Annotated in this window: 43 protein-coding genes (1 of these 43 running past the window's edge); 25 read left to right on the top strand and 18 right to left on the bottom strand. The window is 67.2% G+C overall.

The window, feature by feature from the left end:
* The 6 genes from DB30_RS08860 to DB30_RS08835 all read left to right on the top strand — a co-directional run.
* On the top strand, positions 1–499 hold the 3' portion of the coding sequence (locus tag DB30_RS08860; protein ID WP_146658329.1) for a hypothetical protein. It extends 107 nt beyond the left edge of the window; 499 of the gene's 606 nt are visible here — the last part of the coding sequence; its start codon lies beyond the left edge, outside the window; it ends in the stop codon at positions 497–499.
* On the top strand, positions 496–1,758 hold the full coding sequence (locus tag DB30_RS08855) for a glycosyltransferase (protein WP_052547770.1): 1,263 nt from the start codon (positions 496–498) through the stop codon (positions 1,756–1,758). The genes DB30_RS08860 and DB30_RS08855 overlap by 4 nt, the downstream gene beginning before the upstream one ends.
* 56 nt (positions 1,759–1,814) lie before the next feature.
* Positions 1,815–2,357, top strand: a complete 543-nt coding sequence (locus tag DB30_RS08850; protein WP_052547768.1) for a hypothetical protein — start codon at positions 1,815–1,817, stop codon at positions 2,355–2,357.
* Positions 2,358–2,397: 40 nt separating this feature from the next.
* Positions 2,398–3,201: a DUF3800 domain-containing protein gene (locus DB30_RS08845; RefSeq protein ID WP_165703674.1), complete on the top strand. Its 804-nt coding sequence runs from the start codon at positions 2,398–2,400 to the stop codon at positions 3,199–3,201.
* A 248-nt stretch (positions 3,202–3,449) separates the two neighbouring features.
* Positions 3,450–3,821 (top strand): RNA-binding S4 domain-containing protein, encoded by a 372-nt coding sequence (locus DB30_RS08840; RefSeq protein ID WP_052547766.1) that lies wholly within the window; start codon positions 3,450–3,452, stop codon positions 3,819–3,821.
* 9 nt (positions 3,822–3,830) lie between these two features.
* Positions 3,831–4,502, top strand: a complete 672-nt coding sequence (locus DB30_RS08835; RefSeq protein ID WP_146658327.1) for an alpha/beta hydrolase — start codon at positions 3,831–3,833, stop codon at positions 4,500–4,502.
* A 258-nt stretch (positions 4,503–4,760) separates the two neighbouring features.
* Here DB30_RS08835 and DB30_RS08830 read toward each other — a convergent pair whose 3' ends face one another.
* Positions 4,761–5,303: a peroxiredoxin gene (locus DB30_RS08830; protein WP_052547764.1), complete on the bottom strand. Its 543-nt coding sequence runs from the start codon at positions 5,301–5,303 to the stop codon at positions 4,761–4,763.
* Between the two features lie 90 nt (positions 5,304–5,393).
* Between DB30_RS08830 and DB30_RS08825 the strand changes: the two genes are divergently transcribed.
* From DB30_RS08825 to hemL, 5 genes are all read left to right on the top strand, one after another.
* A complete protein-coding gene (locus DB30_RS08825) occupies positions 5,394–7,286 on the top strand; it encodes an FHIPEP family type III secretion protein (protein ID WP_052547762.1) in 1,893 nt (630 codons plus the stop codon).
* A gap of 180 nt (positions 7,287–7,466) precedes the next feature.
* The gene (locus DB30_RS08820; protein WP_052547760.1) at positions 7,467–9,986 is read left to right on the top strand and encodes a serine/threonine-protein kinase; all 2,520 of its coding nucleotides are present in this window, start codon (positions 7,467–7,469) and stop codon (positions 9,984–9,986) included.
* 8 nt (positions 9,987–9,994) lie between these two features.
* Entirely contained in the window at positions 9,995–12,043 is a 2,049-nt protein-coding gene (gene selB / locus DB30_RS08815; protein WP_052547759.1) for a selenocysteine-specific translation elongation factor, read from the top strand.
* A gap of 294 nt (positions 12,044–12,337) precedes the next feature.
* Complete coding sequence (gene gyrA, locus DB30_RS08810; RefSeq protein ID WP_052547756.1) at positions 12,338–15,064, top strand: DNA gyrase subunit A; 2,727 nt, start codon at positions 12,338–12,340, stop codon at positions 15,062–15,064.
* Positions 15,061–16,380 (top strand): glutamate-1-semialdehyde 2,1-aminomutase, encoded by a 1,320-nt coding sequence (hemL, locus tag DB30_RS08805; RefSeq protein ID WP_052547754.1) that lies wholly within the window; start codon positions 15,061–15,063, stop codon positions 16,378–16,380. Before gyrA ends, hemL begins: the two co-directional genes overlap by 4 nt.
* Here the strand turns inward: hemL and DB30_RS08800 are convergent.
* The 4 genes from DB30_RS08800 to DB30_RS08785 all read right to left on the bottom strand — a co-directional run bounded on the left by DB30_RS08800 (position 16,370) and on the right by DB30_RS08785 (position 21,548).
* Positions 16,370–17,815: a hypothetical protein gene (locus tag DB30_RS08800; RefSeq protein WP_146658324.1), complete on the bottom strand. Its 1,446-nt coding sequence runs from the start codon at positions 17,813–17,815 to the stop codon at positions 16,370–16,372. The two genes, hemL and DB30_RS08800, sit on opposite strands and share 11 nt — an antisense overlap.
* 180 nt (positions 17,816–17,995) lie before the next feature.
* The gene (locus tag DB30_RS08795) at positions 17,996–18,922 is read right to left on the bottom strand and encodes a bile acid:sodium symporter family protein (protein WP_052547750.1); all 927 of its coding nucleotides are present in this window, start codon (positions 18,920–18,922) and stop codon (positions 17,996–17,998) included.
* Positions 18,923–19,139: 217 nt separating this feature from the next.
* A complete protein-coding gene (gene glpK, locus DB30_RS08790; protein ID WP_052547748.1) occupies positions 19,140–20,642 on the bottom strand; it encodes a glycerol kinase GlpK in 1,503 nt (500 codons plus the stop codon).
* A 27-nt stretch (positions 20,643–20,669) separates the two neighbouring features.
* The gene (locus DB30_RS08785; protein ID WP_052547746.1) at positions 20,670–21,548 is read right to left on the bottom strand and encodes a dienelactone hydrolase family protein; all 879 of its coding nucleotides are present in this window, start codon (positions 21,546–21,548) and stop codon (positions 20,670–20,672) included.
* Between the two features lie 568 nt (positions 21,549–22,116).
* Here DB30_RS08785 and DB30_RS08780 point away from each other — a divergent pair.
* From DB30_RS08780 to DB30_RS08760, 5 genes are all read left to right on the top strand, one after another.
* Positions 22,117–23,016 (top strand): thrombospondin type 3 repeat-containing protein, encoded by a 900-nt coding sequence (locus tag DB30_RS08780; RefSeq protein WP_052547741.1) that lies wholly within the window; start codon positions 22,117–22,119, stop codon positions 23,014–23,016.
* Positions 23,017–23,109: 93 nt separating this feature from the next.
* The gene (locus DB30_RS08775; protein ID WP_052547736.1) at positions 23,110–24,036 is read left to right on the top strand and encodes a hypothetical protein; all 927 of its coding nucleotides are present in this window, start codon (positions 23,110–23,112) and stop codon (positions 24,034–24,036) included.
* 67 nt (positions 24,037–24,103) lie between these two features.
* Entirely contained in the window at positions 24,104–25,834 is a 1,731-nt protein-coding gene (locus DB30_RS08770) for a serine/threonine protein kinase (RefSeq protein WP_146658323.1), read from the top strand.
* Positions 25,835–25,842: 8 nt separating this feature from the next.
* Positions 25,843–27,474: a hypothetical protein gene (locus DB30_RS08765; RefSeq protein WP_052547732.1), complete on the top strand. Its 1,632-nt coding sequence runs from the start codon at positions 25,843–25,845 to the stop codon at positions 27,472–27,474.
* 32 nt (positions 27,475–27,506) lie between these two features.
* Entirely contained in the window at positions 27,507–29,132 is a 1,626-nt protein-coding gene (locus DB30_RS08760; protein ID WP_052547730.1) for a hypothetical protein, read from the top strand.
* An 80-nt stretch (positions 29,133–29,212) separates the two neighbouring features.
* Here the strand turns inward: DB30_RS08760 and fdhF are convergent, their stop codons facing one another.
* Both fdhF and DB30_RS08745 read right to left on the bottom strand, forming a co-directional pair.
* Complete coding sequence (fdhF, locus tag DB30_RS42185; RefSeq protein WP_338082188.1) at positions 29,213–32,014, bottom strand: formate dehydrogenase subunit alpha; 2,802 nt, start codon at positions 32,012–32,014, stop codon at positions 29,213–29,215.
* Complete coding sequence (locus tag DB30_RS08745; protein WP_052547725.1) at positions 32,011–33,525, bottom strand: NADH-ubiquinone oxidoreductase-F iron-sulfur binding region domain-containing protein; 1,515 nt, start codon at positions 33,523–33,525, stop codon at positions 32,011–32,013. The genes fdhF and DB30_RS08745 overlap by 4 nt, the downstream gene beginning before the upstream one ends.
* 169 nt (positions 33,526–33,694) lie before the next feature.
* Between DB30_RS08745 and DB30_RS08740 the strand changes: the two genes are divergently transcribed.
* Together DB30_RS08740 and DB30_RS08735 are read left to right on the top strand one after the other, a co-directional pair.
* Positions 33,695–34,171, top strand: coding sequence for a hypothetical protein (locus DB30_RS08740; RefSeq protein WP_146658317.1), 477 nt, complete (start codon positions 33,695–33,697; stop codon positions 34,169–34,171).
* Complete coding sequence (locus tag DB30_RS08735; RefSeq protein WP_052547721.1) at positions 34,168–35,895, top strand: tetratricopeptide repeat protein; 1,728 nt, start codon at positions 34,168–34,170, stop codon at positions 35,893–35,895. The genes DB30_RS08740 and DB30_RS08735 overlap by 4 nt, the downstream gene beginning before the upstream one ends.
* A gap of 328 nt (positions 35,896–36,223) precedes the next feature.
* Here DB30_RS08735 and DB30_RS08730 read toward each other — a convergent pair whose 3' ends face one another.
* On the bottom strand, positions 36,224–36,994 hold the full coding sequence (locus DB30_RS08730) for an alpha/beta fold hydrolase (RefSeq protein ID WP_052547719.1): 771 nt from the start codon (positions 36,992–36,994) through the stop codon (positions 36,224–36,226).
* Between the two features lie 482 nt (positions 36,995–37,476).
* On the opposite strand from DB30_RS08730, the gene DB30_RS08725 reads away from it, so the two are divergent.
* Entirely contained in the window at positions 37,477–38,466 is a 990-nt protein-coding gene (locus DB30_RS08725) for a sensor histidine kinase (RefSeq protein WP_052547718.1), read from the top strand.
* The gene (locus DB30_RS08720; protein ID WP_052547716.1) at positions 38,463–38,825 is read left to right on the top strand and encodes a response regulator; all 363 of its coding nucleotides are present in this window, start codon (positions 38,463–38,465) and stop codon (positions 38,823–38,825) included. Before DB30_RS08725 ends, DB30_RS08720 begins: the two co-directional genes overlap by 4 nt.
* Here the strand turns inward: DB30_RS08720 and DB30_RS08715 are convergent.
* Complete coding sequence (locus DB30_RS08715; protein ID WP_146658316.1) at positions 38,822–41,440, bottom strand: AAA family ATPase; 2,619 nt, start codon at positions 41,438–41,440, stop codon at positions 38,822–38,824. The two genes, DB30_RS08720 and DB30_RS08715, sit on opposite strands and share 4 nt — an antisense overlap.
* Positions 41,427–41,771, bottom strand: a complete 345-nt coding sequence (locus DB30_RS08710) for an ATP-dependent Clp protease adaptor ClpS (protein ID WP_052547715.1) — start codon at positions 41,769–41,771, stop codon at positions 41,427–41,429. Before DB30_RS08710 ends, DB30_RS08715 begins: the two co-directional genes overlap by 14 nt.
* A 170-nt stretch (positions 41,772–41,941) precedes the next feature.
* Here DB30_RS08710 and DB30_RS08705 point away from each other — a divergent pair, with 170 nt between their 5' ends.
* Together DB30_RS08705 and DB30_RS08700 are read left to right on the top strand one after the other, a co-directional pair.
* The gene (locus DB30_RS08705) at positions 41,942–43,159 is read left to right on the top strand and encodes a GNAT family N-acetyltransferase (protein WP_240480191.1); all 1,218 of its coding nucleotides are present in this window, start codon (positions 41,942–41,944) and stop codon (positions 43,157–43,159) included.
* A gap of 91 nt (positions 43,160–43,250) precedes the next feature.
* The gene (locus DB30_RS08700) at positions 43,251–43,913 is read left to right on the top strand and encodes a hypothetical protein (protein ID WP_146658314.1); all 663 of its coding nucleotides are present in this window, start codon (positions 43,251–43,253) and stop codon (positions 43,911–43,913) included.
* 22 nt (positions 43,914–43,935) lie between these two features.
* Here DB30_RS08700 and DB30_RS08695 read toward each other — a convergent pair whose 3' ends face one another.
* The 3 genes from DB30_RS08695 to DB30_RS08685 form a co-directional block, all read right to left on the bottom strand.
* Positions 43,936–48,588 (bottom strand): Lhr family ATP-dependent helicase, encoded by a 4,653-nt coding sequence (locus tag DB30_RS08695; protein ID WP_052547711.1) that lies wholly within the window; start codon positions 48,586–48,588, stop codon positions 43,936–43,938.
* 30 nt (positions 48,589–48,618) lie between these two features.
* A complete protein-coding gene (locus DB30_RS08690) occupies positions 48,619–49,110 on the bottom strand; it encodes a hypothetical protein (RefSeq protein ID WP_052547708.1) in 492 nt (163 codons plus the stop codon).
* Between the two features lie 144 nt (positions 49,111–49,254).
* On the bottom strand, positions 49,255–50,229 hold the full coding sequence (locus DB30_RS08685) for a DMT family transporter (RefSeq protein WP_052547706.1): 975 nt from the start codon (positions 50,227–50,229) through the stop codon (positions 49,255–49,257).
* A gap of 27 nt (positions 50,230–50,256) precedes the next feature.
* Between DB30_RS08685 and DB30_RS08680 the strand changes: the two genes are divergently transcribed.
* Both DB30_RS08680 and DB30_RS08675 read left to right on the top strand, forming a co-directional pair.
* Positions 50,257–50,661 (top strand): ribonuclease III domain-containing protein, encoded by a 405-nt coding sequence (locus tag DB30_RS08680; protein WP_052547704.1) that lies wholly within the window; start codon positions 50,257–50,259, stop codon positions 50,659–50,661.
* 65 nt (positions 50,662–50,726) lie between these two features.
* Entirely contained in the window at positions 50,727–51,689 is a 963-nt protein-coding gene (locus tag DB30_RS08675; RefSeq protein WP_052547703.1) for a zinc-binding dehydrogenase, read from the top strand.
* Positions 51,690–52,054: 365 nt separating this feature from the next.
* On the opposite strand, the gene DB30_RS08670 is transcribed toward DB30_RS08675, so the two are convergent.
* From DB30_RS08670 to DB30_RS08650, 5 genes are all read right to left on the bottom strand, one after another.
* Positions 52,055–52,477, bottom strand: coding sequence for a DUF7682 family zinc-binding protein (locus tag DB30_RS08670; RefSeq protein WP_052547701.1), 423 nt, complete (start codon positions 52,475–52,477; stop codon positions 52,055–52,057).
* 323 nt (positions 52,478–52,800) lie between these two features.
* The gene (locus DB30_RS08665) at positions 52,801–54,714 is read right to left on the bottom strand and encodes a M2 family metallopeptidase (RefSeq protein WP_052547698.1); all 1,914 of its coding nucleotides are present in this window, start codon (positions 54,712–54,714) and stop codon (positions 52,801–52,803) included.
* A gap of 168 nt (positions 54,715–54,882) precedes the next feature.
* Entirely contained in the window at positions 54,883–55,668 is a 786-nt protein-coding gene (locus DB30_RS08660) for an exodeoxyribonuclease III (RefSeq protein ID WP_052547831.1), read from the bottom strand.
* A 32-nt stretch (positions 55,669–55,700) separates the two neighbouring features.
* Positions 55,701–56,054, bottom strand: a complete 354-nt coding sequence (locus DB30_RS08655; protein WP_052547697.1) for an anti-sigma factor family protein — start codon at positions 56,052–56,054, stop codon at positions 55,701–55,703.
* On the bottom strand, positions 56,051–56,713 hold the full coding sequence (locus DB30_RS08650) for a sigma-70 family RNA polymerase sigma factor (RefSeq protein ID WP_205632942.1): 663 nt from the start codon (positions 56,711–56,713) through the stop codon (positions 56,051–56,053). The genes DB30_RS08655 and DB30_RS08650 overlap by 4 nt, the downstream gene beginning before the upstream one ends.
* A 167-nt stretch (positions 56,714–56,880) precedes the next feature.
* On the opposite strand from DB30_RS08650, the gene DB30_RS08645 reads away from it, so the two are divergent.
* On the top strand, positions 56,881–57,528 hold the full coding sequence (locus DB30_RS08645; protein ID WP_052547695.1) for an RNA polymerase sigma factor: 648 nt from the start codon (positions 56,881–56,883) through the stop codon (positions 57,526–57,528).
* Positions 57,529–57,671: the final 143 nt, after the last annotated feature.

Below are 57,671 nucleotides of genomic sequence, written 5' to 3'. Positions count from 1 at the left end.
CTTCACGCTCAATCCGCCGGTCGAGCGTATTGCCCACTGCACCCGGATCGTGGGGGTGTTCGACGCTCACGGCGAGCTCGTGGGTGGCTATGTCGTCAACGATGGACCCACGCTGGTGCTGTTGAGCGTGGTCCCCGAGCCACAGCGCGAGGCGTGGTCCCGCGACGTCGACCTGAGCGACGTGTGTGAGCTCAACCTGATCTGGCGCGACGGGATTGGCCACACTGCGTTCGCGCTGTTGGTGTGGCCACGCATCATCGCGGACTGCGTGACGCGGGGGCGCAGCGTGATCCTGGGTTCGGGCTACGAGAACAAGCTGGATCGTTGGTACCGAGCGCTCGATCCCGAGCTGGTCTACGAGGGGCCTTCGACGACGAGCGACAATGTGATCTTCGTCTATGCATTCACGCGCGCGCGCCTGGTCGGGACCTACTGCGCGAGCTTCATCGACAACTTCGTCGCCGCGCCTTGGCGCCGCCGCAAGGCTCGGCAGTCATGAAGCGCGTGACGCTGCTCGCGGTTGGCTCGCGCGGCGATGTCGAGCCATGCATCGCCCTCGCGCTGGGGCTGCGGGCGGCCGGCTGGACACCGCGAGTCGCCGCGCTCGCGCCCTTTCGTGAGGTCGTCGAGGGTCACGAGTTGGCGTTTGTCTCGCTTGGCGAGCTGCCAAGTCGGTTCCGGACGGCCTCACCGCGCACGCCCAGCCACGCGGGCGTTGGGGGTCGTGCGTTGTTTTGGGCCGTCTATCAGCGATTGCTCGCGGGCTACCTGCCCCAGTTCATCGAGGCTTGCGAGGGCGCGGAGCTGATCGTGCACACCGGTCTGGCGTTCGCGGCCTACCACGTGGCCGAGGCCATGGGTGTACCCTGTGCTGCGCTCGCGTTCGTGCCGGGTGTGGCGACCAGTGCGTTCGTCAATCCACTGTTCGTGCGGCGGCGGCTGTCGGTCCATCCAACCTGGAATCGGGCGACGTTCACGGTCGAGCAGCAGCTCATGGTCCAGACCACTGGCCACGTGATCAACTCGTGGCGAAGCTCGAGCCTTGGTCTGCGGCCGGTGCCGCGCCGGGATCTGCTCGAGCACCGCTGGGCGCATACCCACGCGATGCTGATCGGCGTGTCGCCGCACCTCGTCGCGCGCCCGGCCGACTGGGACGCGCGCGTGCACATGGTCGGCCCCTTGCTGTTGACCCAAGCGCAGAGCGACGCGCCAGAGCCCGCGCTGCAGACGTTTGTCGAGGGCGGCACGCCGCCGATCTACGTCGGGTTTGGCAGCATGACCCACGGCGACGGGGCACGGTTTACACGCGCGACCTTGACGGCGCTGCGACGGGTTGGACGGCGCGGTGTCCTTGCTACCGGTTGGGGTGGTCTCGCGCCGGGTGACGAGCTTGGGCCAGACGTGCACGTGGTCGAGTCGGTCTCGCACCGGTGGTTGTTCCCGCGCGTCGCTGCAGCTGTCCACCATGCGGGCGCCGGGACCACGACCGCTGCGCTGCTAGCTGGGTGTCCCGCCGTGCTGGTGCCGATCGACTACGACCAGCGATTCTGGGCGCGGCGGCTGGCGGATCTACGCGCCTCACCCGAGCCGATCGAGCCAGCCAAGCTGTCCGGCCGCAGCTTGGCGGCCGCGTTGCATGCAGTGCTCGAGCCCCGCTACCGAGCTCGCGTTGCGAAGCTCCGCGATGGCCTGCGCGAAGAAGACGGCGTGGCCGCGTGTGTGGAGATCCTCGAGCGCCTCTTCATCGACCACGCTTGACCGCTCAGCCACGCCCGGCATATGAGTCCGGCGTGGGCCAACACTCGATTTCGCAATTGTCGACACTCGTCATCGTCCTGGCCCTGCTTGGGTGCGCGGCGGCTCCACCGTCGGACACGCCCGACACGCCCGCGGCCAGCGCGCCATCGGTCGAAGCGTCGCTGTGCGAGCACATCTGGATTCTGAGCGACAGCGAGGAGCCGCCCGGTCGCGCGTCGTCCGTCGCCGCGTCGCCCGAAGCCGCGACCGCGTGCGTGCCCGAGCTTCAAGCCCAGCGCGCCGCCGTCGGTGAGCAGGCGTTCGAGCGCGCGGCGGAGTGCGTCCGCGCAGCGACGCTCGCCGATGAGCTGGCCAGCTGCTCGATCGGTCCGGACGCACAGGCCCGCGAGCTGTGCGAGCACGTGCTCGGCATCATCACGAACAACGCGATCGACGGCGGCTTCGAGGCGTCCAGCGAGCCCGAGTTCGCCGCGATCATGGACAAGTGCGTCGGCACGGCTGCGTTCGAGCGCCTGATCGCCGATCCCGACGCGTGGCAGGCCCAAGTCGATTGCGTCGGTGCGGCCAACAGCGTCGAGGCGCTCGATCCCTGTAGCTGAGACTTTTGCCTTGGCGTCAACGCTGGTAGGGTCCCGGACTGTGGTCGCCACCTACAACTTCTACGTCGACGACTCCGGGACCCGACACCCTGATCGCCAATTCAGGGACGGTGGAAGACCTGACTGGTTTGCCTTGGGTGGCATTCTCGTTCGTCAGCGAGACGAAGATCGCTGCCGACACATGCACAGGGAACTGTGCAGCAAGTGGGGTATTAGGGCGCCGCTGCACTCCGAGGAAATTCGGTTTCGCAAGAAGAACTTTCGTTGGCTCGAGCCGATCGAGACACGCAACCAATTCTTGTCAGATCTCCAGGAGACGCTGCTGACCATGCCCGTACTTGGGCTGGCGTGCGTGGTTGACCGACGGGGATACCACGCGCGTTATCATGAGAAATACGGCTCTCAAAAGTGGTCACTCTGCCGCACGTCTTTCATGATCGGCGTAGAGCGAGCGAGTAAGTTTGCGCGAGATCGAGGTCACAAGCTCAACGTCTTCGTCGAACGTTCTGACCCCAAGACCGACCGCCGCATGCGAGAGTACTTCGACGAGCTCAAAGCCGCGGGTCACCCCTTTGATCGCGTCAACGCTTCCAAGTATGGGCCGCTCGGGCCGAGCGAACTCGCAGACACACTCTACGACTTCAAGATGAAGACCAAGACCTCCCCAATGATGCAGATCGCGGATCTCTTTCTGTATCCAATCTGTCAAGGGGGCTACGACGTGGGCTACGCTCCGTTTGCCAGCCTGAAGGCGGCGTCACGGCTCGTCGATCAGCACGTTGAAGACAGCAACGAGACGGGGATCAAGTACTCCTGTTTCGACTCGATCATCAAAAAAGACTGAAGCCGTTGGCTCTCGCCTTCGGCCTCAGGGCAGCCTTCAAAGGAAGACCTCGTGGGTTAGACCCAAGCAGAGTCTGGCACGCCACCTCTTGCGCGGCAAGGTCGGTCTGTGCACCTGCTCTCGGCCAGATCACGAGGACCGCTCCGCGCTGTGGACCAGCCTCCGGACCGGGTTCTGGGTCGGAGTTCGGGCCGCGAACATCACGCCGTCGTTTGTGCACCGCCGCAAGTCGCGGGATACTGCTCCAGATGGCAGAGCTCACCTCCGTCCGCATCGACAAGTGGCTGTGGGCCGCGCGGATGTTCAAGACCCGCTCGGCGGCCTCGACCGCGTGCGGGGCCGGTCACGTGAAAGTTGGCGGCGAGTCGGCCAAGGCCAGCAAGACGGTCAAGCCGGGTGACCTGCTGGATGTGGTGACGCCCGGCGGCCCGCGCAAGCTCGAGGTCGTCGCGCTGGGGGATCGCCGCGGCCCGGCTTCGTTCGCGCTGACCTTGTACCTGGATCACACGCCGCCCCCGCCGCCGCCCGAAGAGCGGATCAACGACGGCGTCCGCGAGCGCGGAGCCGGGCGCCCGACCAAGAGGAACTTGCGCGACCTCCGGAAGCTGCGGGGGTGGTAGACATGCGCCGTGAGTGACCTGCTCGAGTGCATCGAAATCGGACCCAAGGGTGACGCGGCCAAGGCCTCGGTGATCTGGCTGCATGGCCTGGGCGCCGACGGCCACGACTTCGAGTCGATCCCGCCGCTGCTGGGGCTGCCGAGCGTCCGCTTCATCCTGCCCCACGCAGACCGCCGGCCCGTGACGATCAACGGCGGGTTCGTGATGCGGGCCTGGTACGACATCTTGTCGGTCGACTTCAAGGGCGTGCGCGAGTCCGAGTCCGACATCCGCAAGTCGCAGGCGCAGGTCGAGGCGCTGATCCAGCGCGAGCGAGATCGCGGGGTCCCAAGCGAGAAGATCGTGGTGGTCGGCTTCTCGCAGGGCGGCGCGATGGCGCTGCACGTGGGACTGCGCTGGCATGAGCCACTGGCGGGCGTGATCGTGCTGAGCGCGTACCTGCTCATGACGGACAAGGTCGCCGCGGAGCAGTCGGCCGTTAACGCGAATACGCCGATGTTGTTTTGTCATGGGAGCCAAGACCCAATGGTGCCAATGTGGCTTGGCAAGGCGGGGTATGATCAGGTCAAAGCGTTGAGCCCCGAGCGGCCGACGCAGTGGTTCGACTACCCCATGCAGCACGCCGTGTGCCCGGAGGAGCTGGCCGAGCTCGCGCGGTTCCTGCACGCGCGGCTGGATTGAGGCGCGTGCGCCAAGCGCGTGCGCCAAGCGCGTGCGCCAAGCGCGTGCGCCAAGTTCCGCCTCACCGATCGCTGGTTGGCCCGGCTCGATAGCGGAAGCGATGATCCGCAATAGCGGAAGCTCATCTGGTGCCCGATTGGATAAAAATCGAGTAATTTCAGCACGAGAACGCACGTGCACACCGAAATAGCGGAAGCCTCTTCCCCCGGATAGCGCCCATTTCAGGCCTGACGTTCCGAGCGGTCGGCCCGCCGCCGCTCACAGCTTGCTGGCGTCGTCGAGCACCTCGCGGGCGTGTACGCCTGGATCGACCCCCGGGTAGACCTTGACGATCTTCCCCGCGCTATCGAGCAAGAAGCTGACCCGCTCCGCGTAGCCCCCCCGCAAGCCCACGCCAAACCCGGTCGCCCACTGCTTGTCCGTGTCGGCGACCAGCGGAAACGGGAGCTCGTGCTTCTCTGCAAATTCTTGGTGCGACGCGGCGTCCTGCGTTGAGACCCCAATGATCATGACGCCCGCGGCTTGGTACTCGGTCCAGATGTCCCGGAACGCGCAGGCCTCTTTCGTACAACCCGGCGTGTCGTCTGCCGGGTAGAAGTAGACGACGGCGGGCTTTTCGAGGCTGCCCAATTTCAGCTTGGTGCCATCGTGGGCGACGGTCTCGAGCGCGGGCGCCTGCGCGCCGATCTCCAGGTGGCCCGCGCCGCCGTCGGGTCGCGTGGTCTCACCGCAGCCACCGCTGACAACAGGCACTGCGATACACGAGAGCAGGAGGGCGAGGGGCGAGGCGAGACGGCGCATCAGCTCCGCTATGGCCGATGCCCAGCCGAGCCGCAAGCGGATCCGCCAAAAACACAGAGATCCAAGCGCTGGCTGCTAGCCTCGCCTGCGGTGTCTGGGCCTCGCTCTTCGGGTTTTGTCGCGTTCGCGGCTGCGACTCGCTCGCTCGCCCGCGAGCTCCCTGGGCTGGCGCCAGCGGCGGTCGTGATCGCGCTGCTGCTGTGCTTGCTGGTCCCGCTGCCCACGGGGATCGTCGACTTGTTGCTGTCGCTGAGCCTGGCGGCGGCGGTGGTGCTGCTGGTCGCGGGCCTGCGGGTGCGTCGGGCCGCGGAGTTTCTGGCGTTCCCAAGCTTGGTGTTGCTGCTGACCTTGTATCGGCTGGCGCTCAATGTCTCGACCACGCGGTTGATCCTCTCGCAGGCCGACGCGGGCCAGGTGATCGACGCGTTCGCGGGCTTGGTCGTGCGCGGCGATCTGCTGGTCGGCGCGGTGATGTTCGCGGTGATTACGGCGATCCAGTACTTCGTGATCGCCCGCGGGGCCGAGCGCGTGGCCGAGGTCGCGGCTCGGTTCGCGCTCGACGGGATGCCGGGCCAGCAAGCGGCGATCGACGCGGATCTGCGGGCCGGGACGATCAGCCCGCGCGAGGCCCAGGTCCGTCGCGCGGCGCTGAGCGAGCGCTCGGAATTCTTCGCGCGGATGGACGGGGTGATGCGATGGGTCAAGGGCGACGCGGTCGTCGGCTTGCTGATCACGGCGATCAACCTGGTCGGCGGGATCGCGGTTGGAGGGGTGCGTGCGGGTCGGGGCGTGGGCGAGAGCCTGTCGCTCTACGGCACGCTGGCGATCGGGGACGGGCTGCTCGCGCAGCTGCCCGCGCTGTTGATCGCGCTGGCGGCCGCTCTGTTGGTCGCCCGGGTCGATCGGGTGGGCGGCCACGCGCGCGCGGCTTGGCTCGAGCCGGCGATGTTGCTGGTCCCGGCGCTGTTGCTGGGCTTGCTCGCGGCGATCCCCGGGATGCCAGCGCTCGCGTTCGTGACCACGGCTGTCGGGCTGGTCGCGGTCGCGCTGTGGATCTCGGCGCGTGGACTCGACCGCAAGCAGCCGGTTGGCGAGCCGGAGATCCGCGTACACGCCAGCTTTGACGAGGCGGCGCGGGCCTCGATCTCCCATGATCTCGCCGAGCTGCGCAGCCGCTGTGAGGCCGCGTTGGCGATCAGCGTGCCTCGCCTGGTGTTGAGCCCGGCCGGGCCCCAGTCTGCGCTCGGGCCCGAACAGCTCGAGCTGCGCCTGGGCGAGCGGGTCTTGGGTCGCGGTCGTCAAGCCGAGCTTCCGTCCGCCTCACACAGCGCGAGCGGGCGCGACGACGCCCTGGTGCTTGGCTGCTTTCAGGTGCTGATGGACAGCGCACCCCGACTCGTGACCCTGCAGGCGATCGAGGCCGAGCTCGAGGCCGCGCGGCGCCGCCACCCCGCGCTGATCCGGCAGGCCATGCGCGTGGTCGAGCCCGTCGACGTGCTGGTGATCGTGCGTGCGTTCGTGCGCGAGCGGATCCCGATGCCCAGCATCGACGCGCTGCTGCAGGCGCTCGCCGAAGAGCGCGTGTTTCATGATCCCGCCGAGCGCCGTCAGTGGCCGGAGCACGCCCGCGAAGCCCTCGCCGACCACTGGGTCCGCGACCTGTGTGACGGCGCGGCCCAGCTTGGTGAGCCGCGCTGGCTCCGGCCAACGGTCGACCTCGAGGATGCAATCTTGGCCCGCGCGCACCATGGCACGCGAGGACTCTCGCTGAGTCTCACGGACGCCGAGCGTGGGCGAGTGGTCGCTCGGATCTGCGCGGGCACGAGCGACCGGCCGGTGTTGTTGCTATGCAGCAGCCACGCGCGCCCGGCCTTCGCCTGTTTGCTAGCTGGCGCGCGACCCCACGTGCCGGTGCTGTCGATTGGCGAGCTCGCGCTCGCCGGCCTCGCCACACCCGCCAGTGCCCGCGTGGACGTGGACTGACCGAACCGCGTTAGGCGAGTCACGGGCTGCTCGCTCGGCGCAGCTCCACTCGCGGGGCGGGGCTGAACTGGCTACGGTCGCAGGGCGGCCGAAAACGTGTAAGAATCGGGGCACACTCGCTTGAACTCGACCGCTCTCGAGGGCGCCTTGTCGATGCAAAAACCCCCGACTATCCCCGCCATGCCCGAGCGTGCGCCGTTGCCCCCCAAGGCCCCCAAGCCCCCCAACCGAACCATTGTCGGCGTGGGCACCGTCCCTCCGCCGGCGCGCGCGCCCGCTCCCGCTCAGCTGCAAAAATCTCGGGATGACCTCCGCGCCGAGCAGGCCGCCGCCGCCGCCACGATCCCAAACGTTCCACCATCGCCCCCGTCCGCGGCCGGCTATGGGCCCACCGATCCAGGCGTTCAGAGCCCGCGCCCAGCCGCCGAGGCCCGCGCCACCGCAGAAGACTTCCAAGAGTCCCGCTACAAGCACACCCATATGGCGGGCACAGAGGGCCTGGCCGAGCCCGGCGCCGATCAGCCTCGCATTCGCCTGATCCCAGGCAAGGTCGTGCCCGGGACCCGCTACCGGATCATCCGTTGGCTCGGCGAAGGCGGCATGGGGGTCGTCTACGAGGCCGAGCACATCGACATCGATCGCAAGGTCGCGCTCAAGATCCTCCGCTTCGACCTCTCGCAAGAGCCCAACATGGCCCAGGTGTTCCGCGACGAAGCGCGGGCAGCCAGCCGGATCGGCTCAAAGAACATCGTAGATATCTACGACTTTGGTGAGCTCTCGGACGGCCGCCTGTTCTTCTGCATGGAGCTGATCCCCGGCGGGGATCTGGTCCCGCCAACAGAAGAAGACTGGATCGAGCCGCCCCGCTTGATCGGCCTGATGCGGCAGATCTGCAAGGGCCTGTCGGTCGCGCACAAGGCCGGCATCGTTCACCGCGACATCAAGCCAGAGAACATCATCCTCGTTCAGGACGAGACCCGCGAGGTCGTCAAGATCGTCGACTTCGGGATCTCGGCGATGCTCGCCGCCAACAAAGACGAGGGCAACACGATCGCCGGAACGCCGCACTACATGGCGCCCGAGCAGATCACCGGGGTCAAGTTCGACGGCCGGCTGGATATTTACGCGGCCGGTTGCATGGCCTACGAGCTGCTCGTTGGCTATCCGCCCTTCCTCGCAGAGAACATCCAAGAGCTGCTCCACCAGCAGCTCTACGAGGAGCCCAAGCCGCTGGTGGAGTGCCGGCCCGACCGCGAGATCCCCACGCAGCTCGCCGACGTCATCATGCGCTGCCTGGCCAAGGATCCCGAGCAGCGCTGGGCAACCATGGACGACCTCGAGGCCGCGCTGTGCGAGGCCCAGATCGCGGCCGGCCTGACCACCCCGTGGGACGACCTTCCGCTCCCCGATGTCGAGCCCGAGCGCCGCGAGCGGCTGCTCGCCGGCATGCCCAACCCCAACGCGATCATCATCCAGCAAGGCAACCGTTGGCTGTGGCCGCTGGTCGCTGGGGTCTCGGCCTTGCTGATCGGCGTGGGCGTGACGTGGGCGCTCGTGGGCGGCAAGCCCACGGACGAAGAGGTCAGCCAGATCGAAGCGATCACCAACGAGGCGCGCGACGCCGCGTCCAAGACCCAGTGGCTGCACCCGCCCGCGGACGAGCCCACCGCCCCCACGGCGTACACCAAGATCCAGGAGCTCGAGGGGCTCGAGGGCACCGCCGACGCCGCCGGTGACGAGCGCGCCGAGGAGCTGCGCACGGAGTTTGGGGCCACGCTCAACAAGCTGGGCGATCGCTACTGGGACAGCCCCGGCGGTCAGGGCTTCGCGCGCGAGTACTACACGATGGCGCTGCTGTTCGATCCCGAGGACAAAGAGGCGTTCGAGCGCTCGGGCCTCACGCCCGCGCTGCTGGCCGACTTCCAGGATCGCGCAGCCCGAGGCGAGTTCACCGAGGCCGAGCTCGCGGCCGCGCGCTGGCTGGACGTGTTCGCCGAAGATGACAAAGAGCTCGCTGGAAAGAAGGCCGAGGAGCTCCTCGCCATGGAGCTCGAAGCCAGCAAAAAAGACGATCGCGGGCCGGGTTCACTGCTGATCCAGAGCCGCGCGCTCGAGGCCGCCCGCGGCGCCGGGATCGCGGTCACCAACGTACCCGCGCCGCCTACCCTGCCGCAGCCGCAGCCGCAGACCGATGGTCCCGATGAAGACACGGGCGAGCTCGAAGCGGGCGACACCGACGGCGAGCTCGACACGGGCGAACAGGACAAGTCCGACAAGCGGTCCAACGGACGCCGGCCCAAGAGTGGCAACAACGAGAAGCTGGGCAACAACACGCGTGATCCCGCAAAGGCCGACGCCCTCGCGCAGCAGGGCATGGCCGCACTGCGAGCCGGCAAGCGCGAGCAGGCCAAGGACCTGTTCAACCAGGCGATCTCCTACGACCAGCGCAACGGGACGGCGCTGATGGGGCTGTCCGACGTCTACTTTGACACGGGCTCGAGCCAAAAGGCCGTGCTCTACGCAGAGAAGGCCGTCAAGGCCGCACCCAAGAACAGCGACTATCGCATCAGCCTGGGCGACGCGTACTACTCGGTGCTGCGCTATCGGGACGCGCTCGACGAGTACAAAAAAGCGAAGGACTACGGGTCCTCGAAGGCCGACGCGCGCATCGCCAAGGCCCAAGCCAAGATCGGCGGCTAGACTCCGGCATGGCCCCGCGCCAGTTCATCCTTGGCACCGCCGGGCACATCGATCACGGCAAGACCTCGCTGGTCCGCGCGCTGACGGGTGTCGACACCGATCGTCTACCCGAAGAAAAGCGCCGCGGGATCACGATCGAGCTGGGCTTCGCCCGCTGGCAGCCAAGCGAGGAGCTCAACGTTGGGATCGTCGATGTCCCCGGGCACGAGGCGCTGGTTCGCACGATGGTCGCCGGCGCCGGGGGCATCGACGCGGTGTTGGTCGTGATCGCGGCCGAGGACGGCGTGATGCCGCAGACCCGCGAGCACCTGCACGTGTGTGAGCTGCTTGGCCTGCGCCACGCTGTGGTCGCGCTGACCAAGATCGATCGGCTGCGCAGCGACGGCGGCGGTGAAGACGACGAGCTCGAGGAGCTGCTCGAGCTCGCAATCGACGACGTGCGGGCGGTGTTGGCCGAGGGCCCGTTCGCCGAGGCACCGATCTTGCCGGTCAGCGCCCACACGGGTGAGGGCATGCCGGAGCTGACCGCGGCGCTGCTCGAGCTCGCCAAGCAGCTGCCCAGCCGCGGGCGCAAGGGCGCGCCAGTGTTGCCGATCGATCGCGTGTTCACCATGCGCGGGCACGGCACGGTGATCACTGGCACCTTGCTCGCGGGCGAGATCGACCTGGACAAGCAGGCGGAGCTCGAGCTGGTCCCGTGCGGGCTCGCGCGCCAGCGCAGCCCGCTGCGGATCCGCGGCATGCAGGTCCACAGCGGTGATGCCCGTCGCGCGCGCGCGGGCACCCGGACCGCGCTCAACCTCGGCAACGTCAGCGTCGAAGATCTCGCGCGCGGCGATGTGATCAGCGCTGGCCACAAGGTCGTGACAAGCGACCGGGTGCTCGCGCTGGTCAACCAGCTCGGGTTTGGCCAGCGCGCGTGGGCCCGCGACACGGCGCTGCAGCTGTGCGCGGGCACGGCCAGCACGGCCGCGCACCTGGTCCCGCTCGCGCTGGTCGATCCCGATCAGGGCCACACGCACTTGATCGAGCCGAGCCCGGGCGCGCCCAAGCCCAAGATCGCGCCAGGTCAGCGCGGGCTCGTGCGGCTCTACCTCGACGCGCCGCTGGCGATCTGGGCGGGCCAGCGCGTGATCCTGCGCGCGTACTCGGCCGGCCACGCCAACGTCGAGGGCCTGACCGTGGGCGGCGGCGTGATCGTGGATCCGCTGCCCGAGCGCCGGCACCCGTCGCGTCGGGTCGCGCTCGCTCGCGCGCTGCTGTCAGAAGATCCAAGCGCGCGGGTCCAGGCGCTCGTCGAAGACGCTGGCATGCCGGGGATCGACGCGCAGGCGATCGCGCTGCGAACGGGCGTCGAAGAACCAGGCAAGATCCTCAGCCGACTCTCGCGCCCCGAGGGCCCCCTGCTCGCGCTGGCCGGCGGCCGCTGGGTCAATCGCAAGCTGCTCGATGAGCTGGTCCGCGCGGCCTTGCAGGCTGCAGAGCGCTATCACCAAGCCCAGCCGCTGCACCCCGGGATCGGCCGCGCCACGCTCGAGGGCTCGCTGCCTGGCCACCCCGCGCCCGAGCTGGCCCGCGCCGCCGTCGAGCTCGCGCTCGAGCGTGGCTCGCTGCGTGTGGCCGACCGCGCTGGCAGCCTCGCGCGGCCCGGCAAGGGCAGCTTGGATCCCGACGCCCTGCCCGAGGACATGGCCGCGATGGTCGGGCTCTACACGACCGGCGGGGCCGCGCCGCCAACCCTCAAGCAGGTCGCCGAGCGCCTGGGCCTCGAGGCCAAGCAAGTGCTCGAGTACGCGGGCCTGCTGCAGCGCAACGGCTTGCTGGTCCGGGTCAGCGATGACCTCTCCTACGCGCCCGCGACCCACGTGGAATTGCTGCGACGGATCCGCGAGCACCTCGCAGCTCACGGCGAGATCGACGTGCAGGCGCTCAAGGACATCAGCGGGCTGTCGCGCAAGTTCGTGGTCCCGTTCTTGGAGCACCTCGACCACCTCGCGATCACCCGCCGCGAGGGGGATCGCCGGCTGCCGGGCCCGCGCGCCAAGGCCGATTCCTAGCCCGCGCCACCGCAGCTTCACAACCTGTTGATTTTACTCGGTAATTTTGTGCCGAGCCTCGTTCCCGGGCCGCCGCCAGGGTCGCCGCTCTTGCCGCTCCTGCATTCCTCGAATTTCCTGCGAATTCAGGCGATTTTTCCAGGGTTCGGACCCGTGCAAGGGGTCGCGTCGAGAGCTATCATCCCCGCGGTTCGAAGCGCCTGCGCGCGCGCGTGATCCCGGGCGAATCCCCGCGGTCACGCGGTCGCGCCACCAGCCCGGACCACCTCCCCCGATCCCACATCAGCGACCTGCATGGCCGAGACGAAGTCGACCCTCAATATCGAAGACGAGATGCGTAGCTCCTTTTTGGACTACGCCATGTCCGTCATCATCTCTCGTGCGCTGCCCGACGTTCGCGACGGGCTCAAGCCGGTTCATCGCCGAATCTTCTACGCGATGCATCAGCTCAAGAACTCGCACACGCAGCCCTACAAAAAGTCGGCGCGCGTGGTCGGTGATGTGATCGGCAAGTACCACCCGCACGGCGACTCTGCGGTCTACTTCGCGCTGGTCCGGCTGGCCCAGGACTTTGCGATGGGCTACCCGCTCGTCGACGGCCAGGGCAACTTCGGCTCGATCGACGGCGACTCGCCGGCCGCCATGCGCTACACGGAAGTGCGCATGCAAAAGCTCGCGAGCGAGCTGCTCGCGGACCTCGACAAAGAGACCGTCGACTGGGTCCCCAACTACGACGAAAAAGAGCTCGAGCCGGCGGTCCTGCCGACCAAGATCCCCAACCTGCTGCTCAACGGCGCGGTCGGGATCGCGGTTGGCATGGCAACCAACATCCCGCCGCACAACCTCACGGAGCTGATCGACGCGACCTTGGCGTTGATCGACAACCCGCACTACCGGGTCCCCGAGCTGCTCGAGTACGTCAAGGGCCCCGACTTCCCGACCGGCGGGATCATCCTGGGCAGCGGCGGGATCAAGCAGGCCTACCTCGAGGGCCGCGGCTCCGTGACCGTGCGTGCCAGGTGTGAGATCGAAGAAGACGCCAAGGGCCGCGAGTCGATCGTCGTCACCGAGATCCCCTACCAGGTCAACAAGACCCGGCTGATCGAGCGCATCGCCCAGCTGGTCCGCGAGAAGAAGATCGAGGGCATCTCCGACATCCAGGACTACTCGGATCGCACGGGGATGCGGATCTGGATCTCGGTCAAGAAGGACAGCGCCGCGCAGATCGTCCTGAACAAGCTCTACAAGATGAGCGATCTGCAGACCACGTTCGGGGTCAACATGATCGCGATCGTGAACGGCCGCCCAGAGGTCCTGAACCTGCACCGCTGCCTGAGCGAGTTCGTTGATCACCGGCGCACGATCGTCACCCGCCGCTGCCGGTTCGAGCTGGCCAAGGCCATGGCCCGGCGCGAGATCGTCGAGGGTCTTGGCGTCGCCGTTGACGCGATCGATCGGATCATCGCGCTGATCCGCGGCAGCCGCGATCCCGACGAGGCCAAGGCAAAATTGCTGGCCGAGCCACTCGACGGCTTCGCCGGCTTCTTGCAGCGCTGCGGTCGCCCAGCAGAAGAGATCGAGGCCGCCAGCAAGGGCCCCTACCGCCTCAACGAGCGCCAAGCCAAGGCCATCTTGGACATGCGCCTGCAGCGGTTGACCGGGCTCGAGCGCGAGAAGGTCGAGGCCGAGTACATCGAGCTGTCGCTCACGATCACCGAGCTCGAGTCGATCCTCACCGACCCGGCCAAGTTGATGTCTGTGATCCGCGAGGAGCTCGTGCAGATCCGCAGCGAGTACGGCGACCGCGACGGGGCCGACAGCGGCGACGGCTCGGTTGGCAGCAAGGGCTCGCGGCGCACGGAGATCGTGCCCAACGAGCTCGAGATCATGCCAATTGACTTGGTCGCCGACGAGTCAATGGTCCTGATGATCACCCGCCAGGGCTACGTCAAGCGGATCCCCACGGGTGAGTATCGCGTGCAAAATCGCGGCGGGGTCGGGCTCAACTCGGGCTCGCAGCGCGACGAAGACGACCAGGTCATCGAGCTGTTCGAGGCCTCGGCCCACGCGGTGATCTTGCTGTTCACCAACATTGGTCGGGTGTTCCGCAAGCGCGTGTTCGAGTTCCCGCTTGGCACCCGCGGGCAGCGTCCCAAGGCGCTTGTCAACTTCTTGGATCTGCGCGAGGACGAGAAGATCCTCGAGATGGTCGCGTACCGCGAAGAAGAGGTCGACGACGATCACTTCGTCGTGCTGGCCTCGAAGCAGGGCTACATCAAGCGCAGCTCGCTGGCGGACTTCGCCAACATTCGCAGCTCGGGCCTGATCGCCGCGACCGTCGCCGAGGGTGACACGCTGATCGACGCCAAGCTCACCAACGGCCGCTGTGACATCCTGATGGCCAGCCGCAACGGCCAGGCGATCCGCTTTGACGAGGCCGACGTCCGGGTCATGGGTCGCAACGCCCGGGGCGTGCGGGGCATGGGTCTGCGCAAGGGCGACGAGGTCGTCAACATCCTCGTGTTCGAGCGCGACGCCGAAGAGGACATCCAATTCCTGACGGTGTGCGAGAAGGGCTACGGCAAGCGCACGCCCTCGTCCGAGTATCGGTCCCAGAGTCGCGCGGGCCTGGGCCTCAAGACCATCAAGGTCAGCGAGCGCAACGGCAAGGTCGTCAGCATCGTCAAGGTCCGCGAGAGCGACCAGCTGATGGTGGTGACCTCGCAGGGCAAGATCATTCGCACGCCGGTGTCCGGCATCAGCGAGCTCGGCCGCGCGACCCAGGGTGTCCGGCTGATCAGGCTTGGCGAAGACGAGGTCGTGGTCGGGACCGCCCGGATCGACGATCCCGATGACGCCGAGTCTGCGGGCGTCGAGGTCCAAGGGCCGCTCGACCCCGAAGAGCAGGACATCCCCGACGACGACGACGACGACGCAGACGACGAGCTCGACGACGGCGAGGGCACGGACGACGACGACGCGGACGCGGACGCGGACGCGGACGAGGGAGACAGCGAATGAGCACACGAGAAGACGGCCGCGCAGGCCCCCGGAGCAAAGAACTATTCGCCGCCGCCCAAAAGGTGATCCCCGGCGGCGTGAACAGCCCCGTCCGGGCGTTTGCTTCGGTCGGCGGGGAGCCGCCCTTCATTCGCAAGGCGACCGGCTGCCACCTCGTGACCGAGGACGGGGCCGCCGTGATCGACTACGTTGGCAGCTGGGGCCCGGCGCTGCTCGGCCACGCCCACCCAACCGTGGTCGAGGCGGTGATCAAGGCCGCCCGCGACGGCCTGAGCTTTGGCGCAGCCACGGCCGCCGAGGTCGAGTTCGCCGAGCGGATCTGCGAGTTCGTGCCCAGCATGCGCGAGGGCATGGTTCGGCTGGTGTCGTCGGGCACCGAGGCGACCATGAGCGCGCTGCGGCTGGCGCGGGGCTTCACGGGCCGCGACAAGATCATCAAGTGCGAGGGCGGCTACCACGGCCACGCCGACATGCTGTTGGTCGCCGCTGGCTCGGGCGCCGCAACCCTCAACATCCCCGGCAGCGCAGGCGTCCCGGTCCAGGCCGTGCGCGACACCTTGCTCGTGCCCTACAACGACGCCGAGGCCGTCTCTCAGCTATTTGGCGCGCACCCAGGCCAGATCGCCGCGATCATCGTGGAGCCGGTGGCTGGCAACATGGGCTGCATTCCGCCGCGGCCCGGCTACCTCGAGGCCCTGCGCGAGATCACGACCCGCGAGGGCGCCGTGCTGATCTTCGACGAGGTCATGACCGGCTTTCGCGTGGCCCCCGGCGGCGCGCAAGAGCGGTTTGGCGTGACGCCGGATCTGACCTGCCTCGGCAAGATCGTTGGCGGCGGCATGCCGGTTGGCGCGTACGGGGGTCGGCGCGAGATCATGTCCAAGATCGCTCCGCTCGGCCCCGTGTACCAGGGCGGCACGCTCAGCGGGAACCCGCTGTCGGTCGCGGCCGGGCTCGCAACGCTCGACTTGATCAAGCGCGACAAGCCCCACGACGCGCTCGAGGCCACGACCAAGCTGCTGTGTGAGGGGTTGGCGACCCGGGCCAAGGCCCACGGGGTCGACTTCACCCACGTCGCCGTTGGCCCCATGTTCGGGTTCTTCTTCCAGGCCGAGCCGGTCTGGAACTACGAGCAGGCCAAGCGCAGCGACCTCGACCGGTTCGCGCGCTTCCACAGCGAGATGCTCGCGCGTGGGGTCTACTTCGCGCCCTCGCAATTCGAGGCCGCGTTCCTCTCGACCGCCCACGACGACGCCGCGATCGAGCACACGCTCGCCGCAGCCGACGCTGTGTTCGCAGCGCTGCCTAAAACCTGAAGCCCAGGTTGCCCGAGTAGATCCGCGCGCCGGGGTCGTCCCGGCGTGCGTCGTAGTCCGTGAAGGTGAAGGCGAGGTCGATCGTCGCCTGTTCGAGCTGCAGCAAGAACCCACCGCGCACGCGGGTCTCGTTGCGCATCCGCGGATCGTCGCGGTTGAGCCGGACCGCGCGTCCGTACATGCCAAAGTTGTCGGAAAAGCGAACCCCAAGCGTGCCGCCGAAGTGATAGTAGGCCGCGGGCGCGACGTGGTAGGCCTCCGCGATCGACAGCTTGGTGCCGGCGATCTGATCGTAGCCGCCGCCAAACTCGGGGGTCAGGTAGACCTTGTCAAAGTCGAAGTCCAAGCGCAGCTCGCCGTGGGCGTTGGCGAGCCAGCGCTTGTCCCGGTTGCGGCCAAAGTTCCCGCCGCCGCCAAGCTGCATCGAGAAGAATTTGGCGCTGAACAAGGTCCAGTGCAGCTCGAGGCCAGCGTTCCAGATCAGGCCCTTGCGGCCGTACTCGGGCTGGAAGGTGCCAATGCCCAGATCGATGAGCACGCTGGGGACCACGCTCCCAGACTGAACGACCTTGGACTTGCTGTCGTCGTTGTCATTGCCGCTGTCAGGCTCGGGCTCCGTGATGCCTTGGCTGGTAGAGGTGTCGCTCGCGCTCGGCGACGACGAGCTGGTGTCCTTGATGCTCGAACCCGAGAGCCCGCCGGTCCCCAGCACCGAGTCGGCCGAGCCCGCGGCTTCGATCACGCGCAGCCAGGTCGCGGCGTAGACCTCACGGTCCTCCGCGGTCGCCTCGTTCACGCTGCCGCGCTGGCGCAGGGCGTTCGCCTCGTCCTGAAACCCACCGGTCTCGAGCAGACCGACCAAGAAGCTGCGCACTTCTTTGGTGTCACCCGCCTCCAAGCCCAGCTCCCGCTCGAGGATCTCGTTGGCGAGCAGCAACAAGCCCAGCCCGTCGATGTTGCCGGCCTGCAGCAGATCCAAGCCCTGCTTGACGGCCTGCTCTGCGTCCTGGATGCCCATCTGGTCCGTGCTCCCGCTCGCGCTCGCGGGGAACCAAGTCGAGGGCATGACCGAGAGCGGATGCTCGACGTAGCTGCCGCGCGCGCGCAGGGTGTTTGCTTCGTCTTGAAGGCCGACGGCTTCGAGCGCCTTGACCAACCAACTGCGCAGCTCCTTGACGCCCCTGGCCTCGGCTCCGTCGCTGAGCTCGAGCGCCACATAGGCCTCGAGCATCTTGGCGAGACCCTCGGCGATGAGCTCGGTCTCCAGCAGCTTCTCGCCCTCGACGAGCACGCGGAGCGCTTCGTCGTGGCTGAGGTTGGACTCGGTCGGGACCGGGCCGATGCGTTCTTTGCTGATCGACGGAGCGGCTTGGGCGAGTGAGGGAAACGCGAGCAGGCAGGCCGCGAGGGTCAGGGGACGTACGCATCCACGCACGCGCGGAGCATAGCGGAGATCCACGAAACGCTGGCCTGCCCGAATCGCTCAATAACGCGCATCGTCAGGTTGACGACACGGTCACGGGTGACGCCTCGCAGATGCAACCAGCTCAGCCAACAGCCCGCTGAGTATGGCCTTGCGCTCCCGCGACTTGCGGCCATATGCGCGACGCACGTGTCACGTCCCCGCGCGGGCTCGGTCGCGCCGCGTCCACCAAAACGCGAGCGTCAACCCGGCGATGATGTGCCAGATCCCCCACCACGCGGCGATCATCGCCATGCCCCCGAGCCCCGCGAAGAACGCGAAGATCAGTATCAAGCCAAGCCCCGAATTTTGGATGCCGACTTCGATCGACACGGCGCGCTGATCGGACTCGTCGAGCCCGCCGAGCTTGGCCAGCCAAAACCCCAGCGCCAGCGCCAGCGCGTTCATGATGAACACCGGTAAGAACACCTTGGGGAGGTAGGGCACGAACACGTGGCTGTTGGCTTTGACCGCCAGCACGATGAAGGTCACGAAGAAGATCACCGACAGCCACTTGAAGGGCGGGTGCACGCGCTTGGCGAAGGTCGGGAAGCGCGTGGCCAAGAACACCCCGACCACGATCGGGATGCCGAGCATCATCATCACCGCGCGCAACATGTCGACCGGATCGAGCGCGACCTCGGTCAGGATCGCCGAGGTCTCGGGGCTGATCGAGCCCCACAGGCCGATGTTGAGCGGGGTCATCAGCACCGAGGCGGTGGTCGAGACCGCGGTCATGCCGATCGATGTGGTGGTTCGGCCGCCAGCCAAGTGCGTGATGAAATTCGACACGTTGCCGCCGGGGCAGGCTGCGATCAGGATCATGCCCAGCGCCATGCTTGGGGTGATCATGCCGATCGCCAGCAATGCGCGGCTGAGCAACCACGTCAGGGCGGGCAGCAACAAGAACTGCGCGAGCAGGCCGATGCCCGGCGCCTTGGGTTGCTTCACGAGCTGCTTGAAGTCGTCGAGCTTGAGATCCAGCGCGACGCCGAACATCACGAAGCCCAGGACGATCTCGAGCACGAACAGGTTGTCCTGATCGAACGCGAGCTTGACCCCATCAAGCTGGGGGGTCATAGCCAAATCCTACTGTTCATACCCCAATCCCCCCGGACTCGCACCGTGCTCGGCTTCGCCTCCGCGCGCTACGACACCCTCGCTTCGCTCGCGCCCAAGGTCCGGGCCGATTGGGGAACGCTTCGCTTTTTTGTTCATACCCCAATCCTCCCGGACTCGCACCGTCGCGCCCAAGGTCCGGGCCGATTGGGGAACGCTTCGCTCCTTTTTTTCGGGGTCACGCACAGTCGACCGCGACCTTCCAGGCGGCGCGTAGCTGCGCGAGGGTGGCTGGGTCGGCCTTGGGGACGAACTGGCGATCTTGCTTCCAGGTGGCAGCGACGGCCTCTTTGTTGGGCCACAGGCCGACGCCGAGTCCGGCCAGGAACGTGGCCCCGAGCGCGGTCGACTCGAGGATGGTGGGGCGCGCGAGGGTGACCCCGAGCAGGTCACTCTGGATCTGCATGAGCAAGTCGTTGGCCGCGGCGCCGCCGTCGACCCGCAGGCCCTGGAGCGGCGCGCCTAGATCTTCGGCCATGGCCTCGAGCAGATCCGTGACCTCGAGCGCGATGCCCTCGAGCGCCGCGCGGGCGAGGTGGGCCCGGTTGGTCCCGCGACTCAGGCCGCGGATCAGGCCCCGCGCTTCGGGGCGCCAGTGCGGCGCGCCGAGCCCTGCGTGGGCCGGAACCATGATCACGCCGCCGGCATCGTTGACGCTGCGGGCCAGCTCTTCGACCTCGCTGGAGCTCTTGAAGAAGCCAAGTCCATCGCGCAGCCACTGGACCACGGCGCCCGCCATGAACGCGCTGCCCTCTAGGCAATAGGTGGTGTCGTCGCCGATCTGCCAGCCAACGGTGGTGAGCAAGCCGTGGTCCGAGCCGACGATCTCGGACCCGGTGTTGAGCATCACGAACGCGCCGGTGCCGTAGGTGCACTTGGCCTGGCCGCGGGTGAAGCATGCCTGACCGAACAGCGCGGCCTGCTGATCACCCGCGATCCCGTGGATCGGGATCCCGTCGGGCAACCCCGGCACCGACTTGGTCGAGCCGAACGCCGCCGTGCACGGGCGGACCTCGGGGAGCACCGCCGGCGGCACCCGCAGCAGCTCGCACAGCTGCAGGTCCCAGTCGCTGCGGCCCTCGCCAGCCTTGCCCTTCAGCGGCCACAACAAGGTCCGCGAGGCGTTGCTGGGCTCGGTCGCGTGCACGGCCCCGCCGGTCATGCGCCAGACCAGGTAGGTGTCGATCGTGCCGGCCGCGAGCTTGCCTGCCTCTGCGTCCGCGCGCGCGCCCTCGACATGGTCGAGCGCCCACGCGAGCTTGGTCGCCGAGAAGTAGGGATCCAGCACCAAGCCGGTTCGCTGCTTGATCAGCGCCTCGTGGCCGGCCTCGCGCAGGGCCTTGCAGGTGTCGGCCGTGCGTCGATCTTGCCAGACCAGCGCGCGGTGGATCGGCTTGCCGTCGCGGCGCCGCCACAGCAGGCTGGTCTCGCGTTGGTTGGTGATCCCGACCGCGGCGATGCGCGTCGCCTCCACGTTGGCGCGGCCGAGCGCCTCGATGATCGCGTCACCGACCGACTTCCAGATGTCCTCGGGATCGTGCTCGACCCAGCCGGGCTGCGGAAAGTGCTGGGCGAATTCCCGGTTGGCCCGCGCGAGCACGACCAACTCGCGGTCGAGGATCAGCGCGGTGCTGCCGGTTGTGCCTTGGTCGATCGCGAGGATCAGATCTGGATCTGACATCCGCCAGACTATACCGCTCGCGCTGCCCTACTGCGGCCGTAGATGCTTGGCCAAGAACCGCCGGGTGTGGGCCCACGCGTCGGCGGCCTCCGCCTGTTGATACCGGGCGTTCGAGGGGTTGGCGAACGCATGCTGGGCGTCGTAGCGGTGCAGCTCGATCGACTTGCCTGCGCCCTCGAGCGCGGTCGCTAGCTCGTCCACGACCGCGGGTGGGATCGCCTGATCATCGTTGGCGAACACCCCGAGCAGCGGCGCCTCGATCTTGGCCAGCTCTGCGGGATCAGTGACGGGGTTGCCGTAGTAGATCACCGCCGCGTCGAGGCCCGGAGTTGCGATCGCGTCGCGCAGGGACCAGCCGCCGCCGAAGCACCAACCGATCACGGCTTGGTGGGGGGCCTGGATCCGGGGATCGGTCGCCAGGAATTCGTGGGCGGCGCTGAGCATCGCCTGGGCCTGGGCTGGGTCAACGGTCTTCATCAAGCTCATCGCGCCTTGGGGATCGGTCGCGACCCCGCCAGCGTAGAGATCCACGGCCAGCGCGGCGTAGCCGTCTTCCGCCAGGCGGTCGGCCCAGTGGCGGATGTGATCGTTGAGGCCCCACCACTCGTGGATCACGACGACCGCCGGAACCGGGCCGGTCGCGCCCTCGGGGAGCGCGAGATAGGCATGGCCGCCGCCAAGCTCGATCGTCTGGCCGTGCAGCGGAGGCGCTTCGGCCTCCGTCAATTGGTGGAGGGCCGCGAACGCGTCCTCGCTCAGGATCCCAGTTGGGCTTGGGTCGGTGGCTGGCTTGTCGGTGAGCTCGCCGGGTGTCGCGGTTGGGGTTGGCTCGCTTGGGTCCTTGGCGCAGCCAAGCACGGTGAACATCCCGAGCAGGCCGAGGGTCGCGATGATCTGGGGGCGCATCGGCGAGCACACTACCAAACCGGTCGCGGCCAACCCATGCAGGATCCGCGACGCTCGGACGCAGTACTTCGTGCGCAACGGGTTTGGCGACGACGGCGGGTACGCGGCCAAGTGGGTGAAGGTAGAGGTTGCAGGGATCCCTCAGCTGTCCAAGGCGGGCGCGAGCGGCGTTCATTCGGGGGTGTCACACGCGGAACTCGTATGACCGCGACTTTGATGACGCACTGCTCAACCGACACGTTGCTGCGCGCCGAACTGGGGCTGGAGCGCGATGGCCTCGAGCGACCGGCGGCGGCGACGATCCGGGATCGCTTGGTGTTTGTGGGGGCGGCGGTGATCAGCCTTGGGGCTGCTGGGGGTGGTTTTCGGGGTGTTGGCGGTGGTTGGGTGGTGTTCGGGATCCTGAGCGCACGCTGCGGCAGGTCGAAACGACGCGCTGTGGGCGGGAGGAGCTTGGTGGCCTGACGCGCACGGGTGCCAGGTTGCTGCTTGAAATTTCTGGGTTTCGAAACGAGTTGGTTCGAATCCGTGTTGTTTGTGCCTACGTCGCGGTGGTATTTGTCGGGACATGACGCGCACATTCGTTGGTCTGGCCCCCCTGACTCTTGCAGTCGCTTCGCTCGCCTTTGCCTGTGGCGGTGACGATGCTCCTACCACCGACGGTACGGACACCACGGCCGGGGACGGCGATGGGGACTCGACCGGGGACGGCGATGGCGACCCGACCGGGGATGGGGATGGGGATCCCGGGGACGGGGACGCGGACACCGACGAGCCGGACTCGGACATGGATGGGGTTGGGGACTCGGTCGACAACTGCCCGGATGTTGCGAACCCTAACCAGCTGGACTTTGATGGGAACGGGATGGGGAACTCGTGCGATGTGATGGTGTTCAACGCGACGGGGATGCTGAACACGACTGCGAATGCGGACGCGGGGTTCGCTGGAAGCTGCAGCATTCCATTGATGATCGAGGTCACCGACGGCCAGGTCATGGTTCAGCTCGATGACAACGCGGAAGTGGCGGGCTTCGAGATCGCCAACCTCAACGTCGCAGACATCCTGGACAAGGAGTGCGACCTATTCATCCAGGCGACAGTCTCAATGCGCGACTTCGTCATCAGTAACAGCGGCGGCCCATTCCCGGTCACGATGCCACACACCTCGGCGATGCATGACGCTGGCCAGGTCGCTGGCGATGCCGATATTCCTCCCCCAGTGCTGTCAACGGCTACGCTGTCTGCCCAGGTCGGTAATGACGAGCCCATGGACTCCGAGCTCATGCTCGATGGTGCGTTGCCACTGTTTACGGCGAACATCACTGGCGGCGGCGCCATGGGCACACTGTCCTGGGCTGACGGGCAGTTCGTGCTCGCTACCGACCAGTTCATGATCGAGGGTCCGCCTGCGGTCACCATTGACTTCGAGCTCAAGGGTCTCGTCGGCACCTTGACCCTCGCGCCCTAACCACCAAGGTCAGCAACCAACCCGTCATGCCAAGGCATGACGGGTTTTGTTTTGGAGCAGAAGGATCCTATCATCCGCTCCAACTTCCCCGCCATGCACTCGCTCCTCCCTCTCGTCCTCCTCTTCGCTCCCCCCGAGGGCGACCACGAGCAAGCGACCGCAGAGCTTCAGACGGCGGTCGAGCACTCCACCGACGAAGACCGGCAGGCGGCGATCGCCGCGCTGGCCAGCGCGATCGAACGACAGAGCCAGCACCCCGACGCAGCCTCGTCGGAGCTGCCCACGCTCGTGCTCGAAGCGCGCGTGATCCTGATCCGGCTGTACCTCGCAGAGCACAACAACAAGGCCGCAGAGCAGGCCATGGACGACCTGCTCCGCACCGCGCGAGATCAGACCCCACCCGTGCGGTCCTACGGGCAAGAGGTCACGGATCTCTACGAGGCCCGCAAGGCCGCCCTCCAAGCCGCGGGCACGGCAACGCTCGAGTTCAACTGCAAGGTCGCGTGCACCCGCGTCATCAACGAGCGCCTGTCGACCGCCACCAGCGAGCAGCTGCCCGTGGGCCCCTACAGAATCTGGATCAAGGCTGCCGACCAGGACGCAGAGTGGGTCTACTTCGAGGTCGACCTCGCGGCTGCAGACACGGTCAAGACCATCACCTACGCGGATCCAACCCCCGTCGACATCGCGCTGCCGCCACCGCCTCCGCCCGCTCGCAAGCGCATGCTCCCGCGCGCGGCCGAGATCTCGGGCCTGGTCGCGGGCGTCGGTCTCGTCGTCGCCGGCGCGGTGCTGCTGAGCCTCGATGGCAAGTGCAGCAAGACCAACCAGGTCCCGGGCATGGACACCTCGATGGAAGACTGCGGCACGATCTACAACACCACGGTCGGCGGCGCCTCGCTGCTTGGGGTCGGCGGCGGTCTGCTGGTGGTCTCGGGCGTGCTCTTGAGCATCGACGAAGTGCGCGTCGGTCGGGCAAAAGGTCAGCAGGTCATGGTTGGCGCGACGCTGCGGTTCTGAGCCAGCCCGCTCGGCCGGTCCGCGCGAACCCGCGCGGATCCACGGTTGACAGCGATCCAGTCTCGTCGTGATCTGGTGGTCAGTGCGCGAGCTCGGAGGATATACGCTGACCCACCGCCTGGGCGTTGGCGGCATGGGCGAGGTGTGGAAGGGCAGCCGCGAGGCGCTCGGCGGCACCGCCGTCGACGTGGCGATCAAGGTGTTGACCCCCGGCAGGGTCGACGATCCCGAGGCCCGGCAGATGTTCTTGGACGAGGCGCGGCTGACCATGCTGCTGACCAACTCGAACATCGTCAAGGTGTTCGACGCCGCCGAGGCCGGCGACGGCACCTGCTACATGGTCATGGAGTGGGTCGACGGGCTCAACCTGGCGGAGCTCAACGCGAAGCTGAGCGACGCGGGCGAGACCCTGCCTGACGAGATCATCGCGTACATCATTGGCGAGGTGCTCAAGGGCCTCGCCCACGCCCATGATCTGCGCCACGGCGGCGAGCGCTACACGATCGTCCACCGCGACATATCACCGCACAACGTGATGATCTCGGTCTCGGGCGAGGTCAAGGTCATGGACTTCGGCATCGCCCGAATGGCCTCCGAGGACACCAGCGGCTCGCACGTCAAGGGCAAGCTGCGCTACATGCCACCCGAGCAGCTGCGCGGGATGTCGCGCGAGCCCACGCTGGATCTGTTCGCGGTGGGGGCCGTGCTCCACGAGCTGCTCGATCAGGTCAAGTTTCGCGGCGGCGTCGACGAGGGGCGGCTGTACGGGATGATCCTCGACGGCGAGATCCCGCACCTGATGCGGTCCGCCAATTCGGTGCCCAAAGAGCTCGACGAGATTCGCAAGCAGCTGCTCGCGGCCAACCCCGCGGACCGGATTCAGACCGCCCGCGAGGCGTTTGTTCGGTTGTCGCGCTGGTCGGGGTACCGCGACGCTCGGTTCGAGCTCGACGAGATCGTGCGGCGCGTCGTTGGTGAGAGCGAGCCCAAGACCGCGGTGCTGCCAGTCGTGTCGGCACCCGTGGCCGCGCCCGGTGTGCCGATCGTGCTCCCACCCGCGGCGCAGGTTGGCTCGTTCACGGGCCACGCAGTAGACGACGTTCCGGCCGGCATCCAGACGCCAGCGACCCTGGCCGTCGCGCCCGCTGTTCCCAAACAGCCTGAAGCGCAGCCCGACCGCAACCGCAATCTGTACCGAATCGTGCTGGCCTTTTGTGGGATTGGGCTGGCCGGGCTCATCGCGTTGTTCGTCGTGGCGCTGTCGGTCTCGTTCTCGAACAAGCCCAAGCCAGAGCTAAAGACAGACCCGCGCGCCGGAGACCCCGCTGTGGTCGCCAACGTCGAACCTGAGCCAACGAGCGGCGATCCGGCCCCCGAAGCAGAGGACGATGACCTCGCCGGCCCGCGACTGGACTTTGGCTCCGCGAGGCAACCACCGACCACCGTCGAGGATCCGCCCGAGCCCGGCACGAGCGACACCGGCGCGGAGCAGGACGAGGTTGAAGTCCCCGTGGTGGAGCCCGCGACCAAGCCGGCGCCTGCCAAGACCAAGACGACCAAGGTCACGCTCACGCTCGGCGGCGGCGTGCCGTGGGCCGAGGTCAAGGCCGGCAGCCGCAGCTTCGTGCTCGACGCCTTTGGCAGCAAGAGCGCGTCAACTCGGCTGCCGACGGGCACCCACACCCTCACGTTTCGAACGAAGGTCGACGGCGCGTGGCAGAGCGCTGGGCGGGTGGATATCCCGGCAGGCAGGGCCACGCTGACGTTGCAAAAGAGCGGCGAGATCGTTGTCAAATAGGATCCGAGATGCAACACGCGAAAACGACGATGGCGCTGGCGGGGATCCTTGCCGTGACGGCGGGCTGTAGTGTTCCGTTTTGCGAGGTGTATCCCGAGAACGAAGGCTGCCCGGGGTTTGCGGGAGAGTCGGGTGAGAGCGAGACCGCGAACCCCAGCGAGACAGGCGACGGGGACGGAGACGGGGATTCAGGCGATGGCGACGGCGACCCGGGCGATGGCGACGGCGACCCGGGTGACGGCGATGGCGATCCGGGCTGCACCGAGCTCGGCTGCATGTGCGACGGCACAGCCGAGAGCTGCGACCCCGGGCTGATCTGCGAAGGGGCTGAGTGCGTCCCGCAGACCTGCGGCAACGGTACGCCTGACGACGGCGAGGCGTGCGACGACGGCAACGAGATCGACGGCGACGGATGCGACACCGACTGCACCTGGACAACCGTGGAAGTGGTCGCAGGGGCCGTGCACAACTGCGCGCTCATCGAGGGTGGTCGTCTGCGCTGCTGGGGCGGCGCGTACTTTGGAGGGCTCGGCTATGGAAACCTGGAGAACATCGGAGACGATGAGACGCCTGCAAGTGCCGGCGATGTCACCTTACCCGGAGATGTAGTGGTCGTTGACCCCGGCTGGGTCTTCACGTGCGCGCTGTTCGAAGACGAGCTCACGCGTTGTTGGGGAGTAGGCTACACTGGACAGCTCGGCAACGGCACGACCATCGATATCGGCGACGACGAAATGCTTGGCGGTCTGCCAGGGCTCATGCTTGGGGGCACCGCCACGCATATCACCAGCGGAGGCGGACACAGCTGCGCACGCTTCGGCAGCGGAGATGTGCGTTGCTGGGGTTACAACGGCTACGGCCAGCTCGGGACCGGAAACACTACGAACATCGGCGACGACGAACCCGCCATCGCCGCCGGATTGGTCGATCTCGGACCAAACGACATCGCGCTGGTCGCCGCTGGTAATAATCACAGCTGCGCTGTCACAAATGCCGATGATCTCTACTGCTGGGGCTTGAACACCTATGGACAGCTTGGCTACGGCAACGTTGAAAGGCTTGGTGACGACGAGCCCCCCAGCAGCAATGGACCTGTCGACGTGTATCCGGCGGGGCTTCCTGGCAACACTTCGATTGTCCAGCTCGCGTTGGGAGGGGGCCACACTTGTGCGCTGTTCTCGACAGGTGACGTGCTGTGTTGGGGCAGCGGCAGCCGCGGGCAGCTGGGGCAGGCCAACATTCAAAATTGGGGTGATGAGGTCAATGAAGCACCAGGCGACCTGACACCAATCGAACTTGGGGGTACCGCGACGGCGATCAGCGCTGGAGAGTCATTCAGCTGCGCACTGCTAGACAACGGCGACGTACGGTGCTGGGGTAGGAACGCAGACGGCCAGCTCGGACTTGGGCTTGCTGGTGACCTCGGTGACGACGAGTTCCCGATCGTTGCGGAACCAATCGTCCTCGGCGGCGCTGCGATCTCCATCTCATCAGGCGACCGCCACAGCTGCGCCGTGCGGGAGGACTACTCCGTCGTGTGCTGGGGCTTCGGTGAAGACGGGCGGCTTGGCTACGGCAACACCAATACCATTGGCGACGACGAGACCCCCGCCAGCGCTGGTTCGATCGATCTGCTCTAGTCTCGAGATCTCACGAGGAAACAGGATCAAAGATGCAGCACGCGAAATGGGCAGTGGCGGTGGCGGGGAGCCTGGTCTTGACGAGCGGGTGTAGCGTCCCGTTTTGCGATCTCTACCCCGAGAACGAGGGCTGCCCAGGGTTTGTCGCTGACTCCACCGAGAGTGAGACCGCGGACCCAGACGACACGGGCGACGGGGATTTAGGCGACGGCGACGGCGACCCGGGCGACGGCGACGGTGATGGAGAGACGGGTGACGGCGATGGCGATCCCACCTGCACCGAGCTCGGCTGCATGTGCGACGGCACGCCCGAGAGCTGCGACCCTGGGCTGATCTGCGAAGGGGGTCAGTGCGTCCCGCAGACCTGCGGCGACGGGATTCCTGACGACGGCGAAGCGTGCGACGACGGCAACGAGATCGACGGCGACGGATGCGACACCGACTGTACCCGCACCACCGTGGAAGTCGTCGTCGGAGACGCGCATACGTGCGCCCTCATCGAGGGTGGTCGTCTGCGCTGCTGGGGCCCGACGTGGTTCGGCGGACTCGGCTACGGAAACTTGGAGGACATCGGAGACGATGAAACCCCGGCCAGTGCGGGGGATGTGACGCTACCTGGGCCCGTGCGATCTGTTGACCCCGGCTACCTCCACACTTGCGCGCTGTTCGAAGACGAGCTCGTGCGCTGTTGGGGGCTAGGTTCCGCCGGTCAGCTCGGCAACGGCTCGACCAGCAATATCGGCGACGACGAAACGCTTGGTGCGCTTCCAGGGATCATGCTCGGGGGCACGGCCACGCAGATCTCTAGCGGAGCTGGACACAACTGCGCGCGCCTCGACAGCGGAGACGTCCGGTGTTGGGGATACAACCCCAACGGCCAACTCGGGATCGGAACCACCACGAATATTGGCGACGACGAGCCCGCCAGCGTCGCCGGGCTGGTCTACCTCGGACCCAACGACATCGCGCTCGTCGCCGCTGGCGCCCAGCACACGTGCGCAGTCACGATCGCCGATGATCTGTTTTGCTGGGGCCAGAACAACTCCGGGCAGCTTGGCTACGGCAGCGTCACCAAACTCGGTGATGATGAGCCGGCCAACAGCAATGGATCTGTCGACGTGTATCCGGCGTCGCTTCCAGGCAATACCTCGATTGTCCAGCTCGCGCTGGGAGGGGGCCACACTTGCGCGCTGTTCTCGACCGGTGACGTGCTGTGTTGGGGCAACGGCAGCCGCGGGCAGCTGGGGCAGGGCAACATTCAAAATTGGGGTGACGAACTCAACGAGGTACCAGCTGACCTGACACCAATCGACCTTGGGGGTGCTGCGACGGCGATCAGCGCTGGAGACTCATTCAGCTGCGCACTGCTAGACAACGGCGACGTCAGGTGTTGGGGTAGGAACGCTGACGGCCAGCTCGGACTCGGGGTCGCAGGTGACATCGGTGACAACGAACTCCCGACCGCCGTCGACCCAATTGATCTCGGGGGGCCTGCGATCTCCATCTCCTCAGGCAACCTCCATAGCTGCGCGGTCCTCGAGGATTACTCCGTTGTGTGTTGGGGGTATGGCAGCACCGGATCGCTCGGCTACGGCAACACCAACAACATCGGCGACAACGAGACCCCCGCCAGCGCCGGCGCGATCGATCTGCTCTAACCCCAACCCCACCTCACAACACAACAAAGCCCGTCATGCGATTCGCACGACGGGCCCCATCCCCAACCAATCCCCCCCCCCTACTCCGCCGCCGAGGCCTCCTCGAGCGCCTCCACGCGGACCGCACACACCTTGTACTCCGCCGTCCCCGTAATCGGGTCCCCGGCATCATTCGTCAAATAGTTAATATTCGACTCCCCAAAGTGCAGCGGCATCCAAACGCACCCCAACCGCATCCGCGGGCTGACATTGACCCGCGCCAGAATCGCCCCCCGCCGCGAGCTGACCCGCACCATCTGCCCATCGGCAAATCCGCGCTTCTTCGCGTCCTTGCGATGCATCTCGATGAAGTTCTCCGGCTGCCGCGCCAGCGCGCCCGAGCTGCGCCGGGTCTGGGTCGCGGCGTTGTAGTGATAGAGCGTCCGCCCCGTGCTCAGCAAGAACGGATACTCGTTGTCCGGTAGCTCCTCGCTTGGCCGATAGAAGGTCGCCTGAAACGGCGCCTTGCCCTTGATCGGCCCGTCTGCGTGCAGGGTCACCGTTCCGGGGTGCTCGGGGTCCGGGCACGGCCACTGCAAGCCGCCGTCCCGGTCGATCCGCTCGTGGCTGATCCCGCCAAACTGATCCACCAGCCCCGCCATCTCGGCGTAGACCTCACCCGCGTTGGCGTAGTGCGGCATTGGATACCCGCTCGCCCGCGCCACATCACACAGGATCTCCCAGTCCGCCCGCGCCTGCCCCGGCGCGTCCACGGCCTTGCGAACCCGCTGCACGCGGCGGTCCGAGTTGGTGAACACCCCGTCCTTCTCGGCGAAGCACGCAGCCGGCAGCACGACATCCGCGAACCGGCTGGTCTCGTTCAAGAAGATGTCCTGCACGACCAGGAACTCGATGTTGTTGAGCCCCTGCTCGATGTTGCTGGCGTTGGGCTCGGACAACAAGATGTCCTCGCCCATCACGTACATGCCCTTGACCATGCCCTTGGCCATGGCCTTCATCATGACGTTCAGGTTCATGCCGTCCTCGGGCGACAGCTCAACCCCCCACGCCTGCTCGAACTTGGCCTGCGACTTCGGGTCGTCGACGCGCTGGTAGCCCGGGTAGAAGATCGGGCTGGCGCCGGCGTCATTGGCCCCCTGCACGTTGTTCTGCCCGCGCAGCGGGTTCATGCCCGCCGACCGGATCCCAAGGTGCCCGGTCATGAGCACCAAGTTGGCCAGGCAATACACGTTGTCGGTGCCGTGGGTGTGCTCGGTGATCCCCAGCGTGTAGTAGATGCCGGCCTTGCGCGTGGTCGCGTAGGCCCGCGCGGTCTCGCGGATCATGTCCGCGGGCACGTTGGTGATCTGCTCGGCCCACTCGGGCGTGGTCGTGAGCGTCGCTTCGCGGACCGTGTCGAAGTCTTCCGTGTGCTTGGCGATGAACTCTGCGTCGTACAGGTTCTCGCTGATGATCACGTGGATCATCGCGTTGAGCAGCGCGACGTCGGTGCCGGGCTGCAGCTGCATGTGGTAGTCGGCGATCTCCGACAGCCAGATCTTGCGCGGGTCCGCCACGATCAGCTTGGCCCCACGCCCAACCGCGCGCTTCATCTCCATCGCAATGATGGGGTGCGCCTCCGTCGTGTTGGACCCAATGACGAACAACAGGTCCGCTTCACGAATCTCGGGGATCGAGTTGGTCATCGCCCCCGCGCCGAACATTGTCACCAGACCGGCGACAGTTGGAGCGTGTCATGTCGCGGCGCACTGATGGCAGTTGTTTGTCCCGAACGCAGCCCGGGATAATTTCTGCATCAGGTAGTTCTCTTCGCCAGTGCAGCGGCTGGAGGAGACAAAGCCCAGCGCGTCGGCGCCGTGGCGCTGCTTGACGCCGTGCAGGCCCTCGGCGACCCGCGTGATCGCCTGCTCCCAGCTCGCCGGGTGCAGCTGGCCGTCTGCGCCGCGGATCAGCGGCTCTTTCAGGCGCTCGTCGTGGTGGATGAACTCGTAGCTGAACCGGCCCTTGATGCACAGGTTGCCGTCGTTGACCGTGGTGCCCGGCTCGGGCGAGGTCACACGCGTGATTTTTTTCTTCGTGCCCACGGGCAGGTTGGCGCCCGTGGACGAGCCACCCCCCGTGGCGCCGATCGTGACCGGCACCTCCGCGACGTGCAGATCCAGCTGGCAGCCAACCCCACAGAAGTTGCAGGTCGAGCGAATGATCTGCTCGGTCGGCTGCTCGAGCGAGGGCTTCTCCGTCATCGCCCCCGTCGGACACACGGCGATACACCCACCGCACAGCTCGCAGCTGGTGTCGAGCAGGTTGCGCTGATCCGCGGTGCCGATCGTGGTCGAAGCCCCGCGCCCCAGCAGCGTGATCGCGCTGACGGCCTCGACCTCGTCGCAGTAGCGCACGCACAGCCCACACACCACGCAGGCGTCGGGGTCGAATTGGATGTACGGGTTGGTGTCGTGCTCGCGGCTGACCCGTGGGGCGTTGACGGGCTCGAGCTCGGGCCCAGTCCCGTAGGTCGCAATGTGGTCGGCGAGCATGTCGTGCACGCCCCGCGAGACCGGCGTGCCCGACTCGTCGAGCCGGTGGTCGGCCTTGTACAGCGACAATAACCCGCGGCGGTGGCGGGCGACCCGCTCGGTGTCCGTTCGCACCTTCATGCCCGCGCTGGCCTTGAAGGTGCACGCTGGCTGCAGCCGGCGCTGGCCCTCGATCTCGACCAGGCACATGCGGCAGCAGCCCGCCGGCTCGACCCGATCGTCGTGGCACAGCACCGGGATCTCGATGTCGAGCGCGCGCGCGGCCTTCAAAACGGTCTCGCCCTGCGGGACCTCGACCTGTTCGCCGTCGATCTCGAGCAAGAGTGTGGTCTCGATCAGCTGGTTCATTGGAAATCCTCCGAGAAATATTTCATCGCGCTCTGCAGGGGCAAGCTGGCGACCATGCCCAGGCCGCAGATCGAACCTTCGTTCATCTCCCACGCGACCTCTTCGACCTGCGCGAGGCCGGTTCGGTTCTTGCCGTCGATCCAGCGGTCCACCGCTTGGCGCTGGACCCGGGCGCCAATGCGGCACGGCGCACACTGACCGCAGCTCTCGTCTTCAAAGAAGATCTGCTGCCAGCGCGCAGCTTGGGCCATGTCAATGGTGTCGTTGAGCACGACCACGCCGGCGCTGCCCATCATGCTGCCGAGCTTCGCCAGCGCGCCAAAGTCCAAGGCCACGCCGCGCTCGCTCATGGGCAAGAAGCCCGACGACGCACCGCCCGGCGAGAACGCCCGGGGCGTGCCCACGTAGCCGCCGGCTTCCTGCACCAGCTCGTCCAGCGTGATCCCAAGCGGCAGCTCGTACACGCCCGGCCGCGCGATGTGGCCGGAGATGCAATAGAGCTTCGAGCCGGGCTCGGTCCGACCCAGCGCGTGAAACCATGGCCCACCGCGGCCCACGATCGACGGCACGCACGCCAGGGTCTCGACGTTGTTCATGAGCGTGGGCTTGCCCCACAGCCCCGACTCTGTTGGGTACGGCGGCTTGAGCCGCGGCATGCCCCGACGGCCTTCAATGGCCTCGAGCAGCGCGGTCTCTTCGCCGCAGATGTACGCGCCGTGACCCTCCACGACGCGGATCTCCAGCCCGCCGATGAGCCGATCGAGATGCGGCGTGGCCTGCTCGATCGCCCGGTCGAGCGCGCGCCGACAGTCCTTGAACTCGCCGCGCACATAGATGAACGCGGTCTTGGCCCCAGCCACGTACGCCGCGATCGCCATGCCCTCGAGCATCAGGTGCGGGCGGCGAAGCATGACCTCGCGATCTTTGAACGTGGCTGGCTCGGCCTCGTCGGCGTTCACGACCACGTAGCGGACCGGCTCGCGCTGGCCCCGGACCGCGCTCCACTTGAAGTGAGCCGGGAACCCGGCGCCGCCGCGACCTTGCAGGCCCGCGACCTTCAGCTCGTTTATGACCCACTCCGGCCCGGCTTCGACCGCGCGGGCCAGCGCGGCGTAGCTGGCGTCATCTTCGGCCCCGAGCTGCATCGCCTGATCCTCGCGGACGGGGCTAATCGCGCCGCGCGGCCCCGCCACTAGCTCGAGCTTGTCATCGAGCGCCGCGGGAGCGCGGTCGCACTGTCCCAGGCAGCTGACAGGCTCGACCTCCACGCCGCTGTCACGCAGCTCCTGCATGCGCCGATCCGCGCCAGCCATCATGCAGGTCAGGCCCTGACAGACCCGTGTTCGAGACCCGGGTCGCGCGAGCAAAGTGTAGAAACTGGCGACGCCAAAAATGTCGGCCTCGGGGACCCCCGTCTCGCGTGACACCTCCCGCGCGACGCCCGGACGCATGCCGCCGTGCTCCTCGAGTAGCTCGATGATCCGGCTCCGCTGGGCTCCCTTCTTCTCCATAGGACTGCCAAAAAGCATACCATTTTAGCCCCCACACAGGCCGGCGCACTTCGTGGTCACTCGCTTCGCTCGCTCCTAGGGGGGTCTCAACTCCAGTTTCCGGGCGCGCGCGGGTGGGGTTGTCGCCGCCGCGAGGATTGCCGACCATTTGGCGGTGCATCCGCGCAACATGAGGCCCCTCATCGGCTGCGCGCTTGCCTTGCTGATCCCGACGCAAGCCGGCTGCGCGGGCGCGCATCGAGCCGACTCGAGCCAGGCCGACCCCTGCGCCGACTTCCAGGTCCAGGTCGAAAAATATTGGTCGGCGTCGATCAAGGCCAACGCGCTGCAGCACAGCGGCGAGATCGAGCTCGAGAAGCGCAGCGGGGTGGTCAACAAGATGGACCGCATCTCCGAAGACTGGGTGATGATGCGGACGTCGGTGTGCAAAGACCACTTCGTCCGCGCGCTGATCAGCAAGGACGACTACGCCGCGCGGGTGCGTTGCTTCGACGATCGCCTCGAGCGCCAGCGGACCCTGGCGGCGGCGATCGCCGACGAGGGCGAGCTCGCCGCGGTGGAAGGCGCCCTCGATCAACTGCTGGCGGCGCCGCCCAGCTGCCAGACCGATTCCGATCCCACGCCCGCCCCCGGAGACCAACCGTGACCCAGCCAAGCACCGCTCCCCTTCGCTTCTTGCCGCGGATCCTGGGTGTCAGCCTGCTCGCGGGTGTCGCCCTCGGCTTCGCGCCGGGCTGCGCGACCCCTGGCCCGGCCCAAGCTCGCGGCGCCTGCGACGACTTCGATCTCGACGTTGAAAAGATCTGGGGCAACGCCAAGCGACGCGAGGTCCGTGACGGGCTGCGCAGCTTCGCGGGCGAGAGCCAGGTGGTCAACGTGGATCGCATCGTCACCAAGATGGACGCGATCACCACCGACTGGGTGATGATGAATCGCCGGGCCTGCAAGGACACGCTCGAGCGCCAGACCATGCCCAACGAGATCTACGTGCGGGTCTCGCTGTGCCTCAACACCGCGCTGGTCCAGCAACGCACGCTGATCACCCAGCTTGGCGAGGTCGATCGCACCAGCTACGAGCACATCGATCGCGCGATGCTCGACATCTCCGAGAACATCGCATCCTGCCAGAACCAGGCGGTGTTGGCCTACTACAAGTCCCCCGAAGAGACCGCCGACTCCGAGGCCGCGCAGACCGCCGACAGCAAGACCGCCGAAGCCAAGACCCTGCTCGCGCTCGGCAAGAGCGAGGCCGCGAGCGGGCTGCTCAACGACGCAGCGATCGCCGCCAAGCGGTCCGGTGACGAACGCCGCAGCCTCGACGCCACGATCGCCGCCTGCAACCACGCCGTGCTGCAGGGCGAGTACGACAAGGCAATTGTCTATGGCGCGCCCGCGCTGACCCAGGCCCAAAAATTGGGCTACGCGATCGGCGAGGCCGACGCCCTGACTTGCCTTGGCACCGCCGAGCTGCGCCGCGGCAACCATGCAGAGGCCCGGGCTCACCTCGAGTCGGCGCTGCGTCAGCGCGAGGCCTTCTTTGGCAAGGAGCACCCGCGGGTCGCCGACGCCGCCAACCGGCTTGGCAACCTCGAGGCCGCCGTCGCCAGCTACAAGACCGCGCACGAGCTCTACATGCGCGCGCTCGACATCTGGACCAAGACCTTTGGCGCCGATGATCCCATCACCTCTCGGGCCTATCACAACCTCGGCTTTGTCCACATTGGTCTCGACGACGTCGAGGGCGCCGTCGCCTGGTATCAAAAAGCGATCGAGGCCGAGACCCGCTCGCTTGGCAAAGATCACCCGGCCACCGCCCTGTCCGAAGCCAACTACGCCAGCGTGCTGTTGCTGCAAACCAAGATTGACGACGCCTACGCGCTGCTCAACCACGCGTTTGAAGTGCAAGAGCGGATCTTGGGCCCGGGTCACCCCGAGGTCGCCGTCAGCCTCCACGGCATCGGCGAGGTCTGGGCCGCGCGCAAGGGCTACGCGAGCGCGCTCGAGTGGTACGGCAAGGCATTGACCCTGCGAAAGCTCGCGTTCGGCGACCACCACCTCGAGACCGCCAAGACCCTCGACGCCATGGCGATCGCCCACTACAAGCTCAAGCAATACGACGAGGCCACCAAGTTCGCCGAGCAAGCGGCCAAAGTGCGCGAAGACCTGCTGGGTCCCGACAACATCGTGACCGCGACCAGCTACTTCAACCTCGGGCTGATCTACGAGAAGCGCAAGAAGTACAAGGACGCGCTGGGCTACTACGAAAAGTCGCTACTCGTCGAAGACAGGGTCCGCGGCCCAGGCCACGTGCTCACCAAGCAGACCCGCGCCGCCGTCAACCGGCTGGGCGACCTCGTGAATGGCCGATAGCCCGATAGCCCGGTAGCGAAAGCGCGACCCCTTGGAGAGGCACCCACCAGCTGCAGGTGCCCACACAAGAGTTCGCTGCCCACGGTGAACCAGTCTACGAAAGCGTCCGCAAGCGGCGAGAAGCCCTCGCCCGAGCTGAAAACACTTCGCTGCCCACGGTGAACCAGTCCACGAAGGCGTCCGCAAGCGGGCGAGAAGCCTTCGCCCGAGCTGAAAAAAGCCCCCTTCGAGGGGGCCACACATGCCCCTGCGAACAAACGGCCCCTTGGGAGCGAGCGAAGCGAGTGACCCGCGAAGTGCGAAGGTGGCTGTGGGGGTCTAAGGGGGTCTAAGAAAGCAACTCGACCAGCTTGGCCGCGGTCGTGTCCGTGGCTTCGATCTGCGGGTAGTGGCCCGGTCCAGGGATGTACACGAACTCCGCATTCGCGATCGGCTGGACCACCATCGGCTCGAGCACCTCGCGCGGCAAGAAGGGATCATCCGTCCCGATCACGTAGGTCTTCTCGCAGGTGATCTCGCTGAGTCGCTTCTCGAACCCGCCGCCGGTCCACGCGTCAAAGCTCTCGGCGATGCAATTGGGAAACACCGTCGCGGCCGTTGCGAGGATGGTTGCGAGCCCCGCGTCGTCGAGCTGCTTGCACGCGATGTTCAAGATCTCAGTTTGGGCCTCCACGTTGCCGGCCGAGCTGCGAAACATCTGGCGCAGCTCATCGGGCAGTGGCACCCCCGCCGCGGGGACGGAACACAGCAGCACCATGGTCTGCACTCGATCCCCGAGCGAAGCCGCGACGAGCTGTGCGATCTGGCCACCCATCGAGTGACCGACGAGCTTGAAGCGCTTGAGCCCAGCGGCGTTGACGAGCTCGATCAGATCGCGGGCGTACAGCTCGAGCGTGTAGCCCGTTGGTGGCTGAGCCGAGTCTCCGACGCCGCGCTGATCTGGAATGATCAGCTGCTTGCCAGCGCGCAGCAACGCGGCGGAGACCGAGTCGAAGATTGCTCCGCCGACCATCCACCCGTGCACCAACACGACGGGCTCGCCCTCACCAAGAATGCGATAGGAGATATTGAGGCCGTCAGGAGTGGTGTAGCTCGGCATCGTTGGGAGTGATGCTACGCGTGCGCGCTCGCACCGGTCAACGTCGATAAAATCGCGCGCTTGCCCACTGCCCCTCGCCCACTGCCCCCTCACCCACTGTCCAAAGGACAGACTGACCACCCACCCGTACCGACATCGCGTGCCGCGTCACGCAAGGCAGGTTCTGCGAGCTCTATCTTACAGAATATTCCCCGCGTATAGGCTAGACTGTTCTCGTTACGCTAGCGGATCGAGATGGAGGCCTGGTTAAATCTTGGCTGCTGCCCAACGCGGGGGTCCTTTGGTGTGCCCACGCGGGGGCAAAAGGCCTCCTTCGTGCTGAAGGTGTCCGCATTCGGGCCACAAGCCCTCGCCCGAGCTGGAAACACCCCGCTGTTCTCGGTGATCCAGTCCACAAAGGTGTCCGCAAGCCGGCGAAAATATTTCGCCCAAGATGAAGCCTTCCCGTGGGTCCGAACAAGCGTTCGAAAAGGCGCGCACGGATGAGCAATCTGCTCATCCAGCGGCGGACCGGCGAAATATTAGCGGTCATGTGTGATCTCGCCCGGGGTGAACTGGACGCCCGCGTCGACACGAAGCTCTTGAGCGAGGGAGGCGACGACACCGACCTCTACGAGGATCTGGACGGAATCTGTGTCGCGTTGAACATGCTCGGCGAAGAGTTGCAAGCAACGGTCGTCAGTCGCGACCAATACGAACTCGCCCTTCGAGATCTGGCCCACGCACAAGCACAGGTCGTTCACTCGGCAAAGCTCGCGGCGCTCGGTCAGCTCGCCACTGGGGTGGCCCACGAGCTCAATCAACCGCTGCAGATCATTGGCCTCTCGGTCGAGGAGGCGCGCGACGCGATCGCCTCGGGGGACTCGGCCACTGCGCTCGAGCTGCTCGACGCGATCGAGGAGCAGGTCACCCGAGGCAGCATCGTGGCTGGGCACCTGCTCACCTTCAGTCGCCGCGACGGTCACAGCGACAGCGATGCCACGCTGGCCAGCGTCAACGACGTGCTCACCCAGGCGATGAGCGCGCTGGGCAACCAGGTCCGGTCGGAGGGGATCCAATTCGAGCTCGACCTGGCACCCGATATCGAACCGATCCCCTGCCGGGTCGGCGAGCTACTGCAGGTTGTCGCCAACTTGGTGATCAACGCGCGCGACGCTCTGCGCGGCCGAAGCGACGCACGTATTGTCGCCCGCAGCTTCGTCGAGCATGATGTCGTGGGTTTTGAAGTCGCAGACAATGGCCCAGGGATACCTGCCGCTGACTTGGATCGAATCTTCGATCCCTTCTTCACGACCAAGGCGGTCGGGCGGGGCACCGGGCTTGGCTTGTCCATCGTTCACGGGATTATCGATCGCCATGGAGGCACCGTCGAAGCGCTAACCAACTCCGGGGGCCGTCCCGGTGACGCACACGACTCCAGCGGGCATGGGACCCGCATGCGGGTCAAGCTGCCCAGGTCGGTGACCCGATGAAGGTCCTCGTCGTCGACGACGAGCCGCGCATCGCCAAGTCGCTCGCGCGACTGCTGCAGGTGCACGGCCACGAGACCACGATCGCCCACGACGGCCTTGAGGCGTGGGAGCTGTTCGAGAAGGAACCTCAGGGGTGGGGCGTGCTCATCACCGACATCCGCATGCCGCGGCTCGACGGCGTCAACCTGACCCGCCGGATCCGCGCGCACGGGTCAACGGTCCACGTGGTGCTGATCAGCGGCCACGGCGAGTCGCCCGACATCGAGGCGCTGTCGCCGGCCGTGTTCCTGGCCAAGCCCTTCAAGCGCGCAGACCTGCTCGCCGCGATGGAGGGGGGCGGCACGCCCCAGACCGTTTAGGCTTCCACGAGCTCGTGGATGTCGACGCCTCCGCCGAGCGGGGCTTCCTCTTCGTCGTCTTCGGCGGTGAACACGAAGCGCAGCTCGTTCTTCGCTAGGTCGCAGTCGACGCGGACCTCGCCGCCGCTCTCGAGCCGGCCAAACAACAGCTCGTCGACCAGCGCACCCTTGATGTTGTCGTCGATCACCCGGCCCATTGGACGCGCGCCGAACTTCTTGTCGTAGCCCTTGCGCGCGATCCAGTCGCGCGCGGCGGGTGTCCAGGTCAGGCGGACGCCACGGTCCGCGAGCTGGATCTCGAGCTCGCGCAGCATCTTGTCCGCGACCTTGTCGACGACCGGCTGCGGCAGCTGGCCAAAGGTCACTATCTTGTCGAGGCGGTTGCGAAACTCTGGGCTGAAGGTGCGCTCGAGCGCCTTGTTGGAGGCCGAGTCCACGATCCCGTCGTCACCGCCAAAGCCCATCTTGCGCTGGGTCATCTCGAACGCGCCAGCGTTGCTGGTCATGATCAAGATGACGTTGCGAAAGTCGGTCTTCTTGCCGGTGGTGTCGGTGAGGTTGGCGCTGTCCATCACCTGCAGCAGGACCGAGAAGATGTCCGGGTGGGCCTTCTCGATCTCGTCGAGCAGCACGACCGAGTGCGGGTTCTTGCTGACCGTGTCGGTGAGCTGTCCGCCCTGATCAAAGCCCACGTAGCCAGGCGGGGCGCCGATCAGCCGGCTGACGCTGTGCTTTTCCATGTACTCGGACATGTCAAAGCGCAAGAAGGGCATGCCCAGCAAGCGCGCGAGCTGGCGCGCGAGCTCGGTCTTGCCCACCCCGGTCGGACCCGCGAACAAGAAGCAGCCGATCGGCTTGTCGGGCCGCGCGAGCCCGGCCCGGGCCCGCTTGATCGCCTTGGTCGCGGCGCTCACGGCCTCGTCCTGGCCAAAGATGACCTGCGAGAGGCCCTCGCCGAGGTTCTTGAGCACCTCGCGGTCGTCGGTCGAGACCGACTTGGGCGGGATCCTGGCCATGCGGGCGATCACGGCCTCGACCTGGGGCACGTCGACGATGATCGGCGCGCCGGGATCGCGGGGGGTGTCGGACTCGGAGCTTCGCTCGATCCGCGGCCCGGTCTGGATGACTGGACCCGGGTCGCGCCGCTCGAGCGCCGTGGTCTCACCGACCGCGAGGCGCAGATCGTCGTGTTCCTTCTCGGTCGCGGGCAGCGGGATCGCGCCCGGCTCGAGCGCTCGCTCCTTGGCCGTCGCGGCGGTCTCGTCGTCGTCCTCGTCGTCTTCTGCTTCGAGGTCGACGTCGAGCTCTTCCCCGTCGCCGTCGGTCTTCGCCTTGCTCGCGGGGCGCTCCGAGTGGTCGATCTCGCCGAGCCGCGCGGCCGCGCCGGTCTCGTCCATCACGTCGATCGCCGAGTCGGGCAACCGGCGGTCACGCAAGTGCTTGTGCGCGAGCCGGACCGACTGCTCGATCGCGTCGGGCGTGTACTCCACGTGGTGATGCGACTCGTAGGCCGACTTCAGGCCCTGCAGGATCAGGATCGTCTCGTCCTGGGTTGGCTCGACGATCTCGATCTTCTGGAAGCGCCGGGCCAGCGCCGGGTCGCGGTCGAAGTTCTTGAACTCCTTGTAGGTCGTCGCGCCAATGCAGCGCACGCGCCCAGCGTTGAGCGCGGGCTTGAGCATGTTGCTCGCGTCCATTGAGCCGCCCGAGGTCGCGCCCGCGCCGATCACCGTGTGGATCTCGTCGATGAACAAGATCGCGCCGGGCTCGGCCTCGATCGCCGAGATCACCGCCTTGAGCCGCTCTTCGAACTGCCCGCGGAACTTGGTGCCAGCGAGCAGCGCCCCCATGTCGAGGGCGTAGACGCGGATCTCCGCGATCGCGTCTGGCACCCGCTGTTCGTGAACGCGCAGGGCCAGGCCCTCGACCACGGCGGTCTTGCCAACGCCCGGCTCGCCCACCAACACCGGGTTGTTCTTGCGACGCCGACACAGCACTTGGATCAAGCGCGTCAGCTCTTGGTCGCGGCCAACGAGCGGGTCGATGTCGCCCCGCTCGGCTCGGGCCGCGAGATCGATCGCGTAGGCCTCGAGCGGATCGTCGGCGACCGCGTCCTCGTCGTCCTCGCCGCGAGGCAGCCCGGTCGGGCGCGCGCGCGGTGCTTGGCGCTGGCTGTTCTTGCCGATCCCATGCGCGATGTAGAGGGTGACGTCGCGGCGGCGCACCGACTGCTGCTCGAGCAGGTACACGGCCATGGACTCGGGCTCGGCGAACAACGCCACGAGCAGGTTGGCCCCGGTGACCTCGGCCTTGCCCGCGCCCTGCACGTGGAGCACGGCCCGCTGCAGCACCCGGCCCACGCCAACGGTCTGCTGGACCTGCCCCTCGTCTTCTTCGCCGTCGGGCGACAGCTTGGGCACGTGGGCCTCGAGGAATGACTCGAGCTCCGCACGCAGCTGCTCGATCTCGGCGTTGCAGCCGGTCAGCACGTCGCGCGCGCTGGGATCATCGAGCAACGCGAGCAGCAGGTGCTCGAGGGTGATGTACTCGTGGCGCCGCCTCCGGGTGTCTTGGATGGCGGAATCAAGGGTGTCGCGCAGCTCAGGACTCAGCATCGGGATCGTCCTCTGGTTCCATCGAGGCCATCAGCGGGCTCTCGTTTTGTCGGGCGAGCATGTGGGTCTGTGCGACCTTGGTCTCGGCGATCTCGTGGGTGAAGACACCGGCCACGCCGACGCCGGAGTTGTGCACGTGGAGCATGATCTGTTGGGCCATCGACTCACCGTGATGGAACACGGTCTGCAGCAGTCGGACGACGAACTCCATCGGCGTGTAGTCGTCGTTGTGGAGTAGCACGCGGTACATGCGCGGCCGCTTGGATTTTTGTTTGTCGCGAGTCTTGAGCGCGACACCACGTTGAGGTTCGTCTTTACGCTGGTCGGACATGGCGCAGCGGCGGGGGTACGGCTGGCGAGAAGTTGCCGGGCGTGGGAGCAGGCAGTTCGGGTTTGGAGTGGCCCGGGTCTGGGACACACGAGGTGGCCCGGAACCCGGCCGCCGCATTGTAGCGGAGTTCGGAGTTTGCGCCGGGCCCCGCAAGGGTAATGCTCGGCCTCGTGGATCTGACTCTCACAGAGCGCAGGAGCATCGAAAGCGTCGAACGCGCGAGCTGGAACGCCCTGGATCACGCGCCATCGCCGTTTTTGGAGTGGGGTTTTCTTCGTGCCCTCGAGGTGTCGGAGTCGGTGGGCGCGGATGCCGGGTGGGATCCGCACTACCTGTTGGTCCAGGGGGAGCTGCCTGCGGCCGGGGGCGCGCTGGAGGCTGCGCAGGAAAACTCCCCTGATCGGGTGGGGGGTCGACAGCCGCAGCTGCTCGGCGCCGTCGCAGCCTACGTCAAAGATCACAGCTACGGCGAGTACATCTTCGATTTTCATTGGGCCCGGGCTTCGACCAACGCCCGGATCCCCTACTACCCCAAGCTGGTGATCGCCGCCCCAGCGACGCCCGCGACCGGTCGGCGGATCCTGCTGCATCCGGCGCTCGACGAGGCCGGTCGACGCGCCGTGACCCAGCGCCTGATCGAAGGCGTCCGGGCGCTCGCCGATGACCGCGAGTGCGCCTCGATCCACTGGTTGTTCATGACCCAAGCCGAGCGCGAGCAGCTGGTCGAGGCCGGCTTCGCCGCCCGCTCGAGCTACCAATTTCACTGGCACAACCGCGGATACGCGGACTTCGACGAGTTTCTTGGCCAGCTGACCTCGCGCAAGCGCAAGCAGATCCGCAAGGAGCGACGGCGGGCGCAGGCGCCGATCGACGCGACCCGCTTCGTCCCCGGCGCCGAGCTCACCGCGTCGCAGCTCGCCGCGCTGGACCGCTTCTACCGACGGACAACCAACCTCTATGGCGGTCGCCAGTACCTGCGTCCCAATTTTTTCCATGCGCTGCTCGAGCTCGCGCCCGAGCGCGTCCAGTTCCTCGAGGCCACCTGCGAGCGCGAGCCGATCGCTGGCGCGCTGTTCTTCGAGACCGAGCAAGGGCTGTACGGGCGCTATTGGGGCTGCGATCGCGAGCTCGAGTTCCTCCACTTCGAGGCGGCCTACTACGCCGGGATCGAGCGCTGCATCGCGCGTGGCACCCCGCTGTTCGAGGCCGGCGCCCAGGGTGAGCACAAGTTGCTGCGAGGATTCCTGCCTGTGATCTGCCATTCGGCTCACTGGCTGCGGCACCCCGGCCTCGACCACGGCGTGCGGGAATTCTTGCGGGAAGAGACCCAGGCGATCACCCACCACGTGCGGGAGCTCCAGAGCTACGGCCCCTACCGCGAACCGTAGGTGGCTTCGCACCGCGCGGTCACTCGCGCATGTGGGGCCTCTGGCGGGGTCCGTCTGGCCGCCGCCGTGGACTCGTGGCATGTTCCCGCCGATGGAACCGGCCACCGCCGCGCTAGACCAACACCTGGCCCGTGGGCTACTTCGCAGCGCGGTCACTTGGCTCGAGCTCGAGTCCGAGGACGGCCGCCGTCACGGCTGGCGAGCCCGGGAGATCGGGGCCATCGCGATCTTGGGCGGCTTCGGTGGTCTGGCAGCGCGTGCCGAGCGGCTGCTCTCGGAGGTCGGTCACGTGCACGCGGGCGACGACGAGCACTCCGCGCTCGATCCCAGCTTGCCCCACGGCGACGAGCTCGCCGAGATGTTCCCGCCCTACTCGTCGGTCTCGGTGCTCAGCCACGCGCGCAAGGCCGCGCCGCCGCACCTCTCGCTCGCGCTGGATCGCCACTTCGACGAGGCCTGGGTCCGCTGCGAAGACGACTCGCAGCGCGAGGAGGTCGTCGCGATCCGGGCGTTGCTCGGCGACTTCGAAGGCGCGCTGACCATGCTCGGGCGCAAGGACTTTCCCCGTGATCGCCAGCTTGGGCCGATGATGGTGATCGCGATCGAGGCGCTGCGCTTGGGCAACCCCTCGCTCACCCGCACGCTGGTGCTCGAAGAGCTCGGCGGCCACGATGGCCTCGCGTGGTGGGTGCCCGTCGCCGCCGGTCTGCTCGGGCGGTTGCCGTGGGACTCGTACCCGCTCCCCGAGAGCTGAGCGCCCGCTTTCGGGCAGCGAACTACGAGTCGTCGTCGGTGGCTCGCCGCTCGACGGCCCCGACGATCGCCCGCGAACCTTTCTTGCCTGAGGTGTCCCGCTCCCAGCTGCGATCGCGCTGGCGCAGCAGCCCGTCGTGGGTCTTGCGAAATCCAACCTCGCACAGCGGGCCCGCGAGCCAGTGGTCGTTGCCAAACTCGTCGTCGATCTTCTCGAGCAACATCGCTTTGCGGCGGCCCTGCTCTTGATGCAGCAGCTCGAGCAGCCCCTCGGCGAGGCCGGTCGCGCAGCGCTCTCGCTCGGCAGCGTCGGGGATCTGCGCGGGGTCGATGAAGCACAGCAAGTGCTTCTCGGTGCGTGACAACCACGCCAGCAGGTGACCATCGAACATGAACACGTGGGCGCCAGCGACCCGCTGGGGCTTGGCTCCGCCCTCGCGCCGGGGCCACGGCAACCCGCCGCCGTACGCGTTCGCGGGGTCGCACGCGCTCGAGATCACGATCGGCGCGGCGTCGACCTGCTCGCGCAGTCGGTCCTCCGCGCCCGGCAACCCAAACTGGGCGCCACCCATGCCCGCGATGAAGTAGCCCCTGCGGATCTTTCCGGCCTGCTCCATGGCCTTGAAGATCGGGTAGTGAGCCGTGAACCCGCCAGCCACACCTGCGCTGCGCACCGCCTCGCGGGTCACAACCCCAAACCGCTCGAGCAGCTGCACGCTCAACGCCGCCGCGCGCTCGGTCTCGCTTGGGCGCGCGACCTCCAGCAATGACCAGCGCCCCTCACTGCCAGCTGGCCCGGCGCGACGGTGCTGCAGCTGCCCATGCAGCGAGGGCCGGCGCCGCGCGAAGCTGCGGCCCTTGGCGCTGGGGCCGGCTCCACGCGCGCGCGAACGCAGCGGCGCGAAGGTGTCGTTGCTCAGCTCGCCGGCCCAGACCATGTCCCACAAGGTGGCCAGCAGCTCGTTGCGAAACCCACCAAGGCCGCGCTCGAGATCCGCGAAGAACATGGCCCCGCGGCGCTCGAGCAGCTCGCGGAGCTTGGCCGCGAGCTCGCCCTCGAGCGGCGCGGTGACCGGCGCGAGCGCGGCGAAGTGTCCGCTCAGGTACAGCGCGACGCGGCCGTCGTCGTTGCCCAGCGCCTCGAAGCCGCGCCATGTCAGCTCCCCGCTCGCGCACAGCTGATCCAACATGCCGGGGTGGAAGCCGCGGATCCTTGCCGGCAGCACCGCGCGCTCGAGATCACCAAATGGGATCGGGACGCCCTGGATCTGCTCGATCGCGGCGACGAGATCGTCGAGCCCCGAGCCCGGGCTGTCGATCCGGTGCCAGTGCGGCAAGAAGCGCGCGTACAGGCGCGGCTCGACGGCCTCGACCGCGGCGCTGAGCTTGGCCAGCGAAGCCCGCTTGAGCCGACGCAGGACCTCGACGTCGCACCACTCGCGCTCGCGCCCGCCGGGCAGGAACTCGCCCTCGAGCAGGCGATCTTGGCGGCGCAAGGACTCGAGCACCGCGACGATCGGGCCAAGCCCAAGACCCAGACGACGCGCGACCTCGCCAGCGATGAACGGGACGTGGGTCCGCGCGTAGCGAGCGACGAGGTCTTCGAGCGGCGCCTCGACCAGCTCGAGGTAGGCCTGCGGCAGACCGATCGGCGGCACCACGCCCAGCGCGTCGCGGTAGCGGCCGGCGTCCTCCGCCGCGATCGCCCGTCGCTCGCCGCCGATCGTCACCTCGACGACGCGCCGCTCTTGGATCAAGCGGTCGACCCAGGCGTCGAGCTCCGCGCGACGCTCGACCTGACAGCGCTCGCGCAGCTCGTCACGCGAGAGCTCGCCGAGCTCGCGCAGGGCGTCGTGAACATGGTCGAGCTCGCGGATCGCTCGCCGCGGATCCAGCCGCTGCAGCAGCAGCTCGACCTCGTCGACCGCGTGACGATCGAGCAGCTCACGCAGCTGCGCGTCACCAAGCAGCTCGCGCAGCTGGGCATAGTCCAGCGCCAGCGCCTGGGCCCGACGCTCGGCCCGGGGCTGATCGTCGTCGTATAAAAAATTCCCGATCCAGGTGAACACCAGCGCGGCCGCGTAGGGCGAGGCGCTGGTGCTCTGGACCTCGCGGACCCGAACCCGGCGATCCGCGACTTGCTGCAACAGCTCGATCAGCGCCGGCAGATCAAACACGTCGCGCAGGCACTCGCGGTAGGTCTCCAAGATGATCGGAAAGCTGCGATAGCGGCTCGCGACCTGCAGAAGATCAGCCGAGCGCTTGCGCTGCATCCACAGCGGCGTGCGCTTGCCGGGCTGCTTGCGCGGCAGCAACAGCGCCCGCGCGGCGTTCTCACGAAACGCCCCAGCGTACAGCGCCGAGCCCGACAGGTTGTCGATCACCAGGCGCTCGACCTCGTCGGGCTCGGGGAAGAACATCGCGGCGGGCGGCGGCTCTTCGACCTCGGGCAAGCGAAACGCCAGCCCGTCATCGGTCCACAGCATGTCGACCTGCACGCCGCTGTGCTCGCGCAGCCGCCCCGCAACCGCCGTCGCCCACGGCGCGTGCACGCGGGCGCCAAACGGCGAGAGCACGGCCACGCGCCAGTCACCGATCTCGTCCATCCAGCGCTCGACCACGATCGTCTTGTCGCTTGGCAGCACGCCGGTGGCCTCGCGCTGATCGTGCAGGTAGTCGACCAAGTTGCGGGCCGCGAGCGGATCGAGGGCGTGCTCGGACTGCAGCACCGCCTCGGCTCGCTCGCGCGGGAGCTTGTCGAGCTTGCGACCCAAGGCCCCGATCGCGCGGCCAAATTCCATCGGCCGACCCGGCCCATCGCCGTGCCAAAACGGCATGCGGCCGGGCTCGCCAGGGGCCGGGACCACGACCACGCGATCCCGGGTGATCTCGACGATCTTCCACGAGCTGGCCCCAAGCACGAACACGTCGCCGGCGCGGGACTCGAACACCATCTCTTCGTCGAGCTCGCCAACCCGGGTGCCCGGGGCCCCGCCTTCGCCAAGCATGAACACGCCGTACAGCCCGCGATCGGGGATCGTGCCCGCGTTCTGTACAGCCAGCCGCTGGGCGCCCTTGCGGGCCGTCACCCGGCCCTCGACGCGATCCCAGATCACCCGCGGGCGCAGCTCCGCGAACTCGCTCGAGGGGTAGCGGCCGGCCAGCATGTCGAGGGTGCTCTCGAACGATCGGCGGCTGAGCTCCGAGAACGGTGCGGCGCCACGAATCAGCTCGAACAGCGCGGTCACGTCCCACTGCTCCGCGACGCCAACCATGGCGACGATGTGCTGCGCGAGCACGTCGAGCGGGTTGCGCGGGTAGAAGGTTGGCTCGACGTGGCCGGCGCGCATGTGCTGGATCACCGCCGCGCAGGCCAGCAGATCGTGGCGGTACTTGGGAATGATCACCCCGCGGGCGACCCCACCCACTTGGTGGCCGGCCCGACCGATCCGCTGCAGACCCGAGGCCACCGAAGGCGGCGCTTCGATCTGGATGACGAGGTCGACGGCGCCCATGTCGATCCCGAGCTCGAGCGAGCTGGTCGCGACGATCGCCGGCAGCTCGCCGCGCTTGAGCCGATCTTCAACGACCGCGCGGGTCTCTTTCGAGAGCGAGCCGTGGTGGGCCAGCGACAATTCCTCGCCCGCCAGCGCGTTGATCGCCTGACTCAGCCGCTCGGCCAGCGAGCGGTTGTTGACGAAGATCATCGTCGAGCGATGCGCACGGATCAGCTCGACCAAGCGCGGGTGGATCGACGGCCAGATCGAGCGCTTCTCCCCGGCGAAGGTCGCCGTCACCGTGCTCGGCTTGGGCCCCGCTGCGACGATCGCTTCGACCTCGGGGACATCGAGCTCGCCGATCCGCGCCATGTCTTCCACGGGGACCTGGACCTCGAGCTCGAGCGCGCGCTTGCGACCGGCGTCGACGATCGTGACCGGGCGCGGGAGCATCGACTCCGGGTCCGCGGGGTTCGGCGTGCAACCGCCGAGCAGCCGGGCGACCTCGTCCAGCGGTCGCTGCGTGGCCGACAAACCAATCCGCTGCAGGGCCGGCGCGGCGGGACCCCGCTCGTGCTCCAAGCGCTCGAGCGACACGAACAGGTGGGCCCCACGCTTGCTCGCTACCATCGAGTGGATCTCGTCGACGATCACCGTGGATACTCCGCGCAAGGTCTCGCGGGCGCGCGAGCTCAGCAGCAGATACAGCGACTCGGGCGTGGTGATCAGGATGTCCGGCGGGTTCCGCAGCATCCGCGCCCGCTCGCCCTGCGGCGTGTCACCGGAGCGAATCCCGACCGAGGGCATGTAGTGCGCTGCGCCCTCGCGCTGCGCGACCGCCCGAATCCCCGCCAGCGGCGCTCGCAGGTTCCGCTCGACGTCGACGCCGAGCGCCTTGAGCGGGGAGATGTACAGGATGTCGACCGACTTGGACTTGGGCTCGCGCTTGGACTTGGGCTCGCGCTTGAACATCAAGCGATCGAGCGCGACCAAGAACGCCGCGAGCGTCTTGCCCGAGCCAGTCGGCGCCAGCAACAGCATCGAGTCGCCGTCGAAGATCGCCGGCCATCCCTTGCGCTGCGCGAGCGTCGGTCGCTCGAACGCAGCCTCGAACCACCCGCGCACCGCCGGGTGGAATTCTCGAAGTGGATCGCGGCCGCTGGACTTCGCGTCTGGCAACCTGCTCAGCTTGCCAGGTCCCGGCCGCGCTCACATCCCGCCAAGGGGATCGTCTTCGTCGTTCTTCGGGCCGTCGAGCTGGTCGTCGTCACCCCGCGACGTGTCCTCTTGGCCGTGCGGATCAACGTTGATCGTCAGGGTGCTCTTGCCCTTGACGAGCTTGGCGTCGTCGCCGGCTTTGACGTCGATCTCTTCGGCCCACTGGACCCGACCGTTGACGCCGTACTCGACGAGCACGGCCGCGCGTGACTCGCCAAGCTCGCGAAAGCTGAGCGTGATCTCGTGGTCCTTGCCCTCGCACTGGATCACGAACACGCCCTGTTCGTCGCTGGCCATCAAGAAGCCCGGGTGCGCGAAGGTGTTGCCGTCACGCGTCAGCGCAACTTTGACGTACGCCGCATGGATCTCGCCCTTGGCGGCTGGGTGCGGCGCGGAGGTGGTCTTGGCCGCCGATGTCGTCGCGGGCAGCAGGATCGCGGGAGCGAGCAGGCACAGACCAATGACAAACCCAAGGCGTCGCACGCCAAGACCCTATGACGACCGTCGTAGACCCGCAACTCAATGATTTAACTGAATAATCTAGCGAGCCACGCGACCGAAGCCCACGCAATTCGGCTTACGTTGATCGAGCCCAGAGTAATGCCTGTCGCCCCGCTGACGCCCGGCTCAGCCGCTCCCGGACCAGGCGGAGATCCACACGATGCCGGCCAATACGGCCGCGATCCCAAGCCATTGCCACCAGTCCAGGCGCTCGCGGAGGTGCACGCGAGCCAGCGCGACCGTCACCAGCGGGAAGCTCGAAGTGAGCACCGCCACGATCGCGAGTTCAGCCGCCGCGATCCCACGACTGGTGCCGAACGCGAAGCCGAGCATGCCGCCAGCGTCGAGCATTGCGACCACGAGCAGCCGGGCGCCGGACCGCGATCGCAGGTCGCTGGCGCCCTCGATCACCCGGCCGCGGGCGAACAGCAAGCTCGGGATCCCGAGCATGACGATCGCAACGACGCGCAGCCCAAACACCGCCCACGCGGGACCGATCGCCTCGCTCGTTGGCCCAAGCACGAAGAACACCCAGCCAAACCCGACCGCCGACAGCAGCGCCCAGCCAACCCCGAGCGCGCGGCCAAGCCGGCGCTGACCGGCTCGTCGTTGGTGCCAACGGGCGCGCCAGGTCTGCCCCGGCGCTGGGTCTTGCTGCTGGGTCGGCGTGGGTGCCTCGATGATCACGCTGCCGCCCACGATCCCCACCACCACCGCGATCGCTCCGGGCACCACGCCCAGCGGCGGCGGCGTCCCGACCAACCACGCGAACCCAAGCGAGAACGCCCCCATCGAGCCCGCGATCGGCGAGACCAACGACAACTTCCCGCGCTCGAAGGCCCGGTACAGACCCACGACCCCGAGCGTGTTGACCACCCCGACGCCGACGACACCGACGAGGCTCCCCGTGCTGACGCCGGTCGGGATTCCGTGCCACGCGAACGCGACGAAGCCCAAGACCAGCGCGGCCGCGACCTGCACGCCAAACATCGCCGCGAACCAACCGTGCTGGTGCGTCAGGCGCTGTGCGAGGTAGTCGCCGGTCCCAAAGCACAGCGCAGCGCCAAGACCACAGGCGATCGCAACGGCGCTCGCGCTCATGCTTGGGCTACATGTTAGCTTCCGCCGATGCCGGCATCCAACCTGCGCGGTCGATCGATCCGCACGCTGGCGTGGCTCGGAGACGCCGAGTTCGAGCGTGAGGTCCGGCTGCGGCTGAGCCAGCGCGGGGACTACCCGACCGACCGCCTCGACAAGCTGCGCGCGCGCATCGTCAACGCCGAGGCCCAGGCCGAGCTGCTCGCCGGGTTGCTCGAGGCCGGAGCGCTGCGCGAGGATGAGCTCAACGTCGTCGGCCGCGCCCGCAACACCAGCGTCCGCGGCAGCGGTCGGGGCGGCCGCAACGTCCGGGCGTATCGAGCCGCGACCGCGCTCGAGGCCTTGATCGCGTGGTGGCTGACCGGCGGCGAGGCCGAGCGCTTCACCCAGCTGATCGCGCCCGCGATCGAAGCGCGGATCGAAGCCATGCTCTGAGGGCCGCCTCTCTGACAGCGGCCGACCTAGCTGCCTCGACCGAGCCGAAACAGTAGACTGCCGGCTTGCGAGCGCTCCGCTGCAATCCTCCCGGCGGGTCCGGGCCGCTGCTCGAGCTCGTCGAGTTGCCCGAGCCGCAGCCGCGCGAAGGCGAGGTGCTGATCGAGGTGCTGGCCGCCCCGATCTCACCGATCGATCGACTGAGCTTGCGCGGTCTGTACCCGCTGCGTCCCGCGAGTGGGATCCCCGGCGCGCAGGGTGTCGGGCTGGTCGTCGAACATGGACAGGGGGTGCGCGAGCCCGAGGTTGGCAGCGTCGTGCTGCTGCCTGTGCGAGTTGGCGCGTGGTGTGAGCGACTGGTGACCCCGGCCGAGACGCTGGTGCCACTCTCGGCGCATCGCGATCCCGTGCGGGCGTGCACCCTGCGGATCGAAGCGCTGACCGCTGCGGTGTTGCTTGCGGATCTCGAGCCCGGCGAGTGCTTCTTGCACTCCCCCGGGGCCGGCTCGGTCGGCCGCTACTTGACCGTGCTCGCGCGAGATCGCGGGCTTCGAAGCGTCGCCCTGGTCGGCACGCGCGAGCCGATCGCCGAGCTATGGGGGCTTGGGGCCGACAACGTGCTGGTCCGTGAACCCGGCGTACAAGCGCGGCTGAGTGCGCTGGGGCTCGGGCTCCCACGCGTTGCTTTTGATGGCAGCGGCGGCGAGACCTCCGGGTTGTTGGGCTCGTGCTTGCGCCTTGGTGGCGAGCTGATCGTCTACGGCGCCGCGAGCCGCAAGCCCGTCCAGTTGCCAGTCGACCAGCTCGTGTTCAAGGACATCCGCGTGCGCGGGTTCTGGCTGCACCGCTGGGCCGAGACCGCCGGCTACGCCCGGATGCGATCCGAACTCGAGGCGCTGGCGGCCATGGATCTGCACGAGCAAGTCGCCGCTCGGTTCAGCTTGGATCAGTGGCCCGCCGCGTTGGCGATGGCCGAGCAACCCGGCCTGCGCGGCCGCGTCGTGTTCACGCCCGCCAAGACTTCCTAGAGCGCCAATCAGTTTGAATTCACGACGCCAGGCACATCTGGGACCGCCCCTGCCGTTGTCGGTCGGCGCTCGCAGTATGCCGGATACAGCTTCGGCCTCCCTCCTAGTCAGGAACGGCCCCAGACGCACCTGACGACGCGACTCCAAACTGATCGGCGCTCTAGCCCAGTGTCTCGAGCGCCCCCGCGAGCGAGCGAAGCGAGTCACCCGCGAAGTGCCAAACCGGCCGCGGGGTCTAAAACGAAGCCCCCTTGTAGGGGGCCACACATGCGGATGCGAACAGCCAGCCCCGAGGAGCGGAGCGACCAGACGCGAAGCGGCTGCAGTCGGCGAAGGGCCAAGGTCTCTGTGGGGGTCAAGAATGGCTAGCGGCGGCCGGGCTTGGTCCCGTTATAGGACTCGTGTGACATCACCTCGACTGGCTGAGGCGCGCCGTCGTCCGTCCGAAACAGGATCCGATAGCGGCGCCCTAACGGAACGCTGACCACGTTTCGATCGTGCTGCAGCCGCTTACCGTTGAACTGATGCCACGGGGCGCCCTTACCGATCTCCTCCAAGATCACCCTGGCCTTGCGTACAAGCCCTTTGTTGGGCAGATGCGCCAGGGGGATCGGGTCTTGCTCGAACGCCTCGCGCCACGCCTCTTTGTCTTCGGCGGGATCGAGCTCGTCTTTAGAGGATGAGCTACTGCCGTTTGAGGCGCCCTCGTTGGCCTTGAGCGCCGCGCAGTGGTGACAAAAACGTCCCTTTCCGTTGTGTCCGCACGGAAAGGTCTTCTTTCTAGACATTAGCGGGACCTCTTGACTGGTTGGTGCCGGTTTTGAGCATGCACAGCATCATTACGCGCAGATTGTCACCTGGCAAACATGCGCCTGTTTCGCGGAGTTGGGGTCGTATGGCGGCAATTATAGCGTGGTCTGAACTACGTTTACAATAACGGCCAAAGAGCCCGATGTGCGCAGCAACTTATGATTCAAGCTCATTTGAGGCCCGCGCTTGGCGCCAACCGCCAAAAGGCGCGTGCGTGAGGTAGTTTTGTGGTTTCCTGATTTGCCGCCAAAATTGGCTGGCTCCTGGGGGTGTCACACGCCGCGCGGCGTACGCATCTGCGTTACCAGCCGCAGGTGCGGCCCTGGTTTTCCTGGCTCAGGTACTCCTGAAGCGGCTCGAAGTACTCGAGCATCGGCCCAGCGTCCATCTTGCGCGTGCCAGCGATCGCCTCGAGCGCGGCGGGCCAGGGCTGGCTGGCACCCATGGCGAGCATGGCCTTGAGCTTCTTCCCGGCCTCCTTGCTGCCGTAGATCGAGCAGGTGTGGAGCGGACCTTCGTGGCCGGCGGCGTCGCACAGCGCCTTGTGAAATTGGAACTGCAAGATCCTCGCGAGGAAGTAGCGAGCGTAGGGCGTGTTGGCGGGGATGTGATACTTCGCGCCGGGGTCGAAGTCGGCCTCGCTGCGTTCGACCGGCGCCGCCACACCCTGGTACTCGTTGCGAAGCTTCCACCACGCGGCGTTGTACTCCTCGGGCTTGATCTCGCCCGAGAACACGCCCCAGCGCCAGCGATCGATCAGCAGACCAAAGGGCAAGAACGCGATCTTCTCGAGCCCGTCCGCGAGCTGCTTGTTGATCACCGCCTTGGGATCTTCGCTGATCTCGGACAGCAGCCCCATGCTCTGCAGGTACGCGGGCGTGACCGAGAGCGCGAGCGTGTCGCCGATGCCTTCGTGGAAGCCGTCGTTGGCCCCGGCCTGAAACAGCATCGGCTTGGTGTAGTAGTTCTGATAGTAGTAGTTGTGCCCGAGCTCATGGTGGATCGTGACGAAGTCCTCCATGTCGATCTTGATGCACATCTTGATGCGCAGATCGTTGTTGTAGTCAACGTCCCACGCGCTCGCGTGACACTGGACGTCGCGGCCCTCGGGCTGGACGAACAACGAGCGCTCCCAGAAGCTGTCCGGCAGCGGGTCCATGCCTAGCGACACGAAGAAGCCCTCGGCGGTCTTGACCATCTTGTGCTCGTCGAACTTGGCCTTCTTCAAGCCCTCGGTCACGTCGATGCTTGGCTGATCCTTGTACGGGATCATGTCGTCATAGATGTTGGGCCACTCTTGCGCCCACAGGTTGCCGACCAGGTGCGCGGGGATCATGCCGTCGGCGGGGACCTTGTCGACGCCGTACTTCTCACCGAGCTTGGCGCGCGCGTGGCAATGCAGCTGGGTGTAGAGCGGCTTGACCTGCTGCCACAGCCGCTCCATCTCGGCCTCGAACTCGGCCGGGGTCATGTCGTAGCCCGAGCGCCACAGCTCGCCGACGTCCTTGTAGCCGATGTCGCGCGCGCCCTCGTTGCCGAGCTCGGCGAAGCGCTGATACAGCGGCCGCATCGGCGGTGCCACCGTCCGCCAGCCCTCCCACGCAGCGAGCAGCTCGTCGTAGTCGTCGCTGCTCGAGATGATCTCCATTGCCTGCCCCATGTCCTTGCAGGCCGGGCCCCTGGGATCGCTGCAGTCACCCCACTTGGCCGAGCCGTACATGCTGTCGAGCTTGGTCGCGGTCTCGGCCAGCTCTTTGCGCTTGGCCGGGTCGTTGGGCGCGGGCAACGTGGTCGCGACCTTGAGCAAGTGGAGTTGGCGGAGCGTGTCCGGGTCGGCCTCGACGCCATCGAACTCGCGCGCGTCCTTGATCGCTTGGCCGATGTAGGCCATCGACTGCTCGCTGGCCGCGGCCACGGCCGCCGCGTGCTCGTCGGTGATGTCGGTCGCGTTGGTCCACGCGGCCTTGGACTCGGCCGTCCACAGCTCGCGCAGCTTGGCGTCGACCTCGGTCACGAACGCCTTGGCCTGCTCGGGGGTGGGCTTGTCGGCGCCCGCGTCGACCGCAGCGGTCTCACCAGACTTGGCGTCGGTCTTGGCCTGGGGGTCGGCCTTGCCGTCGGCCTTGGCGCCAGCCGGTTTCTGGGAGCAGCCGAGCAAGACCAGCGACGAGGCGAGAGCAGCGAGCACGAGCGGGGGGGACGAGGGCTTGCGCATGCGGGGACGCTAACCCACCGATGTGGTGGTTGTCATTGGGTCGAACGCACATCGCGCTGGTGAAACAATGATCCCGTCCGCTGAACCGTCGGCAGACCGCGGTGGAGCTGGAGCACCCTTCGGATGCTGAGGGCAAGCAGTGCGTCCAGCCATGAGTGGCCAGCGCGTTCAATCAAACACTGCGGGATCCAGCTCGACACCGATCGGCGCGTGGTCAGACCCAAGCACGTCCGGCCGAATGAAGGCACCGCGCAAGTACGGCCGCAAGTTCGGCGACGTGAGCACGTAGTCGATGCGCCAGCCGATGTTGCGAGCCCGCGCCGTGCCTCGCTGTGACCACCACGAGTAGTGTCCGGCGCCCGGCTCGAACTCTCGAAAGCTGTCGACCCAGCCCGCCGCCAACCACCGCTCGAGCTCGTCGCGCTCCTCGATCAAGAACCCCGAGGTCTTCTTGTTCTGCTTGGGACGGGCGAGGTCGATCTCGCGGACGGCGGTGTTGAAGTCGCCCATCACCAGCACGCGCTGCCCAGCCTTGCGCCGACGCTGGACCAGATCGAACACCGCCCGATAGAAGTCGAGCTTGTAGGGCACGCGGCTGTTGTCGCGCTCGCGCCCGTTGCCGTTGGGGAAGTAGGCGTTGACGATCGTGAGCCGGCCAAACCGGGCGATCTGTACCCGCCCCTCCGTGTCAAAGCGTGGGATCCCCAGCGCGGGCTCGTGCCGGTCGGGCGCGCGGGCGCAGTACATTCCAACGCCGGCGTAGCCCGGCCGCTCGCCCGCGACCACGTGGGTGTGCCAGTTGTCGGGCTCGCGCAGGTCGTCCGGCAGCTGCTCGTGGCGGGCGCGAACCTCTTGCAGAGCAACGATCTCGGCGCCGCTGCCGTCGAGCCAGCTGCGAAAGCCTTTCTTTGCCACGGCGCGCAGCCCGTTGACGTTCCACGACAAGATCGTGATGGGCTTGGCCGCGCCCAGCGAGCGACGACTGCTCACTCGCTGGATTTCCCGGCGGCCGCGCGACACTTCGCGGACAAGATCGCTTGGATCAGCCCCTCGGGTGGCGCTTTCTTGGGGCGCTGGTTGGGCTGCCCCTCACAGGACTTTGCGGCGGCCCCCTCGGCGTCGTCGCGGGTGCAGGCCCGCACCAGCGCGATCGTGTCGCGGTAGCCTTCGAGGTAGTTGACGCATGGCGGACACAGCTTCAGGTGCAGCTCGAACTCGGCGCGGGAGGGCTCGTCGAGCTCGCGGTCGAGATACGCGAGCAGGAATTCACTGACTTCACGGCAGCTGATGTCGGGCCGATGTCCGTGCACTCCGGCGCGGCAGTGTTCTTCTTCGCTCATGCGTTGGCGGTGAGTTCGAGTTCACGCTCGAGAAGGTTTCGCAGCGCTTGCCGGGCTCGATGCAGGCGGACCTTGACGGTGCCTGGGGTGAGCTCGAGCAGCTCGGCGGTCTCGCTGGTGTCGAGCTCCTCGATGTCGCGCAGGATCAGCACCGTACGATAGTTGTCCGGCAGCTTGTCAATCATCTGCCGGACCTGCTCGCGGGTCTCTGCGCGAGTGGCGAGTTCTTCTATGGTTTGAACCCACGGCTGAGAAAAGTGCTCTGGGTGGCCGTTGGCCGCGAAGCGCGGCAGCAGCTCGCTCACGTCGACGAGCTCGCCATCGCCCTGCTGACCGGCGCGGTGCTTGGCCCGGCGCAAGCGCTGCAGCGCGCCGTTGACCACGATGCGGTGCAGCCACGTCTGAAGCCGGGAGTCAGCCCGAAAGCTGTCGAAATTGCGAAACGCGCTGAGGAACGCTTCTTGGACGATGTCGTCGGCGTCCGCGTCGTTCTTGAGCAAGCGCAGCGCGACCGCGCGAAGCGGACCCACGTGGGCCCGGACCAAGCGCTCGAACGCGCGGTCGTCACCCGCGCGCATGCCCTCGATGATCTCGCGCTCCTCGCTGTCGAGCGAGGGCCCGTTAGCGCCACTTGCGCTCGATGCCGCCTCCGTGCTCACCAAAGCCCAGATACCACGGAAACAAGGCCCGCCTGACTGTTTGGGCGGGCGACGGTGAACCGCCCGCGCACCGCGTCCGCAAACTTTCTTGGGTGGCGCTGTAACTCCACGGCCGCTCGTGCATCCAAGCACCAACGCTACGGGTTCGAGCGAACCCAGGAGTCACCATGAGCCGCACCGACCAAGATGAACGCTACGCAGGACTGGCCACTTTGATGGACAGCTACCTCGACGGAGACCAACAGGCCTTCACCGAGCTCTATCATCGGTTGAGCCCGGCCGTGCGTGCCCAGATCCGCGCCAAGATCAGCAACCCCGCGACCGCCGAAGACCTGCTGCAGACCGCGTTCATGAAGGCCCACGGCGCCCGCGAGCGGTTCGCCGCGCCGGCCGGTGCCAATCCAGATCGCGCCGTCGCCGTCTGGTACTCGACGATCGCTCGCAACGCCACCATCGACCACTTGCGCAAGATCTACCGCGAGCGCGCGGTCAAGCTCGACACCGCCGGGGACGACACTTCCGAGCTGCTCGACTCGATGCGCGACCCCACCCTCGACATCGAGGCGATCGCGGTCGAGCAAGAGCGGCAGATCGGCCTCGCTGGCCGCATTCGCCAGGCGCTCGCGGGGCTGCCTCCGTCGCAGCGCGAGGTCGTCACCCTGCACAAGATCGAGGGCAAGAGCATGGCCCAGATCAGCACCGAGCTTGGCGTCCGCGAGGGCACGCTGCGCGTCCGCGCACACCGCGGATACAAGGCCCTCACCGAGTTGCTCGAGGGCTACCGCAGCCAGGCCGCCGCGCCTGCCCAAGTGTGATCCCAGTATTCATGAAACCCAGCTTGTCCCAAGATGCCCCATGAGCCCCGCTCGGGGCTGCTCGAGCCGGGTCGCGTTCGGCTGGTCCTCCCTGGGCAGCGAACTGTTTTCAGCTCGGGCGAGGGCTTCTCGCCCGCTTGCGG

The organism is Enhygromyxa salina, assembly GCF_000737335.2.
Classification (GTDB): domain Bacteria; phylum Myxococcota_A; class Polyangia; order Nannocystales; family Nannocystaceae; genus Plesiocystis; species Plesiocystis salina_C.
The sequence above is the reverse complement of the archived record's forward strand: the minus strand, read 5'-3'. Positions and strand labels throughout refer to the sequence as shown.

Bases quoted from the DNA above. Each gene is read 5' to 3' on its own strand.
- DB30_RS08855 (WP_052547770.1), top strand. From the start codon at position 496: ATGAAGCGCGTGACGCTGCTCGCGGTTGGCTCGCGCGGCGATGTCGAG.
- DB30_RS08840 (WP_052547766.1), top strand. From the start codon at position 3,450: ATGGCAGAGCTCACCTCCGTCCGCATCGACAAGTGGCTGTGGGCCGCG.
- DB30_RS08830 (WP_052547764.1), bottom strand. From the start codon at position 5,303: ATGCGCCGTCTCGCCTCGCCCCTCGCCCTCCTGCTCTCGTGTATCGCA.
- DB30_RS08820 (WP_052547760.1), top strand. From the start codon at position 7,467: ATGCCCGAGCGTGCGCCGTTGCCCCCCAAGGCCCCCAAGCCCCCCAAC.
- selB (WP_052547759.1), top strand. From the start codon at position 9,995: ATGGCCCCGCGCCAGTTCATCCTTGGCACCGCCGGGCACATCGATCAC.
- gyrA (WP_052547756.1), top strand. From the start codon at position 12,338: ATGGCCGAGACGAAGTCGACCCTCAATATCGAAGACGAGATGCGTAGC.
- hemL (WP_052547754.1), top strand. From the start codon at position 15,061: ATGAGCACACGAGAAGACGGCCGCGCAGGCCCCCGGAGCAAAGAACTA.
- DB30_RS08795 (WP_052547750.1), bottom strand. From the start codon at position 18,922: ATGACCCCCCAGCTTGATGGGGTCAAGCTCGCGTTCGATCAGGACAAC.
- glpK (WP_052547748.1), bottom strand. From the start codon at position 20,642: ATGTCAGATCCAGATCTGATCCTCGCGATCGACCAAGGCACAACCGGC.
- DB30_RS08785 (WP_052547746.1), bottom strand. From the start codon at position 21,548: ATGCGCCCCCAGATCATCGCGACCCTCGGCCTGCTCGGGATGTTCACC.
- DB30_RS08780 (WP_052547741.1), top strand. From the start codon at position 22,117: ATGACGCGCACATTCGTTGGTCTGGCCCCCCTGACTCTTGCAGTCGCT.
- DB30_RS08775 (WP_052547736.1), top strand. From the start codon at position 23,110: ATGCACTCGCTCCTCCCTCTCGTCCTCCTCTTCGCTCCCCCCGAGGGC.
- DB30_RS08765 (WP_052547732.1), top strand. From the start codon at position 25,843: ATGCAACACGCGAAAACGACGATGGCGCTGGCGGGGATCCTTGCCGTG.
- DB30_RS08760 (WP_052547730.1), top strand. From the start codon at position 27,507: ATGCAGCACGCGAAATGGGCAGTGGCGGTGGCGGGGAGCCTGGTCTTG.
- DB30_RS08745 (WP_052547725.1), bottom strand. From the start codon at position 33,525: ATGGAGAAGAAGGGAGCCCAGCGGAGCCGGATCATCGAGCTACTCGAG.
- DB30_RS08740 (WP_146658317.1), top strand. From the start codon at position 33,695: ATGAGGCCCCTCATCGGCTGCGCGCTTGCCTTGCTGATCCCGACGCAA.
- DB30_RS08730 (WP_052547719.1), bottom strand. From the start codon at position 36,994: ATGCCGAGCTACACCACTCCTGACGGCCTCAATATCTCCTATCGCATT.
- DB30_RS08725 (WP_052547718.1), top strand. From the start codon at position 37,477: ATGAGCAATCTGCTCATCCAGCGGCGGACCGGCGAAATATTAGCGGTC.
- DB30_RS08720 (WP_052547716.1), top strand. From the start codon at position 38,463: ATGAAGGTCCTCGTCGTCGACGACGAGCCGCGCATCGCCAAGTCGCTC.
- DB30_RS08715 (WP_146658316.1), bottom strand. From the start codon at position 41,440: ATGCTGAGTCCTGAGCTGCGCGACACCCTTGATTCCGCCATCCAAGAC.
- DB30_RS08710 (WP_052547715.1), bottom strand. From the start codon at position 41,771: ATGTCCGACCAGCGTAAAGACGAACCTCAACGTGGTGTCGCGCTCAAG.
- DB30_RS08700 (WP_146658314.1), top strand. From the start codon at position 43,251: ATGGAACCGGCCACCGCCGCGCTAGACCAACACCTGGCCCGTGGGCTA.
- DB30_RS08685 (WP_052547706.1), bottom strand. From the start codon at position 50,229: ATGAGCGCGAGCGCCGTTGCGATCGCCTGTGGTCTTGGCGCTGCGCTG.
- DB30_RS08680 (WP_052547704.1), top strand. From the start codon at position 50,257: ATGCCGGCATCCAACCTGCGCGGTCGATCGATCCGCACGCTGGCGTGG.
- DB30_RS08670 (WP_052547701.1), bottom strand. From the start codon at position 52,477: ATGTCTAGAAAGAAGACCTTTCCGTGCGGACACAACGGAAAGGGACGT.
- DB30_RS08665 (WP_052547698.1), bottom strand. From the start codon at position 54,714: ATGCGCAAGCCCTCGTCCCCCCCGCTCGTGCTCGCTGCTCTCGCCTCG.
- DB30_RS08655 (WP_052547697.1), bottom strand. From the start codon at position 56,054: ATGAGCGAAGAAGAACACTGCCGCGCCGGAGTGCACGGACATCGGCCC.
- DB30_RS08645 (WP_052547695.1), top strand. From the start codon at position 56,881: ATGAGCCGCACCGACCAAGATGAACGCTACGCAGGACTGGCCACTTTG.